The sequence below is a fragment of the Faecalibacterium sp. I3-3-89 genome (assembly GCF_023347275.1).
Lineage (GTDB): Bacteria > Bacillota > Clostridia > Oscillospirales > Ruminococcaceae > Faecalibacterium > Faecalibacterium butyricigenerans.
Genome location: NZ_CP094468.1, coordinates 2,673,641 through 2,730,384, shown reverse-complemented (window position 1 = coordinate 2,730,384; position 56,744 = coordinate 2,673,641). Strand labels below are relative to the sequence as shown.

Annotated in this window: 52 protein-coding genes, 2 tRNA genes and 2 pseudogenes (2 of these 56 running past the window's edge); 31 read left to right on the top strand and 25 right to left on the bottom strand. The window is 57.0% G+C overall.

Annotation, left to right across the window (positions count from 1 at the left end):
• Window positions 1–453 carry the beginning of an ABC transporter ATP-binding protein gene (locus MTP38_RS13255; RefSeq protein ID WP_249233816.1) on the bottom strand. The gene continues 1,173 nt to the left of window position 1, outside the view, so only the first 453 of its 1,626 coding nucleotides appear in the window; the start codon lies at window positions 451–453; its stop codon lies beyond the left edge, outside the window.
• Window positions 454–876: 423 nt separating this feature from the next.
• The gene (pckA, locus tag MTP38_RS13250; protein ID WP_227621054.1) at window positions 877–2,481 is read right to left on the bottom strand and encodes a phosphoenolpyruvate carboxykinase (ATP); all 1,605 of its coding nucleotides are present in this window, start codon (window positions 2,479–2,481) and stop codon (window positions 877–879) included.
• A gap of 490 nt (window positions 2,482–2,971) precedes the next feature.
• On the opposite strand from pckA, the gene MTP38_RS13245 reads away from it, so the two are divergent.
• The 4 genes from MTP38_RS13245 (at window position 2,972) to trpS (ending at window position 5,146) form a co-directional block, all read left to right on the top strand.
• Window positions 2,972–3,595, top strand: a complete 624-nt coding sequence (locus MTP38_RS13245) for a hypothetical protein (protein ID WP_249233815.1) — start codon at window positions 2,972–2,974, stop codon at window positions 3,593–3,595.
• Between the two features lie 105 nt (window positions 3,596–3,700).
• Window positions 3,701–3,775 (top strand) — tRNA-Glu (locus MTP38_RS13240).
• 40 nt (window positions 3,776–3,815) lie between these two features.
• Window positions 3,816–3,892 (top strand) — tRNA-Asn (locus MTP38_RS13235).
• Between the two features lie 192 nt (window positions 3,893–4,084).
• Window positions 4,085–5,146 (top strand): tryptophan--tRNA ligase, encoded by a 1,062-nt coding sequence (gene trpS / locus MTP38_RS13230; RefSeq protein ID WP_227621052.1) that lies wholly within the window; start codon window positions 4,085–4,087, stop codon window positions 5,144–5,146.
• An 85-nt stretch (window positions 5,147–5,231) separates the two neighbouring features.
• Here the strand turns inward: trpS and MTP38_RS13225 are convergent, their stop codons facing one another.
• The 6 genes from MTP38_RS13225 to MTP38_RS13200 form a co-directional block, all read right to left on the bottom strand.
• Window positions 5,232–6,959, bottom strand: a complete 1,728-nt coding sequence (locus MTP38_RS13225) for a recombinase family protein (protein WP_117760467.1) — start codon at window positions 6,957–6,959, stop codon at window positions 5,232–5,234.
• Window positions 6,959–7,261 (bottom strand): hypothetical protein, encoded by a 303-nt coding sequence (locus tag MTP38_RS13220; RefSeq protein ID WP_117504225.1) that lies wholly within the window; start codon window positions 7,259–7,261, stop codon window positions 6,959–6,961. Before MTP38_RS13220 ends, MTP38_RS13225 begins: the two co-directional genes overlap by 1 nt.
• Window positions 7,262–7,279: 18 nt before the next feature.
• Complete coding sequence (locus MTP38_RS13215; RefSeq protein ID WP_118285023.1) at window positions 7,280–8,569, bottom strand: plasmid recombination protein; 1,290 nt, start codon at window positions 8,567–8,569, stop codon at window positions 7,280–7,282.
• A 326-nt stretch (window positions 8,570–8,895) separates the two neighbouring features.
• A complete protein-coding gene (locus MTP38_RS13210; protein ID WP_109258817.1) occupies window positions 8,896–9,111 on the bottom strand; it encodes a phosphoribosylglycinamide formyltransferase in 216 nt (71 codons plus the stop codon).
• Between the two features lie 399 nt (window positions 9,112–9,510).
• The gene (locus tag MTP38_RS13205) at window positions 9,511–10,884 is read right to left on the bottom strand and encodes a DNA primase family protein (protein WP_117804184.1); all 1,374 of its coding nucleotides are present in this window, start codon (window positions 10,882–10,884) and stop codon (window positions 9,511–9,513) included.
• The gene (locus MTP38_RS13200) at window positions 10,859–11,479 is read right to left on the bottom strand and encodes a CHC2 zinc finger domain-containing protein (RefSeq protein WP_118697185.1); all 621 of its coding nucleotides are present in this window, start codon (window positions 11,477–11,479) and stop codon (window positions 10,859–10,861) included. Before MTP38_RS13200 ends, MTP38_RS13205 begins: the two co-directional genes overlap by 26 nt.
• A 221-nt stretch (window positions 11,480–11,700) precedes the next feature.
• On the opposite strand from MTP38_RS13200, the gene MTP38_RS13195 reads away from it, so the two are divergent.
• The 11 genes from MTP38_RS13195 (at window position 11,701) to MTP38_RS13145 (ending at window position 23,238) form a co-directional block, all read left to right on the top strand.
• The gene (locus MTP38_RS13195) at window positions 11,701–12,804 is read left to right on the top strand and encodes a DUF6076 domain-containing protein (RefSeq protein WP_117760464.1); all 1,104 of its coding nucleotides are present in this window, start codon (window positions 11,701–11,703) and stop codon (window positions 12,802–12,804) included.
• Window positions 12,805–12,829: 25 nt separating this feature from the next.
• Complete coding sequence (locus MTP38_RS13190) at window positions 12,830–13,774, top strand: DUF3658 domain-containing protein (RefSeq protein ID WP_249233814.1); 945 nt, start codon at window positions 12,830–12,832, stop codon at window positions 13,772–13,774.
• Window positions 13,775–13,838: 64 nt separating this feature from the next.
• Window positions 13,839–15,026: a hypothetical protein gene (locus MTP38_RS13185; protein ID WP_117760462.1), complete on the top strand. Its 1,188-nt coding sequence runs from the start codon at window positions 13,839–13,841 to the stop codon at window positions 15,024–15,026.
• A 77-nt stretch (window positions 15,027–15,103) separates the two neighbouring features.
• Window positions 15,104–15,871 carry an ABC transporter ATP-binding protein gene (locus MTP38_RS13180; protein ID WP_110442442.1) on the top strand — a complete coding sequence of 256 codons (768 nt, stop codon included), beginning with the start codon at window positions 15,104–15,106 and terminating at the stop codon, window positions 15,869–15,871.
• Entirely contained in the window at window positions 15,861–16,055 is a 195-nt protein-coding gene (locus MTP38_RS13175; protein ID WP_249233813.1) for a hypothetical protein, read from the top strand. The genes MTP38_RS13180 and MTP38_RS13175 overlap by 11 nt, the downstream gene beginning before the upstream one ends.
• Before the next feature lie 702 nt (window positions 16,056–16,757).
• Entirely contained in the window at window positions 16,758–17,174 is a 417-nt protein-coding gene (locus MTP38_RS13170; protein WP_215666215.1) for a YjdF family protein, read from the top strand.
• 176 nt (window positions 17,175–17,350) lie between these two features.
• Entirely contained in the window at window positions 17,351–17,815 is a 465-nt protein-coding gene (locus MTP38_RS13165; protein WP_215698199.1) for a hypothetical protein, read from the top strand.
• A complete protein-coding gene (locus MTP38_RS13160; RefSeq protein ID WP_442900532.1) occupies window positions 17,812–19,536 on the top strand; it encodes a recombinase family protein in 1,725 nt (574 codons plus the stop codon). The genes MTP38_RS13165 and MTP38_RS13160 overlap by 4 nt, the downstream gene beginning before the upstream one ends.
• Window positions 19,537–19,590: 54 nt before the next feature.
• Window positions 19,591–21,519 carry an ABC transporter permease gene (locus MTP38_RS13155; protein ID WP_249233811.1) on the top strand — a complete coding sequence of 643 codons (1,929 nt, stop codon included), beginning with the start codon at window positions 19,591–19,593 and terminating at the stop codon, window positions 21,517–21,519.
• Window positions 21,520–21,538: 19 nt separating this feature from the next.
• Window positions 21,539–22,216 (top strand): response regulator transcription factor, encoded by a 678-nt coding sequence (locus MTP38_RS13150; protein ID WP_033121503.1) that lies wholly within the window; start codon window positions 21,539–21,541, stop codon window positions 22,214–22,216.
• Window positions 22,213–23,238, top strand: coding sequence for a sensor histidine kinase (locus MTP38_RS13145; protein ID WP_033121502.1), 1,026 nt, complete (start codon window positions 22,213–22,215; stop codon window positions 23,236–23,238). The genes MTP38_RS13150 and MTP38_RS13145 overlap by 4 nt, the downstream gene beginning before the upstream one ends.
• A 119-nt stretch (window positions 23,239–23,357) precedes the next feature.
• Here the strand turns inward: MTP38_RS13145 and tnpA are convergent.
• The 10 genes and pseudogenes from tnpA to MTP38_RS13655 all read right to left on the bottom strand — a co-directional run bounded on the left by tnpA (window position 23,358) and on the right by MTP38_RS13655 (window position 33,007).
• Window positions 23,358–23,815, bottom strand: a pseudogene (gene tnpA, locus MTP38_RS13140) (IS200/IS605 family transposase).
• 176 nt (window positions 23,816–23,991) lie between these two features.
• On the bottom strand, window positions 23,992–24,240 hold the full coding sequence (locus MTP38_RS13135) for a DUF6061 family protein (protein ID WP_110442440.1): 249 nt from the start codon (window positions 24,238–24,240) through the stop codon (window positions 23,992–23,994).
• Window positions 24,241–24,420: 180 nt separating this feature from the next.
• Window positions 24,421–26,205, bottom strand: coding sequence for a threonine--tRNA ligase (gene thrS / locus MTP38_RS13130; RefSeq protein ID WP_227621051.1), 1,785 nt, complete (start codon window positions 26,203–26,205; stop codon window positions 24,421–24,423).
• A gap of 438 nt (window positions 26,206–26,643) precedes the next feature.
• A complete protein-coding gene (locus MTP38_RS13125; RefSeq protein WP_249233809.1) occupies window positions 26,644–27,915 on the bottom strand; it encodes a chloride channel protein in 1,272 nt (423 codons plus the stop codon).
• Between the two features lie 200 nt (window positions 27,916–28,115).
• Window positions 28,116–29,526, bottom strand: a pseudogene (locus MTP38_RS13120) (ammonium transporter).
• A gap of 315 nt (window positions 29,527–29,841) precedes the next feature.
• Entirely contained in the window at window positions 29,842–30,210 is a 369-nt protein-coding gene (locus tag MTP38_RS13115) for a DUF1622 domain-containing protein (protein ID WP_227621048.1), read from the bottom strand.
• Between the two features lie 14 nt (window positions 30,211–30,224).
• Window positions 30,225–30,863 carry an RpiB/LacA/LacB family sugar-phosphate isomerase gene (locus MTP38_RS13110; protein ID WP_227621047.1) on the bottom strand — a complete coding sequence of 213 codons (639 nt, stop codon included), beginning with the start codon at window positions 30,861–30,863 and terminating at the stop codon, window positions 30,225–30,227.
• Window positions 30,864–31,009: 146 nt separating this feature from the next.
• Window positions 31,010–31,819, bottom strand: coding sequence for a gluconate 5-dehydrogenase (locus MTP38_RS13105; RefSeq protein WP_227621044.1), 810 nt, complete (start codon window positions 31,817–31,819; stop codon window positions 31,010–31,012).
• Between the two features lie 273 nt (window positions 31,820–32,092).
• Window positions 32,093–32,866, bottom strand: coding sequence for an SDR family NAD(P)-dependent oxidoreductase (locus MTP38_RS13100; protein WP_249233808.1), 774 nt, complete (start codon window positions 32,864–32,866; stop codon window positions 32,093–32,095).
• Window positions 32,867–32,875: 9 nt separating this feature from the next.
• Window positions 32,876–33,007 (bottom strand): hypothetical protein, encoded by a 132-nt coding sequence (locus tag MTP38_RS13655; protein ID WP_256466381.1) that lies wholly within the window; start codon window positions 33,005–33,007, stop codon window positions 32,876–32,878.
• Between the two features lie 153 nt (window positions 33,008–33,160).
• Here MTP38_RS13655 and MTP38_RS13095 point away from each other — a divergent pair, with 153 nt between their 5' ends.
• Complete coding sequence (locus MTP38_RS13095; protein WP_249233807.1) at window positions 33,161–34,081, top strand: nucleotidyltransferase; 921 nt, start codon at window positions 33,161–33,163, stop codon at window positions 34,079–34,081.
• A gap of 48 nt (window positions 34,082–34,129) precedes the next feature.
• On the opposite strand, the gene MTP38_RS13665 is transcribed toward MTP38_RS13095, so the two are convergent.
• The 4 genes from MTP38_RS13665 to MTP38_RS13075 are packed head-to-tail and all read right to left on the bottom strand — an operon-like array spanning window position 34,130 to window position 37,388.
• Window positions 34,130–35,215, bottom strand: coding sequence for a putative ABC transporter permease (locus MTP38_RS13665; protein WP_269076668.1), 1,086 nt, complete (start codon window positions 35,213–35,215; stop codon window positions 34,130–34,132).
• 14 nt (window positions 35,216–35,229) lie between these two features.
• Window positions 35,230–35,409 (bottom strand): DUF6472 family protein, encoded by a 180-nt coding sequence (locus MTP38_RS13085; protein ID WP_227621040.1) that lies wholly within the window; start codon window positions 35,407–35,409, stop codon window positions 35,230–35,232.
• Window positions 35,402–36,166: a tRNA (guanosine(46)-N7)-methyltransferase TrmB gene (gene trmB / locus MTP38_RS13080; protein ID WP_249233806.1), complete on the bottom strand. Its 765-nt coding sequence runs from the start codon at window positions 36,164–36,166 to the stop codon at window positions 35,402–35,404. Before trmB ends, MTP38_RS13085 begins: the two co-directional genes overlap by 8 nt.
• Window positions 36,167–36,203: 37 nt before the next feature.
• On the bottom strand, window positions 36,204–37,388 hold the full coding sequence (locus MTP38_RS13075; protein ID WP_249233805.1) for an alanyl-tRNA editing protein: 1,185 nt from the start codon (window positions 37,386–37,388) through the stop codon (window positions 36,204–36,206).
• 157 nt (window positions 37,389–37,545) lie between these two features.
• Between MTP38_RS13075 and malQ the strand changes: the two genes are divergently transcribed.
• The 3 genes from malQ to MTP38_RS13060 all read left to right on the top strand — a co-directional run bounded on the left by malQ (window position 37,546) and on the right by MTP38_RS13060 (window position 40,570).
• Window positions 37,546–39,123, top strand: a complete 1,578-nt coding sequence (malQ, locus tag MTP38_RS13070; protein WP_249233804.1) for a 4-alpha-glucanotransferase — start codon at window positions 37,546–37,548, stop codon at window positions 39,121–39,123.
• A gap of 154 nt (window positions 39,124–39,277) precedes the next feature.
• Window positions 39,278–40,075 carry a GGDEF domain-containing protein gene (locus MTP38_RS13065; RefSeq protein ID WP_249233803.1) on the top strand — a complete coding sequence of 266 codons (798 nt, stop codon included), beginning with the start codon at window positions 39,278–39,280 and terminating at the stop codon, window positions 40,073–40,075.
• Window positions 40,076–40,129: 54 nt separating this feature from the next.
• Window positions 40,130–40,570, top strand: a complete 441-nt coding sequence (locus tag MTP38_RS13060; RefSeq protein WP_227621035.1) for a hypothetical protein — start codon at window positions 40,130–40,132, stop codon at window positions 40,568–40,570.
• A 79-nt stretch (window positions 40,571–40,649) separates the two neighbouring features.
• On the opposite strand, the gene MTP38_RS13055 is transcribed toward MTP38_RS13060, so the two are convergent.
• The 3 genes from MTP38_RS13055 to MTP38_RS13045 form a co-directional block, all read right to left on the bottom strand.
• Entirely contained in the window at window positions 40,650–41,333 is a 684-nt protein-coding gene (locus MTP38_RS13055) for a 5'-methylthioadenosine/adenosylhomocysteine nucleosidase (protein ID WP_249233802.1), read from the bottom strand.
• Window positions 41,334–42,130: 797 nt separating this feature from the next.
• Window positions 42,131–43,264, bottom strand: a complete 1,134-nt coding sequence (ychF, locus tag MTP38_RS13050) for a redox-regulated ATPase YchF (RefSeq protein WP_227621366.1) — start codon at window positions 43,262–43,264, stop codon at window positions 42,131–42,133.
• Between the two features lie 79 nt (window positions 43,265–43,343).
• Window positions 43,344–43,976, bottom strand: a complete 633-nt coding sequence (locus tag MTP38_RS13045; protein WP_249233801.1) for a helix-turn-helix transcriptional regulator — start codon at window positions 43,974–43,976, stop codon at window positions 43,344–43,346.
• 289 nt (window positions 43,977–44,265) lie between these two features.
• On the opposite strand from MTP38_RS13045, the gene MTP38_RS13040 reads away from it, so the two are divergent.
• From MTP38_RS13040 to MTP38_RS12985, 12 genes are all read left to right on the top strand, one after another.
• Window positions 44,266–44,640 (top strand): RidA family protein, encoded by a 375-nt coding sequence (locus tag MTP38_RS13040; RefSeq protein WP_227621368.1) that lies wholly within the window; start codon window positions 44,266–44,268, stop codon window positions 44,638–44,640.
• 37 nt (window positions 44,641–44,677) lie between these two features.
• A complete protein-coding gene (locus MTP38_RS13035; protein WP_249233800.1) occupies window positions 44,678–46,006 on the top strand; it encodes an L-cysteine desulfidase family protein in 1,329 nt (442 codons plus the stop codon).
• Window positions 46,007–46,095: 89 nt separating this feature from the next.
• Entirely contained in the window at window positions 46,096–47,292 is a 1,197-nt protein-coding gene (locus tag MTP38_RS13030) for a dicarboxylate/amino acid:cation symporter (protein ID WP_249233799.1), read from the top strand.
• 276 nt (window positions 47,293–47,568) lie between these two features.
• Window positions 47,569–48,267: a response regulator transcription factor gene (locus tag MTP38_RS13025; RefSeq protein WP_227621371.1), complete on the top strand. Its 699-nt coding sequence runs from the start codon at window positions 47,569–47,571 to the stop codon at window positions 48,265–48,267.
• Entirely contained in the window at window positions 48,267–49,784 is a 1,518-nt protein-coding gene (locus MTP38_RS13020) for a HAMP domain-containing sensor histidine kinase (protein WP_249233798.1), read from the top strand. Before MTP38_RS13025 ends, MTP38_RS13020 begins: the two co-directional genes overlap by 1 nt.
• Window positions 49,785–50,015: 231 nt before the next feature.
• A complete protein-coding gene (gene rpe / locus MTP38_RS13015; protein WP_227621373.1) occupies window positions 50,016–50,666 on the top strand; it encodes a ribulose-phosphate 3-epimerase in 651 nt (216 codons plus the stop codon).
• Between the two features lie 13 nt (window positions 50,667–50,679).
• Window positions 50,680–51,708: an RnfABCDGE type electron transport complex subunit D gene (locus MTP38_RS13010; protein WP_249233797.1), complete on the top strand. Its 1,029-nt coding sequence runs from the start codon at window positions 50,680–50,682 to the stop codon at window positions 51,706–51,708.
• Window positions 51,705–52,433 carry an Rnf-Nqr domain containing protein gene (locus tag MTP38_RS13005; RefSeq protein ID WP_249233796.1) on the top strand — a complete coding sequence of 243 codons (729 nt, stop codon included), beginning with the start codon at window positions 51,705–51,707 and terminating at the stop codon, window positions 52,431–52,433. The genes MTP38_RS13010 and MTP38_RS13005 overlap by 4 nt, the downstream gene beginning before the upstream one ends.
• The gene (locus tag MTP38_RS13000) at window positions 52,423–53,037 is read left to right on the top strand and encodes an Rnf-Nqr domain containing protein (protein WP_249233795.1); all 615 of its coding nucleotides are present in this window, start codon (window positions 52,423–52,425) and stop codon (window positions 53,035–53,037) included. Before MTP38_RS13005 ends, MTP38_RS13000 begins: the two co-directional genes overlap by 11 nt.
• A gap of 24 nt (window positions 53,038–53,061) precedes the next feature.
• Window positions 53,062–54,165, top strand: coding sequence for a putative glycoside hydrolase (locus MTP38_RS12995; protein ID WP_249233794.1), 1,104 nt, complete (start codon window positions 53,062–53,064; stop codon window positions 54,163–54,165).
• 58 nt (window positions 54,166–54,223) lie between these two features.
• Complete coding sequence (locus MTP38_RS12990; protein WP_249233793.1) at window positions 54,224–55,516, top strand: DUF1015 domain-containing protein; 1,293 nt, start codon at window positions 54,224–54,226, stop codon at window positions 55,514–55,516.
• Between the two features lie 12 nt (window positions 55,517–55,528).
• On the top strand, window positions 55,529–56,744 hold the 5' portion of the coding sequence (locus tag MTP38_RS12985) for a DEAD/DEAH box helicase (RefSeq protein WP_249233792.1). 725 nt of this gene lie beyond the right edge of the window; the window shows 1,216 of its 1,941 coding nt (coding positions 1–1,216); the start codon lies at window positions 55,529–55,531; the stop codon falls past the right edge of the window.

Here is a 56,744-nt window from a genome sequence, read left to right as displayed (position 1 = left end):
CGGGCTGATGTAAAGATACATCCCCAGCGCACAGAGCATGATGCCGCCCCAGAACGCGATGTTGAAGAGGGACATATAATAGTCGTCGTAGAGAGTGCGCAGGTCGGTGGTCAGCAGGGAGAGATAGGCTGCATCGCCCTCCCGCTGATATTGGGACACCGGGCGGCGCAGCACCCGCTCCATGACCTGCCCCCGTACCTGCTCCACTGCGCCGCAGGCGAGTTTTGTAAAGGAGCGGCGGCTCAGCCGTTCGAAAAACCAGCTGGTGAAGGTGATGAGGAACACCAGCCCCATATAGCCCAGCGCCTCCTGCTTGCTTCTAGAATCGATGAGCCACTTGAGCTGGAAGTTTTTCAGCGGCGCGAAAAAGGATACCGCCGCCGTAAAGAGCGCGAAGAGCATGAGCTTCATCCAGTGATGTCGGAAGTAGTCGTTGACCGTTGCTTTTTTCATATGCAATATCCCCCTCTATGCTTCCTGCCGCAGGGCAGAAGCTGGGTTCAGTATAACAGATTTTTGCAAAAAAAAAATAGGATCGGTCATTTTTTGGAGAAGAGAGATGCTTGACAAAAAGGGGAGATGCCACTATACTAAAAATAAGGAAAAGGCACTGCCTGCAAAATGGTCAGCTCCTTACCGGCATCTAGTTAAAAAAGATTGACCGATCCGTTGGGGAACAGAGGCGGTCAATCTTTTTTGCTTTTGGAATAATGTTTCGCTCGAGGTCTGTCCCGAAAGACATCCCGTGAGATCATTCACATCGCATTAGAGTACCATAAAACGAGATGAATTACAAGAAAAACCCATCCGACTTCCTTTTTGCGGGAAACCGGATGGGTTTTGATTTTATGGCCTTATGTAAGAGGCGCTGTCAGCTTACAGCTGGGGGCCGGCAGAGACCAGAGCCTTGCCGTGCTCGTTGCCCTCGTACTTTGCGAAGTTCTTGATGAAGCGGCCAGCCAGATCCTTGGCCTTCTCTTCCCACTGAGCGGCATCTGCATAGGTGTCGCGGGGGTCGAGGATGGCGGGGTCAACACCGGGCAGAGCGGTGGGGACCTCAAAGTCGAAGTAGGGGATCTTCTTGGTGGGAGCCTCGTTGATGGCACCGCTCAGGATGGCGTCGATGATGCCGCGGGTATCCTTGATGGAGATGCGCTTGCCGGTGCCGTTCCAGCCGGTGTTGACCAGATAAGCCTTGGCGCCGCTCTTCTGCATCTTCTTGACCAGCTCCTCAGCGTACTTGGTGGGGTGCAGCTCGAGGAAGGCCTGACCGAAGCAGGCAGAGAAGGTGGGGGTAGGCTCGGTGATGCCGCGCTCGGTGCCGGCCAGCTTTGCGGTAAAGCCGGACAGGAAGTAGTACTGGGTCTGCTCCGGGGTCAGGATGGAGACCGGGGGCAGGACGCCGAATGCATCCGCAGACAGGAAGATGACGTTCTTGGCAGCGGGAGCAGAAGAGATGGGGCGCACGATGTTCTGGATATGGTCGATGGGGTAGGAGACGCGGGTGTTCTCGGTCACGCTCTTATCGGCGAAATCGATGTGGCCCTCGGCGTCCAGAGTGACGTTCTCCAGCAGAGCGTTGCGCTTGATGGCGTTGTAGATGTCAGGCTCGGAGTCCTTGTCCAGATTGATGACCTTTGCGTAGCAGCCGCCCTCGAAGTTGAAGACGCCGTTGTCGTCCCAGCCGTGCTCGTCATCACCGATGAGCAGGCGCTTGGGGTCGGTGGACAGGGTGGTCTTGCCGGTGCCGGACAGACCGAAGAAGATGGCAGTGTTCTTGCCCTCCATATCGGTGTTGGCAGAGCAGTGCATGGAAGCGATGCCCTTCAGCGGCAGGAAGTAGTTCATCATGGAGAACATACCCTTCTTCATCTCGCCGCCGTACCAGGTGTTGACGATGACCTGCTCCTTGCTGGTGATGTTGAACAGGACAGCAGTCTCAGAGTTCAGGCCCAGCTCCTTGTAGTTCTCGACCTTGGCCTTGGAAGCGTTGTAGACCACGAAATCAGGCTCGAAGTTTGCCAGCTCCTCAGCGGTGGGCTTGATGAACATATTGGTGACGAAATGTGCCTGCCAGGCCACTTCCATGATGAAGCGGACGGCCATGCGGGTGTCCTTGTTGGCACCGCAGAAAGCATCGACGACGTACAGGCGCTTGTTGGAAAGCTCCTTCTTGGCGATCTCCTTCACGGCCTCCCATGCTTCCTGAGAAGCGGGGTGGTTGTCGTTCTTGTACTCGTCGGAAGTCCACCACACGGTGTCCTTGGAGTTCTCGTCCATGACGATGAACTTATCCTTGGGGGAGCGGCCGGTGTAGATGCCGGTCATGACGTTGACAGCGCCCAGCTCGCTGACCTGACCCTTCTCGTAGCCTTCCAGCTCGGGCTTGGTCTCCTCGTTGAACAGCTGCTCATAAGAGGGGTTGTACACGATCTCGGTCGTGCCGGTGATACCATACTTGCTCAGATCTAACTTTGCCATGATACTTATACCTCTTCTTTCGTTCAGGTCATTGCCCCGCGCGCCTGCGGCAAGCCGCCCTCAGCCAAAAGAGCACCGCAGCGGGACGATGAAAGAAATACAGATGCGTATTCTCCTGTATACCATTATACATAAATTAGGTCTGAAATCAACCGGCAGAGTGATTTTCTTCGGGTAAAAGCAACAAATCTTATTAAGAATCTTTTCCATTTGAGGCGGTTTCGTAAAAAATCCGGCCCCGTTTGGCCGCACAAATTAAAGAAAACCGGCCCAAAACAAATCTTTGATAAAATTTTGTCGATTTGGGATACAAGGGCGGGAAACGAGAGGGCAGTGCGGTGCAATTTTTGGCGGCGGAAGGCCGTATTATAAATAGAGACACAAATATTGTGTATATTCTGCGATGCATCTGGAAAAAAGACGCAGCCTATGGTATACTGAACAGACTTGACTCACGGCCATGAGCCGCCAGCATGGAGAAACAACAACGATGAAGACGCTTTACATATTTCTCACCCGCTCCGGGACCCTGCTCTCGAACCTCGTGTACCGCCTTACCGGGGCGCAGTACACCCACATCTCTCTCGCCTTCGACGAGGATCTGAGCACCCTCTACAGCTCTACCCGGAAGAACGGCTACACCATGTTCCCCGCAGGCCCCAGCCGGGAGTACCTGAACCGGGGCGTGTTCCTCATGCGGGAGAACATCCCCTGCGCCCTCTATGCGCTGGAAGTGACCGACGAGGCCTACATCCGGGCCAAGCGCCGCACCCAGCACATGATGCACCACGGCGAGCTGTACCGCTTTAATTCGCTGGGCCTGCTGCTCTGCTGGATGCATATCCGCTGGCAGCGCCGCCGGCATTATTTCTGCTCCCAGTTCGTCAGCGAGGTGCTCCAGAAGAGCGGCGCGCTGGACCTGCCCAAGCCCAGCACCCTTATGCACCCCAGCGATTACGCCGAGCTGCCTCAGCTGCGCTGCCTCTACCGGGGCGCGCTGGCCGACCTGCCCCAGCGCCAGAGCATGGAGATGGGCGAGGTGGAGAGCGTCATGGGCCTCTACCTGAGCGTCCTTCTGGGAGCTGTCAGGGGCGGCGTGCGGCATCTGTTCTGATTTTTGAAGAAATTGCCGAAAAAATTGAAAATACCTGTTGACAAAGCGGGGAGACTGTGCTAAAATAATCAAGTCGGGAACAACACCCGATGCAAATGGTAGTATGGCCCGTTGGTCAAGCGGTTAAGACAGAGGCCTCTCACGCCTTTAACATCGGTTCGATTCCGGTACGGGTCACCATTTTTAGTAATAAAACGGCTGTATGCCGTTTTATATAGATGCCTCTTTAGCTCAGTCGGTTAGAGCACCTGACTGTTAATCAGGGTGTCGCCTGTTCGAGTCAGGCAAGAGGCGCCAGCAAAGCGATGGAAATTTTCCATCGCTTTTTTCTTTTTCCTGTTCCGGCGCGGCTTTTGTTGACAGAAAATGCGGCGGGGGATATACTTATAAAAAACGAACTGCTCAGGCCGCCTGCGGCGTCCAGCTCTCCGGATGGGAGAGCCTTTGGAAAACCGAGAAAAGATAAGCCTGATGAAAAAGGAGAAACGTATGAAACAGATCATTCTGACGGGCGACCGCCCAACGGGCCGTCTCCATGTCGGCCACTATGTCGGCTCTCTGAAGGAGCGTGTCCGGCTGCAGAACTCCGGTAAGTTCGACGAGATCTTTATCATGATCGCCGACGCGCAGGCTCTGACGGACAATGCCGATAACCCGGAGAAGGTGCGCCAGAACGTGCTGCAGGTGGCGCTGGACTATCTGGCTGTGGGCATCGACCCGGCCAAGGCACACATCTTCATCCAGTCGATGGTGCCCCAGCTGACCGAGCTGAGCTTCTATTATATGAACCTCGTCACCGTTTCCCGCCTGCAGCGCAACCCGACCGTCAAGGCCGAGATCCAGCAGAAGAATTTTGAGTCCAGCATCCCGGTGGGCTTCTTCACCTACCCCATCAGTCAGGCCGCCGACATCACCGCCTTCAAGGCGACCACTGTCCCCGCCGGCGAGGATCAGCGCCCCATGATCGAGCAGTGCTGCGAGATCGTCCGCAAGTTCAACTCGGTCTACGGCGAGACGCTGGTGGAGCCGGAGATCGTCCTGCCCCAGAACGCCGCCTGCCTGCGCCTGCCCGGCACCGACGGCAAGGCCAAGATGAGCAAGAGCCTCGGCAACTGCATCTACCTCTCCGATGAGCCGGAGGACATCAAGAAGAAGATCATGTCCATGTACACCGACCCGAACCACCTGCGGGTGCAGGATCCCGGCAAGGTGGAGGGCAACCCCGTCTTCATCTATCTGGACGCATTCAGCCGCCCGGAGCATTTTGCGGAGTTCCTGCCCGAGTACCAGAACCTCGACGAGCTGAAGGCACACTATCAGCGCGGCGGTCTGGGCGATGTGAAGGTGAAAAAGTTCCTGAACGCCGTCATGCAGGCCGAGCTGGAGCCGATCCGTACCCGCCGCAAAGAGTGGGAGCAGCGCCTGCCCGAGGTGGTCGAAATTCTGAAGGAGGGCAGCGCTGTGGCCGAAAAGACCGCCGCCGCCACCCTCGCTGAGGTGCGCAAGTCCATGAAGATCGATTACTTTACGGACGGCAATCTCCTGAAATAACGATTGGTAAATAAAAATCCCCTCAGCCAAAGGCTTAATAGTGACAAGTAACTATTTTGTCGCAGAGAACGGTGTGACCCGAAGGTCACGCCGTTTTTCTGTGTTCATAGGTTGTTTGCGTGATGATAGGCTCGGAAATAACGGGAATATCTACATCGTCCACGAAGTTGAAGAAAATCTTCACTTTCTGCTTGCGCTTGCCGCTGGATTTGTCCGGGGCATAGACGATGATTTTCTTGATATACTCGTTCACGATGGTCTGTGTCAGCTCCTCCACATCCACATATTTCTGTGTCAGGGCGATAAAGGCATCCAGACCGTCGTTCATTTCTTCCCGCTGTTCCACCCATTCTTCGATAACTTCAATTTCGAGCTTTAACCGTTCCTGCTCCGCTTCATAGTCCGCAGACATCTTTCTGTATCTGTCCTGATTGAGATTTCCAAGAACATAGTCCTCGTACAGCCGGGCGATGATGACATCCAGATCGGCAAGGCGTTTCTTTGCCTGTTCCAGCTTCTTTTTGTCATCCCGGATGCTGCGCTCCTGGTCAGTCCTGCGGCATTGCAGCCATTCCTCCTGAAAACCGTCCACATCGCTTCGGATATACTCATTGACTGCCCGGATGCGTTCCAGAACGATTTCACGAAGCACATCTTCCCGGATATAGTGGGCAGTACAAGTACCACGGTTGCTCTTGTAGTTGTTGCAGACGTAGTGATCCTGCTTGCCCTCAAAGTTTTTGCTTGTGGCAAAGTGGAGCTTGCCGCCGCAATCGGCACAAAACAGAAGCCCGGAGAACAATCCCTGCCGTTCCGCTTTTGCAGGGCGGCGTTTGTTTTTCCTCAGTTCCTGCACCCTGTCAAACTGTGCCTGAGATACAATCGCTTCCTGTGTGTCCGGCAGATAAAACATATTCTCCGGCTCATTGGGAATCCGCTTTTTCAGCTTGTAGGACTTGGAATAAGTCTTGAAGTTGCAGGTACAGCCTGTGTACTCCTGCCGTTCCAAAATCCCTACAATGGACTGGTTGCCCCAGTGGTACGGTCTTTCCGGCATCGGCTTTTTCTTTCGCTTGGCATAGAGTGCCTTTGCAGTCAGAATCTGCTTTTCTTCCAGAATCCTTGCAATCTGCTCCGGGCCTTTGCCGTCAATGCAAAGGTCGAAGATGAGCTTGACTACCGGAGCCGCTTCTTCATCCAGAATCCAGTGATCCTTGTCCTCCGGGTCACAGCGGTATCCGTAGGGCGGTTTGCCCATGTGCTTCCCACTGGTTCCTCTCTGCCGCAAACTGACACGGACTTTCTTGCTGGTATCACGGGGATACCACTCGTTGAACAGATTACGGATTGCGGCGAAGCCCTCGCTGTCTCCCCGGTTGCTGTCTACGCCATCATTTATAGCGATAAAGCGGACATCATAACTCGGAAAGATAATATCCGTATATTGTCCAACAGTCAGATAGTCACGACCAAAGCGGCTGAGGTCTTTGACCAGCCAGCAGCCCACAAGCCCCTGCTTGACAAGCTCAAAGCCTTCCTGCACACCGGGACGATTGAAGTTCGTCCCCGTATAACCGTCATCCACCAGAATTTTCAGGTTTGTATATCCGTGGTCACGGGCATATCGGGTTAAATACTCTCTCTGATTTGCGATACTGTTACTCTCGCCTTCCTGGGCATCCTCGTTGCTCAGACGGCAATAGAGAATGGTAATTTTCTGCTGATCCAACATAATATCCTCCTTCGGTGGTTGGTCAGCCGACAGTACCGTTGTGCATATTGGAATTATATCATGCTTTTGTGTCGCAGTCATTAACAAATCACCCCCTTGTCAGAAAAAATGAGCCGTTTTACCTTGTCGGTAAGTGGCTCATTTCCGTCACACTCCGTTTCAATCACATACCATGTGTTTCCGATCTTGCACTCAATGGTTTTGCAGAAAGAGGACTGTGCCGCTTCCCAACGCTTGCGGCATTCTTCCAGAAAATCAATAGGCGGCTCAAAAATCGGATCGAAGCAGGAGCAAATATCAATATAGCCGATGGCATCGTTGATTTCTTCCATCGGGGCATCTTCCATAATCATCTTGTTAATTTCCTCTACGGTTTTCTTCATAGGCAAATAGTTCCTTTCTTAAATTTCCATGTCCTGTCCACGATTGCGGGCAGGGTGTTTGTGTTCATACAGTTCCTTTCCCCTGGCGAGGATGGCATTGATAAAAGCCCAGACCTTTTCAGATGCAATCTCAATCGCATCCAGGAAAGGCTGGGCTTTCTGTTTCAGCTCCTCATAGTCTTTGTTCAGTTTTTCAAAACGGTCTTTCCATATCTTTGCGTTTTTATCTGCCTGCTCGAATTTCTGCTTGTATTTCAGCTTCTCAGACTTTTCCGCAAAGCTGCTGACCGCATAATCCTTTAGCGTGCGGCACTCATCCGCCGTCATGGTAACATTTCCCGTAATGGGATTTTTCTTGCCCATCGACTCAATCTCATGTGCAGTCATAGCAACAGACTTAGCAGCTTGAGTTTCCTTTTTCAGCGCTTCCAGTTTCTTTTTCTGCTTCTCCGTGGCAGCTTTGGCATCCGCTAAGCTCTGCTCGGCCTGTGTCACCTGTCCGGTCACAGCTTCCAAACGCTGCTGTTCGGCCTGTACCTTGAACTGTGTCACCGTCAGATGTTCCTCGGTACTGCCACGCTCTCCACGCTCCACATCGGTATATCCGGCGGCTCGCATGAAATTAAAAAAGTCATCCTGCAGCACACTGTAGGACGACTTCAAAATCTTTTTCCCTTTTGCGTTCAACATCGGATTTCCGTTTTCATCAAGAACGGGTTTGGATTCCCACTTCTTACTGCGGCTGACCTGTGTGATCGTTTCCTTTACCGTTCCCCGGAGGGATTCATCCTTGCATCGCTTCGACCACAGGATTTGTTTCTCCACCACCGGGATATAAACCACATGAAGGTGATAGTGGTACACATCCTCACCCAGAGCTTCCGACATTGCCCGGTTGCGCTCGTCGGCATGCATTACAGCGGAGAGGATATACTGCTCACCGCCCACAATCTCCACGGCGGCTTTGTAGGCATCGGCATAGAACTGTTTGGCATATTCATAGCCGCCGTGGTTGTGGAAGTAGGCAGAGTTTACATCAAACAGCAGCTCCCCATATTTCACCGCATCGGCTTTCAGACCACGGGTGGAGATAACACCATCTGCAATCATCTGATCGAACATGGCGGCATAGCTGTCGGTAGGTTTCTTGAAGTGGACATTGCGGTGGGTCTGGGTGGTATCAATATCTTGATTGGAGTAGCTGTCTTTTTCTCGCTCGTTATGCTCCTGAACTTTCGCCACATCGTCGAGGGTGGGCAAGTCCTGGTTACGGGCAAAGGTACGGTCAATTCCATCGTTTCTTGCCATAGGTTTTTTCCTTTCTTTCGAGAGTAGCAGACGGGCGGGGCTGCGGGGATGCACTTCTGCGGAAGTGTAATAACCCACTATAACACTTTCATCCATTCTGGCTGCAAAGTGCCGTGGGCTCTCCCGAGGGGGTGTGCGGTCACTGCGGTGACCTCTGCTGACCAAGGCAAAATGTCTGCAACTTTTCCCATGGTCAGCCCGTCTGCATGAAGCTGTTCTGCGGAACGTTTCTTGCAGACGTTGGCAGCGTCTTTCACTGCCATCCATAGGCAGCACTGCGGTGTGCCTATGGGGACGGGAGATGCGAGGGGCTGTTGCCGGGGGCATCACTTCTCCCGTCTTTGCTGCCATACAATGTCGCATCCCAGCACATCGGCAAGCTCCAATACTTCCTTGTATCGGATGCTTTCCCGCTGTAATTTTGCGGACAGGTTGGAAACGCTGTCGCTCCATCCGTACTCGTCCGAGAGCAGGTCAACAACTTCCTGCATGGTCATCCCAGCACGGATGATCTGTGCCTTGATTTCATTGCGTACATTCATATTGAAAAATCCTCCATAATTCTGTTTGTGGTTCGGTACAATCTCTGCACCCCAAAACGGAGCAGATACACCGAACAGTGAAAAATCTGCAATCTCTGAAATCCGTTCAGAATTTTGCTTGTGATGTCCTGTCCATATATGACCATATCCCGCTTTACTGTTTCGTGTGATTTGGTCTGGAAAAATGAAAACATCTATTGTTCCGTGAACAGGGTACACGGTTCAGAGAAGCACGATTTCGTGAAATAGCTTCGTCCTGCGGTCAAAAACTTTGCTGTTTCCATTGCCATTGATTTTCAATACCCGAAAACAGGTTGTCTCTGAAAGCCGTTGTTTCCTATAATGGGAGAAAACAGGGGTAAATGCTGCGTACATACGTACAGAGCATGACTGGCAAAATCAATCCCGCCATTCCTCCGGTACGTACGTACATGACGAAACATCGTAAAACCCATTTATATGAGGCCTTGCCACAGCTTCCACACCCATAAATCCCCACACCCGCCGTCCGGCAGAGTTGGTGATGTTGTTGCAATGTTCCAGATTGAATTTCTTGGCATTGGCAATCATGGCGTCGCTGAAGCTGCGGGCTTTCAGCGGTGCAAGGGAATTTTCTTCGCACCACATCCGATAGATTTCATAGAAATCCTTGGAGCTGATGGACGCATCCGCTTTACGCCGGATATATCCCTCGGAATCCATGAAATCAAAGATATTGTTGTTGTCACGCTTGACCGCTTCCCGGTTTTCCCGGATACGGTCACTCTCCGTAAACTTAAAGTTGTTGGCAACGAGCCGCTGCAATCCTTCGAACACCCACAGGAAGATGCCCTCAGCTTCGGCTTTCATCTTCTCAGCAAGGTCGGGATCGTCGGCTCTGCCCACGGGCTTTTCCTTGGTAGTCAGTACAAGCTGTCTGCGGTAAAAGCCGTCGCTGCGGTCATACAGGGCTTGCAGATCACCATTGCTGAATGCCAGCAACCGGGCAAACATCCAGCCCTGATAACTCTGCTTGCCCTTGCGTTCCAAGTCCATTTTGCCCTGTGCAGTCACGATGGATTTTACATAGTTGGTCTGACGCAGAGCTTCCATCCGCATATCATCATCCACGCACAGCAGGATGTGTTCCAGATCGGCACGGGCAAAACGGTTTTCAGAAATCTTCCCGATGCTGCCGTCTTTCATATTCGTGCCGAAGATGGTGGACAGCACCGCACCGATTTGGGATTTGCCCTCACCGCCGTTGCCCTTAATCACCATCATGCGCTGACCTTTGTTGGAGGGAATCAGACAGTAGCCAATGAACTCCTGCAAAGTGGGGATGTCCTCCGCATGGAGCAGCCCATCCAGAAAGTTCAGCCAGATCACCGGCGCAGTAGCATCGAGATTGTAAGCAACAGGCAGACGACTTCGCACGATAGCCGGTCTGCCCTCGGTAAATGTTCCGTTCAGCAGCAGCGTACCGTTGGACACATGAATGCGATCCTGCTCCGGCGGAAAGTCCGGCACTTGTGCTTCCAGTTTCAGCACTTCCAGAATGTTGGTGATCTTCCGTGGGATATTGTTCGCAGCACAGAATTTCAGCTTGTCGTAAATCTCCCCACGCAATGGGAGATCGTCCGTCACTCTACCATCGGGCGTGAAAAAAGCTCCGTTTGCAAAGATGATTCTGCGCTCATGCAGAAATTCTTCACAAAACAGAGCTTCGTTGATGTTCTGCCCATCAAACCACATGGGCAAGTTCATATCAGGCGTTTTTCGGTTCTTCGCCATGGTACGCCACCTCCTTCTTCTTTCGTGCGGTGTACTCTTGCAGAAAAGCAATCTTGCCCTCCTTCATCAGCTTGTCCACCAATGCCACCCGTTCTTCCAGATCGCCCACGGTCAGCACGTCTGCCATATATTCGATATGGCAGTGCATCTGGCAGGCTTCCACAAAACGATCATCCAGAGCATTTTCCGGTGTCTTGGGTGCGTATCGTACTTTCCAATCTTCCAGCAGATGCAGATAATCCGTCAGCACCCGGAAGCACAGCATTTCATCCTCCCGGAACTGACGGATATAGGGACGTTTGAGCTTGGCCATAGCTGCGGCAGTGGGCGGTTTCGGGTCAAGTCCGAAGTCCGAAGCCAGCTTTTGCGCTGCTTCATAGCTGCTCAGATCGAACGACCTTGCCACGAAGTCGATCACATCCCCCTTGACTCCGCAGCCAAAGCAGAAGAAATAATCCTCATTCAGCTTCATGCTCGGATGCCTGTCATTGTGGAACGGGCAGCAAGCCATGCCGTTTCGGTTGACTTTCAGCCCGTAGTGTTCGGCGGCTTGCTTTACGCTGATTGCCACCTTGATGGTTTCATAGATTGTCATAGAAAACCTCCGTTCATAGTATTCAGAAAGCACGAAACACCCGCCGTGATTGGCAGGTGCTTCGCTCCGTCTACTATTGTTATGCCGGATTTTTCAAAAAACAGGCTAATCGGAGGACAACCCCGTTTCAAAAAACAGGACAACTTATGGATAGATGTAGATTTCTTTACATTAGCATGATAGAATTAAGAAAATGAAAAAACAGGACAGGAGGGGCAAGCATGAACCAAGAACTGATGACATTGGATTTTTGGCAGGATACGGTCATATATGAGGGAAAAACACTTCCTGTCGGCGCTCTTGCCTGTGATGCGCTGAATGTCCCTGCGGATACCATCGCAAAGATGAACGAGCAATGCGAGAAAATCAATCTGCTGCTTGGAATATTAAACGCCGGACAGGATGCTTCTGCACTCTGTCCTATTGCAACGGAAGCTGCTCTGACGATGCTTGATATTCTCAGTCAAACACCGCCGTTCTCCTATATGAATATCTCAAAGCACAGAGAACGGATTGAAAAAGTCTTTACTGTGGACAATGCGCTGAAATATGTGGAGTTTGCCATAAAAGCCGCAACCAATTCTTTGCAATTTGAAGAAATCCAGAACTTTGCCGATGCGATGATGCTCCAACGCTATACCGCAGTTTTCGGGCATCTGGCATACTCCCTTGGGGAATACCAAACGACCATGCTTGATTTTGCAGAAAAATCAGACGGCAACGAAGCTGACCGTACCGCAGAGGGCTTTGCCAGAATGTTCGGCAATTATTTCCCGCCGGAGTTTTCCATCACGGAGGGCAATGCCTGGATGTCTACCCTGAACAATTCCGTTCAGTATGTATCCGTCATCCGTCCCGGCGAAAAAGTTGCGAAGCTGGTCAAGCGGATGCACTATGTATCCTTTGTGGGGATGTTCCGGTCTGATCTCTTTGAGGGCCTGTGTGTTGGCCATGCACCGAAAAAATGCAAAATCTGCGGCAAATGGTTTCTGACCACCAATGCAAGGCACACCAAATACTGCGGCGGCTACGCTCCGGGGGACAAGCTGCACCGCACCTGCCGGCAGATCGGTAACCTGAAAGGCAGAGAACAGCGGGAACTTGCGGACGATCATCCGCTGAAACAGATTTATGAGAAGCGACTGAATACCATAAACCGCTATGTGAAGCGTGGCGCTCTGGACGCTGATCTTGCAGAGGTTATGAAAAAACTGGCGAAAGATAAGATGCTTCGGGCGCTGAGCAATGTCGCTTACGCCAAGGGTGATTATGAAAAAGAAATGGGACAGGCTGCGTTGAAGAAAGAAGCAATAAAAAGAATTTGAATTTAGCTAAGAGGTGAGCAACGTTATGTTAGAAGTAGTATTTAGCGACAGTGCCGCAGGGACTATGGCGGTTGCGATTGGACATAAGGGTTTTTTAGGCGGAGCAACCAGTGTAATTATCTCTGATGGGACAGTTTCAAAAGAAGAAATAGAAAAGTTCCAGCATCAAGCAGAAGAACGGGAGCGTTCTGGTTGGGAGAATGCTATACCGTTGGAAGGAAATCGTAAGGACATAGTTAATCTTCCGCTGGCATTGTCTGTGGGCAACATCTCCGAAGCAGGAATTTGTTTGGAGCGTGAGTCGGCATTATCTTTGCTACTAAGCATACTGCCCGATATGGCATCTGAAATCGTAACTAAACTTCTCAATACATCCCGAAAGAACTATGCTACACTACTGGAAAAAGCACAAAACGGAGAGCCGATTCGTGTTTGGGTCGGACGAGACCCAGATGATGTGTGCGGATTGTATTGGCTTCTGGAACAACTACGACCAATCGGCTTTGAAAAATTGGATATTACCATTGTGGAGCTTCCAATGTGGGAAACAAGACCAGATGGATGCATTGTCCAGTATAACGGTTGGGGAGAAGTTGAACCTTATCACTTGGGACGGATGGCATCTCTTGGGAAGAAGTTGCCAACAAATTACCTTCGTAGTTTGGCTAACCGCTGGAGAGAACTCCAACAGGAAAATTCTCCTCTTCGTGCTGTTATAAACGGCAAACTGGTCAGCGTATCAGAAACTCTGTATGATACATTTATTCTTCGAGAATTGGATACACTGGACGACGAGTTTAGGGAAAGCGTGCTTGTTGGACAGGTTCTTGGAAAGAATCAATTAGGGATCGGTGATGGGTGGATTGCTTTGCGTGTGGAACAATTTATCAAAGAGGGACTTCTGCTCCCAATCACAACTCCTGCACCAAATGCACCTATTTATCACCGTATGTTAAAGAAAATAAAGTAATAAATAACCCATTAGTTGATCACGGGATATTTATGAGTATTACTAAACTGGAAGGAGGTGCGCTATGCTGAATGATTTTTCATGGAATATGACCGGATACATACCGAAACACGCTGTCAATCCATCCGATGATGGCATCCCACCCTATGTTGCAGAGCGCATCTTCCAGCTGGAACCGGAACCGCCTACAGTAGACAATCCGAACGAATATATCCTGTCTGCCCTACGGGAAAAAGACTTGAAATATTTCTCATTCTTTCTCCACCACTACGAGCTGCAACTTAACAAGCGCATCAAAACCTTTCTCGGTGTGGATGGCGGCAATCGATACGACACAGACCGTTTTCTGGATATAAAACTGTCCTGCCGGGAGCAAATGCTCCAAAAGCTGATGGACTATGCTCCTGCCAAAGGTGCGGAGTATGCAACATACATTTTTCCGTTCATTCGGGATGCTATGCTCCGTTTCCGCATGGGCGAAGAAAAATGGTCGGTATCCTCTCTGACCAATTACAAAATGGTGCGGTCAATGGCGTGGCTGTACCATAACACCAAGGATGCGGTCAGTGAATTTGCAAAGAAATACAACTGCGACCTTGCCCTTGCGGAAGGATACCTGAAAGTAGTCCGTGGCATCCGCAATCAGCAGCCATTCTATGTAACGGACGAGGATGGCGAGGAAACAGGTGAAGATGTTGCCCTTGATGATACATGGAACTATACCGACATCCTCTGGAACGGCATACAGGCTGAAAAGGTGCAGCGGGCATTTGAGAAACTGAATTACCGGGAGCAAACCTTGCTTGAAAAGCGGCTGGCGATTTGTATGACCTGTGGGCGTGTCGGCTCATGGAAGAACCGCCCCACCTTTGAAGAACTGGCGGTTATGTTTGAGGGCAGCACAGCCAGCGGTGCAGAGCGAGCCTACCGGAAAGCAGTGGACAAGCTGACGGAGTTTTTGGTTGCCGAGGGTGCTATCCATGCAGTCCGGCTGAAACAGAAATCCAAAACCAAGCGCAAAAAGAAAATCACCGCCGCAATCTACGAATACCAGGCAGACTGCGACGGCGAATGGGGCGAAATATCAGTTGATTTTGAGAACGGCACAGCAGAAATCATTCGGCTTGCTGATTGGGATACAATTAAAACGAACTGGTTTGCCAATGAGGCGATCCGGTATATTTTATCATTGTCGCCTGATGCTCTTAAAAAATATATGCTCGTCCCCCTTGAGCCGCCACTTATATCCTGAATCCTTACAACAACTGTAAGTGGTATTTGCTGTGTTCCCATGCTATCATTTTATTACAAATGATAGGAGGTATTCACATGAAACCCATTTTGAATATTGAAAATTTAACAAAAATCTATGGCAATGTGCCAAGTCAAACAAATGCACTGAATGGGATCACCCTCCAGGTGATGCCGGGAGAGTTTCTCGGCATTATGGGAAGCAGTGGTTCCGGTAAATCCACGCTTCTCAACTGTATTGCAACTGTGATTCAGCCCACCGGTGGAAGCATTCAGGTGGAGGGCGATACTCTGCAATCCCTCAGGGGAAAGGCTCTTGCAGAGTACCGTGGCAAAAAAGTTGGTTATCTATTCCAGAACTTTGAATTGCTGGACAACCTGACTGGCAGGGAAAACATCCTGCTCCCGACTTCCTTGCATGGGGTATCCGAAGCAGAAAGCAGCCAGCGGCTGAAGCAGTTGGCTGACTATCTGGAAATCACTGATGTTCTGGATAAGTTTCCGTCCAAGATGTCCGGCGGCCAGCGTCAGCGTGTTGCGGCAGCAAGGGCTCTGATCTTACATCCCCAAATGATCCTTGCCGATGAACCGACGGGTGCGCTGGATTCTAAGAACGCAAGAAGTCTTATGGAGAAGCTGTCCGGCCTGAATCGTGACGAACAAGCTACGATCCTGATGGTAACCCATGATTCCAATGCCGCCAGCTTCTGTAAGCGCATCCTGTTCATCCAGGATGGCGTGATCTTTCATGAGCTTCGGCGTGGAGACGAAAGCCAGCAGGAGTTCTACGGGCGCATCCTGAAGGTGATGGCGCAACTGGGAGGGGGCAGCGCAAATGTTCTCTAATCTCATTCTTCGGAACAGCCGCCGCAGCCGAAAGGAAAACGGTCTGTTTTTCAGCTCCCTGGTGATTTCTATTGTTGCCTTTTACATGATTCTTTCCATCTCCACTCAAGATGTGATGCTCTTTTTGCAGAAAATGGAGAGTGACGCAGTGCGGGGTATCCGTAAAACAGTTTTCGAGAAATGACACGGCAACTGCCAGTCAGGATTGGTTACGAGTATCCGGCTAGGCCGAGGAAGCATCAAGTCCCATGTCCGCACCATCAAGGTGTTGGCATGGGGCTTTTTGCATATCAGGATTCTGTACACCTCTATCAAGGTGTAACACACTAGACTTTGTACCAAAGTCCGTGTGCCAAGGGGTGCTGCGCCCCCTTGGAATCCCTGCTCACATCGCCTGTGGGCGATGTGGATTCGCCACACAAAAGGCTCTCACAAAGGCGCACCCCGGCTGTTTGCGGCGAGGAAAAGGCACTTCTGCGGAAGTGTAATAACCCACTATGACACTTTCAGCCCTGCTGTCTGCAAAGTGTAGTGGGCTCTCCGAGGGGGAACGGTGGTATGGGGTTCGTTTCGGGCGAATCGCTGCGTACATGCGTACGGAAGGTTGGTACGCACGTACGCAGTAAAACGGTCAAATTCTCGTATATATGGGTGGTCATTTGACCACGAGTGTGGTATACTTCACTTGGAAAACCAATTAAGGTAGATATAATGCACAGGGATGTGCTTTATATAATAAAAGCAGGATAAAAACGCAACGCATTTCTTCCTGAGAGATGCTAGAGCTGGTAGGTAGCCCAGCCGTCTGCACCGCACGGTGTAGGTAAGTAACCTTCCCCTCCGGGTTGTCCATTCCTGTAAGGATTTATTTCAGGAGGGTTTCGTTATGGACATTGATTCTACAAAGCTGACTGTGTTTTTTGAGGCTCCATTCTGGATTGGAGTGTTTGAGCGTATTGAGAGAAGAAAGCTTTCAGTGTGTAAAGTCGTGTTTGGCGCAGAACCAAAGGACTATGAAGTCTTGGAGTATCTGCTCAAGAATTACAGTCGGCTGCGCTTCAGTCCATCTGTTGAGACAGTTGTAAAGAAAGAGTCTGTGAATCCAAAGCGATTGCAACGGCAAATCCGAAAGGAAACAGCTGCCACAGGAATCGGCACAAAATCACAGCAGGCGTTGCAAATGCAGCGAGAAGAAAACAAGCTGGTGCGAAAAGCACTTAGCCGTAAACAACGCGAAGCAGAAAAGCAGCGTCAATTTGAACTGAAACAGCAGAAGCGAAAGGAAAAGCATCGGGGCAGATAATGCCCCTTTGCTTTTATCTGGCAGGGTTTGGGGCAGGCACGCCCCAACAAGAAGCTGTCCCAAAGGGGCAGGAAATTTTCAAGAATTGAAAATTTGTGGCCACGGGACGATTCTTGCTCTCACGAAAACCCATACTTTTTGAAAAAACGCTTTTCGCAGCCAAAGGAGGATGCACCATGAAAAAAGAGATCGAAGCCTTTGTCAACGCAGCCAACGAGCAGGAGTTGGAAGCCGCATGGAATAACCTCTCGGCAGAGGAACAGCAGATTTTCGAGCAGCTCATGGAGGAAGACTCACCCGAAGATGCACTGGCATTTTTCGCCCAGCTGTATGACGATACCCCGAAGGAGCAGGCCAGCGAAACCGTGAGCATCTCCGAAAATGAAATCTATTTCAAGCGGCAGCCCTTGACCGAAGAGCAGAAGAAGCACGGCTCCTATGTAGATGAGAACGGCAACCTCCATGTCAAGAATCTGTCCGCTTTCTGGATTCCAGAACTGACCACCACGGAGAAAGTCGGTCACACCACCTACACCGTGACCGGCAGCTATGAGGGCAAGGAATCCTTTTTGAAGAAGCTGGAGCGCATTGTTGCCAAGAACGCCCAGCAAAAATTTGAAGATGAGGGTGCAGACGAATGACAACTGCGCCTAATTCTGCTATACTTGACCCGTTAACCAATCCTGTACTGACAGTTGCTCCACAGAGTAAGGAGGACACAACAATGTCTGGAGCAACGAATAAGATCACCGCACTTTACTGCCGACTGTCGCAAGAGGACGCACGGCTCGGCGAAAGCCTGTCCATTGAGAACCAGAAGGCTATCCTTCTGGAATACGCCAAAAAGAACCACTTCCCGAACCCAGTGTTCTTTGTGGATGATGGCTACTCCGGCACGAACTATGACCGCCCCGGCTTTCAGAGTATGCTGGTCGAGATCGAAGCAGGGCGTGTAGGAATCGTTATCACGAAAGACCTGTCCCGACTGGGGCGCAACTCTGCCTTGACGGGTCTGTACACAAACTTTACCTTTCCCCAGTATAGCGTTCGCTACATTGCCATTAACGACAATTACGACACCATTGACCCGAACAGCGTAAACAACGATTTTGCGGGTATTAAGAACTGGTTCAACGAGTTTTACGCCCGCGATACCAGCCGCAAGATTCGGGCTGTCCAGAAGGCCAAGGGAGAGCGTGGAGTGCCGCTGACGGTCAATGTTCCGTACGGCTATGTAAAAGACCCGGAGAACCCGAAGCATTGGCTTGTTGACCCGGAAGCGGCTGCGATTGTGAAGCGCATCTTCTCCATGTGCATGGAGGGACGTGGCCCGACCCAAATTGCAAACCAACTGTGGGTGGACAATGTTCTGACTCCCACCGCCTACAAGCTGAGCCATGGCCGGAGTACAAACGCACCTGCCCCGGAAGACCCTTACCGCTGGGATAAAAGAGCAGTAAGTTTGATTCTGGAACGCCGGGAGTACACTGGCTGCACAGTCAACTTCAAGACCTATACTAACTCTATCTGGGATAAAAAGAGACATTTGAATCCTGTGGAAAATCAGGCTATCTTCCCGGATACACATGAGCGCATTATTGACGATGATGTGTTTGAAAAGGTTCAGGAGATTCGTAACCAGCGTCACCGCATGACCCGGACAGGCAAGAGCAGCATTTTCTCCGGTATGGTCTACTGCGCTGACTGCGGTTCCAAGATGCAATATGGTTCGTCCAACAACAGGGACTTCAGTCAAGACTTCTTTGATTGCTCTCTGCACAAGAAGAACGGGAGCAAGTGCAAGGGACACTTCATCCGAGTAAAGGTTCTGGAAGGACGTGTACTGAGTCATGTTCAGCGGGTGACGGACTACATTCTCCGTCATGAAGACTACTTCCGCAAGGTCATGGAGGAGCAGCTTCGGGTGGAAAGCACCGAAAAGCTGACCGTCCTGAAGAAGCAGCTTGCCCGGAATGAGAAGCGGATTGCAGACCTCAAACGGCTGTTCATGAAAATCTACGAGGATAACGCCAGCGGAAAGCTGAGCGATGAACGCTTTGACATGATGAGCCAGAGCTACGATGCCGAACAGAAGCATCTGGAAGAGGAAGCCCTTTCTATCCAGCAGGAAATCGAAGTACAGGAACAGCAGATCGAGAATATTGAGAAGTTCGTCCAGAAAGCGCACAAATACGTTCATATTGAAGAACTCACCCCTTATGCTCTCCGTGAACTGGTGTCGGCCATCTATGTAGATGCCCCGGATAAGTCCAGCGGAAAGCGGGTGCAGCACATCCATATCAAGTACGATGGGCTGGGGTATATCCCTCTGGATGAACTGGAAGCAAAAGAAAAGGCGTGACCGAAGTCACGCCAAATCTTCCCCCATTGTGGGAATTTTTGCAAATACTGTTTTATGGGAACTCTGCTAGTTGACAAACTCCTGCTTCTGATTCCTGCGTTTTATGGAATGACCCTCGGTATTCTGTTCTTTTTGATCTATTTTGCCTGCAAGTATCAGTTCGAGCGCAGACGGCATGAGCTTGGTGTTTATCTAATGTTGGGGATGCGTAGAAGTAAACTGTTTGGTATGCTTCTGGCGGAAGATTGCCTGACCAGTATTCTTGCCATGCTCATAGGCTTACCTGTGGCTGTGGTGCTTTCAGAAATTGTCAGTCTTGTCACCGCCAAGCTGGTAGGCATGGGGATCATCGGTCATCAGTTTTCTTTATCCTGGTCTGCGATTGAATGGACGCTGGCAGGATTTCTGGCAATTAAGCTGACGGCACTTCTGATTTTGAGTGGACGAATCAGCCGCCAGGAGATCGGTACTTTGCTATCCCAGCCAACGAACCGCCCCAAAAAGCAAATGCCATCTGTTATCTATGGACTGGCTGCTATATGCGGAAGTGTGATGTTGGCAGTGGCTTACTACATGGCGATTCAGGGAATTGCATGGACAAAGGTAAGTATGATGGGACTGACTTTGCTGTTGGGCATAGTTGGTACGATGCTGCTTTTCTATGGGATGCGTGCGCTGATTGCTTTGATTGTTAAGAAAGGAAAAGGAAATAAGCAGCTTCATGTATTTACCTTCCGGCAGATTCAGGAGAATGTCATTCATCAGTCAAACTCCATGGCCATCAGCTCCCTGCTGATTCTGGCGGCGCTGTGTTGTTTTGGTGCGGGCGTAGGAATTGCAGGAACGAATAGCCTGTCTTCTGGCCATGTAATCGACTATACTTTTGAAGATCATACTGCAGAAGATTCATCGCAGGTTCTTCCGAATATAAAGGCAGTCCTGAAAGAAAACAGTTTGGAAAATCAATTTTCAGAGCTTTTTGAAATGAGGGTTGGGCGTATTCGCACCACAGAAGATTATGATAATGCCTACAGCATGGACGCTGTTATGGACTCTCTTCGGAGCCTGCCCCAGTCGGAAGACCGGGATGTCCTTCTGAACAATCTTGGTTATGCCACATACCCATATTTGATTTGTTTATCGGACTATAATCGTTTGTTGGAATTGTCCGGCAATCCGGCTCTCCAATTAGGCGAAAAGGAGGCCACTGTCTATATTGATACAGAGTTTACTACGGCAAGCCGTACCGCAATGCTGAACCAAGTATTGGCCGGGCAGCCCAAGGTGGAACTGGATGGTAGTCCGATTCATCTTACAGGAGAGGTTCAGTCTGTGAATTTGGTCACGGACCGTTCTATAACCTTGTCCTTTGCATTGATTCTTCCGGATGAAGCATTCCTATATTATAGTCAGGGAATGTATGATACCTATGTCAATGCGGTGCTCAGTGAGCAAGCTCTGAATGGAAATAGCCTTATGACTGCCTATTCCGATCTGAACGAGAAGCTGGACAAAATAGGTATCGAATATGAAAGCTATCTTCAGAATATGGGCCGCCAGCTTTTCTACACCGTAGCATCCATCTATATTACCCTCTATCTGGCGATTGTGTTCTTGGTGGTTGCCAACACCATTGTGGGTGTTCAGTTCCTGATGAGCCAGCAGAAAACCGGGCGTAGATACCAGACCCTGATCCGCCTGGGAGCCACTTACGAAAGCCTTTGCCAGTCTGCCGGAAAGCAGATTGCGTGGTTTATGGGACTTCCTGTATTGGTTGCAGCTGTCAGCAGTCTGTTTGGAGTCAGAGCGTTGTTTACAGGGATACTCTCGTCCCGAACCCGTGGGACAGTGCCTGAAATGCTGCTTGTATCTGCTACTATGATTTTGCTGCTTTGCGTGATAGAATATATTTATATGAGAGTGGTCAAGCACTCCAGTGATCGGTATTTGCTGACACTGATGCAGCCGCAGAGAGAAGAATAATTTGGAAGGAGGTGCTGTCGTGAAAAGAATTGCTGTTGTGGAAGATGAAGTCTATATGCGGGAAGAACTCTGCAATATGCTCCAAAAGGACGGGTATCTTGCGGAGGCAATCACCGAGTTTGAAGATGCCGCTCGGCTCCTGGCAGCCCTCCGTCCTGACCTTGTGATCTTAGACCTGAATTTGCCGGAGATCAGTGGCTTTCAAATCTGCCAGGAACTAAAGAATAAAACCGCTATCCCCGTCCTGGTACTAACTTCCAGAGATCAGGTAAAGGATGAACTGCAAGCGTTCCACTTGGGTGCCGATGAATATTTGACGAAGCCGTGCAGAAAAGACCGGCTTCTTGCCAGGGTATCCAATATTCTCAAAAGGTATGAAGGCCGTACCAATCTCATAGAGGGACCAGATTTCCTGTTAGACCAGCAGACCTACACGCTTTATATTCATAATACCTCTGTCGTGCTTCCAAAAAATCAGGGAAAACTGTTGGTTGCTCTTTTGTCCGGCGGCGATGCTCTGGTCACGACGGAGCAACTTTGCATAGCACTATGGGGAACCACGGAATACATAGACGAAAATGCCTTGCAGGTTAATCTGACCAGGCTGAAAAAGACGATGTCCGGTCTTGAGATGAAGCAGCGAATCGTTGCGGTTCGTGGGATGGGCTATCGTCTGGAAACGGGGGTGGCTCCATGAAGCAGCTTTGGCGCATAACAGAGCGATACTACCCCTGGCTATTGTTGCTGTTGGGCGTGGATTGCTTTTGTGCTATCATTCTTTGGATTTCTGACATTCAGGCATTTCAACCCTTGATTGGGTTAGTAGTTCTGACAAGCCTCCTTTTGTTTTCAGCGATTCTGTTTGTACTAAACAAGCGGGAGACTACCCGCCGAGAACTGTTCCGGGATTTCCTCAGTGATCCTACCATCTGCAACGAGGAACGGCTGCTCAGTGCCATCAGCCGGGAAGAAGGAGAATCTATCCGGCTTCTGGCATCAGTTTTACAGGAACACAAAACTGAGAGTAACAGTATGGCAGATGCCCTACAGGACTATGAAGAATATGTGGAGGGCTGGGCACATGAAGCGAAAACGCCCCTATCGTTGCTGACCATGCTCTTGGATAACCGGAACGATGAAATCTCTCCTTCCCTGCAAGCAAAGCTGGATTATGTCCGCAGTCAGCTTCAGGAGGATGTCACGCAGATGCTGTACTATGCCCGGTTGAAGAGCAGTACAAAGGATTACCGATTTGAGGATGTCAATTTGAATGACTGCTTGGGTGAAGTTCTGGAGGACTATGCCCCACTTCTTGAAGAGAAGCAGTTTGTCATTCTCAACAAACTGCAATCTGAAACAGTCTATACAGACCGTAGAGGACTTCAGTTTATGTTGGGACAAATCGTTAGCAATGCCATCAAATATAGCAGCGATAGTCCCATGCTTACAATTTCCGTGATACATTCGGAGACCGCAGATATCCTTTCTGTTGAAGATAACGGCATTGGCGTAAAAAAATATAATCTGCCGTACATTTTTCAAAAGGGCTTTACCGGGGATTCTACTGACAGCAGAAAGAAGGCTACCGGTATGGGACTTTACCTGGTTAAGAAGATGGCCGACGATCTAAATCTTCATCTGGAAGCAGCTTCCCAGTGGGGAAAGGGCTTCAAGATTGTCATCTTCTTTCCTAAATTGAGATCCAACGGAGGGAAATAATATAAACAGAAAAAATATCCCCCGGCTTAGCCGGGGGTATTTCTTATGCGGGCGAAGCCCTATGTTACCAGCCACGCCTCATGCGGCGTTGGTACGGTCTGACATCTGCATGGGGCTTGTTACCAGCTGCCCGTAAACGGGCTTAGAAGTTTCCCATCGTCAGCTGTTCGCCCATCCTATCTTCCTCTAACTGATTTCGGATGTACTCCTCTATTTTCTTTGCATTCTTTCCTACGGTGTCTACATAGTATCCCCGACACCAAAATTCGCGGTTTCTATACTTGTACTTCAGATTTGGGAATTGCTCGTAAATCATCAGTGAGCTTTTGCCTTTTAGGTATCCCACAAAGCTCGAAACCGCGATTTTGGGTGGGATCTCAAGAAGCATATGTATGTGATCTGGACACACCTCCGCTTCTACAATCGCCACCTTTTTCCATTCGCACAACTGCCGCAGGATTTTTCCTATCTCTCTGCGTTTTTCGCCGAAGAATACTTTGCGCCGATATTTCGGCGCAAATACGATGTGGTATTTGCAATTCCACTTCGTATGCGCTAAACTGTTTGTGTCATTCATTCTTGAGTGACCTCCCTTTGTTTTGTAGTTTGCAGTTGCCAGACCGCATCTCTACTATAACAGAGGGAGTTTTATTTTTCCTCATCGGCAGCAGCCTCTTTTGAACCACTCGCCCAGCGAGTGGTTTTCAGGATACAAAAACGCCCGCAGGATTTTCTCCTGCGGGCAGCGTGTTGTCAGCTATCCCAAGGCTTGTATTCTGTTACAGTTTTCAAATAGGTTTCGGGATCGCCGTTCAAGATAAGGTCTGCATACTCCAAAGGAGCGTTGTAGATCAAATAATCCAGCTCTGACCGCTGATACATATTGTCAGCAATCTCGTTCTCAACGGCGATAGTGTCAATCGCAATCATACTGCCGTCGCTGAATTTCACTTCCACACAGCAATTATCCATATTGTAGGCACAAGATATTAAGGTTTTCATGGTATGTCCTCCATAATTCGTAATATAAAGCGAAAATCCCGTCTGACATCCTGTTAGAAATCAGACGGGATTTGTCCGTATGCACCCCGGAAACCGTCAGCTAACAGTTGATAAGTAAATTAGTTCCTTATCACTGTTAAGCCAACGGCTGAGGGGATTTTTTGCAGTTCGTATTACAGCTTACAGGCTGCGGTTCTTGATCTCGGCAGTGACCTTTGCGATGAACTCATCCACTTCCATCGTGGTGGTCTCGCCCTTGCGGTCACGGACGGAGACGTTGCCGGCCTCGGCTTCCTTGGCGCCCAGCACCAGCATATAAGGCACGCGATCCACCTGCTGTGCGGCGCGGATCTTGTAGCCGATCTTCTGGTTGTCGTCGTCCAGAGCCACGCGGACACCGGCTTCCACCAGCTTCTCGGTGATGGCCTCGGCGTACTCGAGGGTCTTCTCGGAGACGGGCAGGACCTTGACCTGCACGGGAGCCAGCCAGGTGGGGAACTTGCCTTTGGTCTCCTCGATGAGGTAGGCCATGAAACGGTCGAGAGAACCCAGAATTGCGCGGTGCAGGACCACGGGGGTCTTCTCGGTGCCGTCCTTGTCCACATAGGTCAGGTGGAACTTGGCGGGCAGGCAGAAGTCCAGCTGGCAGGTGGACAGGGTGTACTCTGCGCCGACGGCGGGCTTGACGTTGACGTCCAGCTTCGGGCCGTAGAAGGCGGCCTCGCCGATCTCCTCGGTGAAGTGGATGCCCAGCTCGGTCAGAACCTCGCGCAGAGCGTTCTCGGCGTGGTTCCACATGGCGTCGTCGTCATGGTACTTCTTCTTGTCGGCGGGGTCGCGCAGGCTCAGCACGCAGCGGTAGTCGGTGATGTTGAAGTCCTTGTAGGTCTCAAAGATGAGGTTGCAGACGTCGGCGACCTCGCTCTTGATCTGCTCGGGGGTGCAGAACAGGTGGGCGTCGTTCTGGCAGAAGTGACGGCCGCGCTCGATGCCCTTCAGGGTGCCGGAGGACTCATAGCGGAAGTCGTGTGCGATCTCGCCGATGCGCATGGGCAGGTCGCGGTAGGAGTGGGGACGGTTGGCGTAGATCATCATGTGGTGGGGGCAGTTCATCGGGCGCAGGACATAGCTCTCACCCTCCATCTCCATGGCGGGGAACATATTCTCGCGGTAGTGATCCCAGTGGCCGGAGGTCTTGTAGAGGTTCACGGTGCCGATGCAGGGGGTCATGACGTGCAGGTAGCCGCGGGCACGCTCCTTCTCCTTGATATAGTTCTCCAGCTCCTGCCAGACGGTGTAGCCTGCGGGCAGGAACATGGGCAGGCCGCGGCCCACGAGGTCGTCGGTCATGAACAGGCCCATCTCCTTGCCGATCTTGCGGTGGTCGCGCTCACGGGCCTCCTGCTGCTCCTTCTCCCAAGCGTCCAGCTCTTCCTGATTACGGAAAGCCACGCCGTTGATGCGGGTCAGCATCTTGTTTTCCTTGTCGTTCTTCCAGTATGCACCGGACTGCTGGGTGATCTTGAAGGCCTTCAGAGCCTTGGTGTAGGTCAGGTGGGGTCCGATGCACATATCGACATATTCGCCCTGCTGGAAGAAGCTGAACTCGGTCTCGTCAGCCAGATCGGCCATATGCTCGATCTTGTAGTTCTCGTGGCGCTCCTCCATCAGCTTGACGGCCTCGGCGCGGGGCAGGATGAAGGGCTTGATGGCCAGATTCTCCTTGGTGATCTTGCGCATCTCCTTCTCGATGCTGGCGAGGTCTTCGTCGGTCAGCTTGGTGTCGCCGAGGTCAACGTCGTAGTAAAAGCCGTTCTCGGTGGCGGGGCCGAAGGCAAAGTCAGCCTCGGGGTAGAGGCGCTTGATGGCCTGTGCCATGACATGGGCTGCGGTGTGACGGATAACGTGCAGTTCCTGATCCTGCGGGCACTCGTCCACATGACCGTCCTTATAGATGATCTTCATGATATTGCTCCTTTTTGAGATGAAAAATGCGTTTGGGCACGACAAAAAAGACGCTTCACCCCGTATATGCTCTACGGGATGAAGCGCCTTTGAAAGACTCAACTGCGTTCCACGGTTCCACCCGAATTGCGTGCTGCTGCACGCCACTCGCTGTGCTGTAACGGGCGCACCCGGCAGAGGTTCACCTCTGCACTCTGCGGTGGTAGAAGTCCGGCACATGGCAGGCTGCTTGCAGCGCGTCCGTCGGAACGGCAGCCCTCTCTGCGGCATGAAGAAACGGGACCTCGGTTTGTCCGCATCATCGTTTTAGGACATTTGATTTTGACGCACCGGCGGCAGAAACGCCGCACGCTGTGTGCATCACAGGATGAAACTACGAGTAATTGTAGCACGGAGCGCAGAAAAAATCAAGGCCTCATCGCTGGAAAATGAAAGAGGTCAATGATGGCGAAGCCGCTCTCCCCAGTTGGCGGTATACTCCGACAGCAGCTTCTCAGTGACGAAGAGCTGGCTGCTGTAGAGCCCGTGGGTGCCCGAGAGCATATAGCAGACGCCGCAGCCCAGCGCGATCAGCTCGAGGCCTGCCCCGCCGAACAGCTCATAGGCCAGCAGGATGGAGGGGATGAGGGTGTTGGTCGCGCCGCAGAAGACCGAGATGAGGCCGACCGCCGCCGCAAACCCGGCGGGCAGGCCCAGCAGCGGGCCGAACACGCAGCCGAAGGTCGCGCCGATGTAGAAGCTGGGCACGACCTCACCGCCCTTGAAGCCTGCCGAGAGGGTCAGGGCCGTCAGCAGTATCTTGCAGAGAAAGTCCCACGGCAGGGCCTGCCCCTGCTCGATGGCGGCGGTGATGACGCCCATGCCCGCGCCGTTGTACCGCCCCACCCCCATCAGGTAGGACAGGGCCACCACTGCTACGCCGCCCACGACGGCCCGCACCCACGGGTTGGGCAGACGGCGGGGCATTTCGTGCTCCATCGTGTGGAGGAGCCAGCAGAACCCCCGGGATACCAGCGCACAGGCTGCGCCCAGCACCGCCGCCAGAAGGGCCGTGTCGATGGAGAGGGCCGGTGCGGTCAGCCCGAAGTGGGTGGGGGCGATGCCGCAGGCCAGCGAGACGCCGTAGGCGATGAGGGCAGCGGCGAAGCCGGGCACAAAGGCCACCGAGAACGCAAGGCCCACGTCCTCCACCATGATGCCGAAGAGGGTCGCCGCCAGCGGCGTGCCGAACAGTGCCGAGAAGAACGCCGCCATGCCGCAGGCCGTGGCCGTGCGGCGGTCATGGTCGGAGAAGCGGAAGAGCTTGGCGATGTTGTAGCCGATGCTGCCGCCCATCTGGAGCGCCGCGCCCTCACGGCCGGCCGAGCCGCCGCAGAGGTGGGTGAGCACGGTGCCCAGAAAGATGGCCGGCACCAGCAGCGGGCTGACGCTCTCACCACTGTGGACGGCCCGGATGACATTGTTGGTGCCCATCCCCTCACAGCCGGTCAGCTTATAAAGGGCCACGATGGCGAGGCCGGCCAGCGGCAGCAGCCAGAGCAGCCAGACGTGTTCGCCCCGCCACTCGGTGACGTGTTCGACCGCAAGATGGAACGCCGTGCCCACTGCGCCGCAGACGAGGCCGGTGGGGATGGCCAGCAGCAGCCAGCGGGCCAGAATGGCCGTCACGGCCCGAAGGGAATAAAGCTCCTTTTTCAGAAATTCTTTCATATTGACACTCCTGTATTTTGTTCCTACCCTCCAAAGATAGCACGGAGACCGGACGCTGTCAAGAAACGCCAAAGCCCCGCTCCCTTGTGCGAAGGAGCGGGGCTTTGAGCTGTGTTTGGAATTATCAGAAAAAAGGAAAAAGGAGAACAATATCGTCATGCCTCACGGCGGGACAGCGTATGAAGTTTGGGGCAGAACGCTTACTCCACGTCCTGCAGGGCGGCGAAGTCTTCCTCGCCGGTGCGGATCTTGACCACGCGGGTCACATTGTAGACGAAGATCTTGCCGTCGCCGATGTGGCCGGTGTAAAGAGCCTTCTTTGCGGCCTCCACCACGGAGTCCACAGAGATCTTGGAGACGATGACCTCCACCTTGATCTTGGGCAGCAGGGTGCTGTCCACCGGCACGCCGCGGTATTTCTCGGGGGTGCCCTTCTGGATGCCGCAGCCCATGACCTGCGTGACCGTCATGCCGGTGACGCCCAGATCGTTCAGGGCGCTCTTGAGCTGGTCGAACTTGGAGAGCTTGGCGATGATGGACACCTTGTGCATACCGGTGTCGTAGATGCCGTCGTGGATGACCGCAGCCTCACGCACCACCGGCACGGCGGCGTCGATCTGCTTGGCAGAAGCCTTGGAGGCAGCGTCCTCGCCGAGGTCGGTGTTCTCGTTGGGGACCATGGCGGCGGAGTTTGCATCGGAGATAGCGAAGCCTGCGTAGGCGGAAGCCAGACCGTGCTCATGGATGTCCAGACCGTCGATCTCCACCTCAGCGGGGACGCGGAGGCCGATGGTCTTGTCGATGATCTTGAAGATGAGGAACATGACGACGAGGACATAGGCATCCACCACGACGAGGCCCAGCAACTGGATACCCAGCTGGCTCAGACCGCCGCCGTAGAACAGGCCCTTGCCGACGCCGTTGCCGCCGTCAGAGAAGAGGCCGACGGCGATGGTGCCCCAGACGCCGTTTGCAAAGTGGACGGAGACAGCGCCCACGGGGTCGTCGATCTTTGCGACCTTATCGAAGAACTCGACGCTCAGCACCACGAGGATGCCGGCCACAAAGCCGATGAAGAAAGCGCCAAAGGGAGAAACGGTGTCGCAGCCTGCGGTGATGGCGACCAGACCGGCCAGAGAGCCGTTCAGGGTCATGGAAACCTATGCTCTGCAGCCAGCCGCCGCCCCACATCCAGTGGCCGCAGATGGGGTAGACCACCAGCGAGATGGCTGCGGAGTAGACGCAGTAGGCTTTGAAGTTGGTGCGCTCAGCCATCGAACCGGAAACGATGGTGGCGGCCGTTGCGCAGAAGACGGTCTGGAACACGATGTACACCCACAGCGGGATGTCGAGGCCCAGATGGGAATAATCGCCCTGAATGAAGGGGTCGAACCCGCCGATGAGAGCGCCGGTGCCGCCGAACATCAGGCCGAAGCCGATGAGCCAGTAGCAGGGCGTGCCGATGCAAAAATCCATCATATTTTTCATGAGGATATTGCCGGTGTTCTTGGCGCGGGTGAAGCCTGCCTCGCAGAGCGCGAAGCCGGCCTGCATGAAGTAGACGAGGAACGCTCCCACGAGCGTCCAACAGGTGTTGATGGAGCTGAACATAACGCAGATACCTCCCCACATATTTTGCCGCCGGGTGCCAGCCCGGCAGCGCGTGCACACCCGGCTGCTGCGTCCCTCTATCTGCGCAGCAGCGCGGAAAATCCGGAAAAGGAAGCCCTCTATCTCTTCCTTGGTCGCAGGGGACAAGCCTCCCCCGGAAATACAAAAGGCGCTGACCGGATCTTCATCCGTCAGCGCCTTTGCTTTCGATGGCAAAAGTATAGAGCGGTTTGGTCAAAGTGTCAAGAGCAGAACGCTATTTTTGACATTTTACACAAACCGAAAAAGAAGGGGCAAAGAAAACTTTGGCAGACATCATTTTTCCTCGGTGTGGCCCGCCCGCATCTCGACATGGAGCAGCAGGCTCATCAGCGCCCGCAGCGCGAAGGTCGCGGCCAGCGGCACGACCGACTCGAGGTTCTGCAAAAGAAAGGTCTTGGCGATCTCTGCCGACATGAGGAATTCCAGCGCCGTCGTCAGGCCGGTGCTCATCTCGTGGTGGAAGTCGTACCGGTCGTGGAAGAAGGTCGTCCGCACATAGTGATAGGTGGCCCGGGCCAGACTCGTCACGATGATGAACAGGCCGATGGCCTCCGCCAGTCCTGCAATGAGGGGGACGGCGGATTCCAGAAAGCCCTCCAGCAGATGGGCGATGTTCTCGTTCAGGTGATACAGGGCAGTCATCTTCACGTCACCGCTCAGACCAGCAGGCTCTTGACATAGGCGGCCAGCTCCTCGTCCTTGCAGGAGGCAAAGAACAGCTCGCGGAACTTCTCACCGGCGATGGCACCCTTCAGCAGATCCTGATCGATGCTCTTGAGGCATTCGATGAGGGGCTTGAAGGTGGCGGCGCGGACGCCGTCGAGGATCTTCTTGTTCCGCTGCTCCGGCTCGACCCGCTCCTTGGGGTAGCCCTGACCGTGGCCGAAGCCGAACAGCTTCTCAAAGCAGTACTCAAGGTTCAGCTCGCCGCCCCAGCCGAAGCCCTTGGCAAAGGGCATGGCGACCGCGTTGCCGTCGTTGACGTGGGCGAAGGTGTAAGCATCCACAGGGTCCTCCACATGGCCGCAGATGACGCCGGGGAAGCTGTTCAGGGCCAGCATGGCGCCCTCGCCGGTGCCGCAGCCGGTGATGACGTAGTCGGCAGCGCCGCTGTTCAGCAGGATGGCGGCGAGGATGCCGCACTGCACATAGGTCAGCTGGGCGGCGTCATCGGCGGCATACATACCGTAGTTGACCACCTCGTGGCCCATCGGCTCCACGACCTTCTTCAGAGCGGCCTCGATGATGCCGTTCTTTGCGGCCTGACTGTTCTCGTTGATGAGTGCGATCTTCATGGGGAAAATCCTCCTGTTTTTGTAGTATTTCAACTGTCCTCAGTGTAACAGATTTAGGTTGAAAAGTCGATATGGAAAATAAAAGCGCCGTGCCCGGCGCCCGGAAGGCAGAGGACACGGCGCGGAATATGCCGGAAGGGGAAAGCTTACTGCGGCTGCTTGCCGATGTAAGCCAGAATGCCGCCGTCAACGTACAGGATGAGGCCGTTGACGAAGTCGGAAGCGGCAGAGGCGAGGAAGACGGCGGGGCCGCCCAGATCCTCCGCTTCGCCCCAGCGGCCTGCGGGGGTCTTGGCGACGATAAAGCTGTCGAAGGGGTGACGGCTGCCGTCGGGCTGACGCTCGCGCAGAGGTGCGGTCTGCGGGGTGGCGATGTAGCCGGGTCCGATGCCGTTGCACTGGATGTTGTACTCGCCGTACTCGGAGGCGATGTTCTTGGTCAGCATCTTCAGGCCGCCCTTGGCAGCAGCGTAGGCGGAGACGGTCTCACGGCCCAGCTCGCTCATCATGGAGCAGATGTTGATGATCTTGCCGCCGCCCTGAGCGATCATGTCGGGGATGACAGCCTTGGAGACGATGAAGGGGGCGTTCAGGTCAACGTCCACCACCTGACGGAACTCGGCAGCGGTCATCTCGGTCATGGGGATGCGCTTGATGATGCCGGCATTGTTGACCAGAATGTTGATGTGGCCGACTTCCTCGGTGATCTTTGCGACCATTGCGTTGACGGCGTCCTCGTCGCAGACGTTGCAGACGTAGCCGTGGGCCTTGATGCCAGCCTCGGCGTAGGCGGCCAGACCCTTATCGACCAGCTCCTGCTTGAGGTCGTTGAAGACGATGGTAGCGCCGTTTGCGGCCATTGCCTTGGCGATGGCCATGCCGATGCCGTAGGATGCGCCGGTGATGAGCGCGACCTTGCCGGTCAGGTCAAAGGATTTGGGAGTACACTGTGCCATGATAAAGTCCTCCAATCAAAATTTTGCTTTGCAGGGCGCTGCGCTGCCGGGCTATGCCAATGGCCCATACCTGCCGTCATGGGAAGCGGCGGCGGGCCGTCCGGCCATGCGCCCTCTTGTATACTAGAGTAGCATTCTTTATTCCGACTGTCAAGGCATTTTCTTAGTACAATTACTGCAAATTTTTACGCATTTTGCTGCGTTTTCGTGAAATCGTCATAAAAAGGCGGGCTGCAAAGGCTGAGATTGCTGCTTGTTGCACACAATGGTCCCTCAGCCCAGTTTTTTCTTCTGCTGGCGGGCGACGATGGGCATGAGAAGGGGCATCGGCACGAGCCGCTGGGCCGCTGTCGCGGCCTGCATGAGGGCCGAGGGCACGATGATGGTCTTGCGGCGGAGCATCCCCCGCATGGCCTCCTCGACGCAGAACTCCGGACGGATGCCCCGCAGCGCAAAGACCACGTCGGCCCGGTCGTTGAACTCCGTGTCCACCGGGCCGGGGCAGAGAGCGCAGACGTAGACGGGGCTGTGCTGCTCCCGCAGCTCTTCCGCCACGCCCCGGGTCAGGCTGACGACGTAGGCCTTGGTGGCATAGTAGCCCGCCATATACGGCCCGCCCGGCAGCAGCCCGGCGGAGGATGCCACGTTCAGCACGGTGCCGAAGCCCTGCGCCTCCATCTTCTTCACGGCGAACTTGAAGAGCTGGTGCATGGCCAGCACGTTGACCTTCGCCATGGAAAGCTCTTTTTCGCCGCTGGTCTCAAGAAAGCTGCCGCAGACGCCGAAGCCTGCGTTGTTGATGAAAATATCCAGCCGCTCGTCGGCCAGCGCCTCACAGAGGCGGGCGCACTCGCTCTCCTGCTCGAGGTCGGCGGGCAGGATGCGGCAGAAGGTGTTGTATTTGACGGTCAGCTCTGCGGCCAGCGCCTCGAGCCGGTCGGTGCGGCGGGCGGTGAGGATGAGCCGGAAGCCGAGGCGCGCATACCGGCGGGCGAACTCCCGGCCGATGCCGGAGGATGCGCCGGTGATCCATACAGTCTTAGACATGGCTCCTCCTTATTCTGCAAGGCCGGAGGCCCGGTCGATGGCGTTCAGGTCTTCGTCGGTGAAGCGGGTGTTGTTGAGGGCGGCGGTGTCGCCGAAGTGGTAGGGCAGGGTGGAACAGCGTGCAGAGGATGCAGTGTACATGGCGGGGACTTCCTTTCTTTTATTTTACCCCATTGTAGCACGGAGGCGCACCGGAATCCATAGAAAAGCGCAGCTCTGTCTTGTTGCCCGGCGGGATTTGGAGTATAATAGGGCTGTATTTTGCAAGACACCCTTCGGAGGAGGAGAGAACATATGAACAAACCGGTTCTGGTGGTCATGGCGGCCGGCATGGGCAGCCGCTACGGCGGGATGAAGCAGATCGACCCGGTGGGGCCCTGCGGTCAGGTCATCGTGGACTATTCCCTGTACGACGCCCGCCGCGCAGGCTTTGAGACGGTCATCTTCGTCATCAAGCACGAGATCGAGGACGCCTTCAAGGCCGCCATCGGCGAGCGGGTCTCCAAGGCGATGGACGTGAAGTATGCGTTCCAGCAGCTGGACGAGCTGCCCGAGGGCTACACCATCCCCGAGGGCCGCGTCAAGCCATGGGGCACCTGCCACGCCGTGCTGGCGGCAAAGCCCTATCTCCACGGCCCCTTCGCCGTCATCAATGCGGACGATTACTACGGCCCTGAGGCCTTCAAGGTCATCTACGACTATCTTTCCACCCACACCGACGGTGAGGTCTACGACTACTGCATGGTGAGCTACCTGCTCCGGAACACCGTCTCGGAGAACGGCAGCGTGGCCCGGGGCATCTGCGCCCTCAACGAGGACAGCACCCTCCGCAGCGTCACCGAGCACACCCGCATCGAGACTTACGCCGACGGCATCCACTACACCGAGGACGGCGGCGAGAGCTGGACCGACCTGCCCGGCGACACCCCCGTGAGCATGAATCTCTGGGGCTTCGGCGAGAGCTTCGTGCAGGAGGCTGATCGGCGCTTCGCCCGCTGGCTGGATGAGAATCTGGAAAAGAACCCGCTCAAGTGCGAGTATTTCCTGCCGCTGGTGGTCAGCGAGCTTATCGGCGAAAAGAAAGCCGCCGTCAAGGTGCTGCGCAGCACCGACCAGTGGTACGGTGTCACCTACCGCGAGGATAAGCCTGTAGTGGTAGAGGCCATCGCCCGAAAGACAGCGGACGGGCTCTACCCGGAAAACCTCTGGGCCTGAGAATAGAAAAACGGCTGGGACAGCGTGCTTCCCAGCCGTTTTTGTTGTTTATTGGATGCCGAAGGTGTTGTTATGGTCGAAATAATCCGGGTATTCCTTCTCGAGCTGCTCGAGGAGGCTGTTGAGGGAGCGGTTGTTCTGGCCATGCTTCAGCTTGGGGTAGGCGCGGAGCATACGGCCCTTGCCCAGCAGATGGGTGCTGCGGCGGGTGCGGGCCTGCATGACCTGCGCCCGTGCGGCCAGCTCGTCCTTGAGCTGCTCCAGCTGCAGCAGCGAGGTGGTCTGCTCGGCTTTGCCCTGTGCGGCCAGTTTGACGGCCTTGGCGGCCTCGGCAGCGTTGAGGCGGGCGGTCTGGGAGGCGCGGCGGGCGGCCTCCATCGCCTCGTCGGCGCGGGCACGCATGGTGGAAGCGGCCTCACGGGGCGACAGCTTGTTGTAGTTGTCCCGGGCCTCGGCGGCGGCCAGCTTGAGCTGCAGCCGGCTCTCGTCCATCTTCTGGTCCATGTCCATCGCGGTGGTGCCGAGGATCTCGGTCATGGCGTCGCTGACAGCGTGCATACTGTCGGCCACCTTTTCGAGGGCGTCCAGCTCCCGGGCCAGATCGGAGGCAGAAATGCCGGTGGCGACCACGTCGGCGGCATACACGGCGTAGAGCAGGCACATGAGGATGAAGCCCACCAGCGGCGGCACGATGTCCACCAGCGCGGCGATGGCGGGGTGGACGGCCTTGACCATCAGGAGGGCACCTACGCCCCACAGCAGCGAAAACTCGAGGCAGATATAGCCCCCGATGTTGAAGGGCCTGTCGCTGTAATCCCACCACCGGGTGCGGTAGAGCTTATACAGCACCCAGCCGCCCACCAGCTCCAGCACGCTGGGCAGGAGGACGCCGCCGAGATACAGCAAGAGCAGGCTGTCCTCCAGCGGCGTGAGGAAGAAGAGTACTAAAATCATGCCGAAGCCGTAGATGGGGCAGACCGGGCCGTTGAGAAAGCCGCGGTTGACCAGCTGGCCGGTGGTGGCGGCGGCATACACCACCTCGAGGCACCAGCCCAGACAGGAGTAGATGAGAAAAAATGCGAGGATGTGGTAGAGCGAAAAGCCACAGATGGCCGTGTTGAGGAAAAACGACAAGGGAACACCTCCATTCAATTCTGCCTGCGGACGATCTTGTACTCGTCGCCCGGCTCGAAATAAGGACAGGCCGACGTGGTGCGGGAGAGATAGCGGGCCATCTCATCCTCGTCCAGTGCGCCGCCCACGGCGCAGTAATAGCTGCCGTACTCGTCCTGCTGGTTGTTCAGGCAGGCTTCACAGGGGTCAGACATTGGCGTCTCCCTCGGCGGCCTTGGCTTCGGCCTCTGCCTGTGCGGCCAGCTTCTTGAGCACCTTCGGCTCGACCCACGTCACAGAGTCGTCGCCTGCCTTCTTGCGGGCGATGAGGGCCTTTATTTTAATGCCCATCTCGGTGAACATTCCCTCGTGCTCGGTGCGGATGTTCCACTCCGGCTCATTCTCGTGGAGGTCGTAGGTCTGCCAGATGATGTCGTAGCCGGAGGCGGGGAAATAGCTCAGGCTGTCCCGGAACAGGTCGTCGTCGTCGGTCTTGAAGTAGATGTCGCCGCCGTCCTTGAGGAAATCGCGGTACTGGATGAGCTGGCGGGGGTAGGTGAGGCGGTGCTTGTTGGAGGAGGCGTTCTTGCTCCATGGGTTGCAGAAGTTGATGTAGATGCGGCTGACGGTGTCCTCCGAGGTGATGACGCCCTTGATGCGTTCGATATCGGTGCTCATGATCTTCACGTTGTCGATGGGGCGGCCTGCGGCGGCGTAGGCCGCTTCGATCTTCCGCTTGGCGAGGATGAGCACCTTGTCGGTGATGTCGATGCCCAGATAGTTGTTCTCCGGGTGGGCGGAGGCCAGCTGGGAGAGGAAGCCGCCCTTGCCGCAGCCCAGCTCCAGCACGAAGGGCTGCTCCGGGCGGGCATACTGGCTGTGCCATTTGCCGCCCCAGACAAAGGGGTCGTGGACGTGAAAATCGGCGGCCATCAGTTCGTCGTGGGCATAGGGCTTGAAACGCATTCTCATAAGATCGTATTCTCCTTGTGACGTAAAAAGTTTGTGCTTACAGAGCTTTCCTCAAAAATTCCTCCACCTGTTCGGGTGTGGCGGTGCAGCTGCCCTGACAGATGCCGGGCTTGCCGCCGCCGCGGCCATTGAGGGCGGCGTTGAGGGCTTTGGTGAGGGGGCGGACATCGCCGCCGGAGCGTGCGATGCAGTAGCCGGTGCCCTTCTCGTTGGGGGTCAGGGCGGCGCACAGGCCGGTGGTGGCCTCGCTCAGCCGCGCAGCCAGACGGTGCAGGCCGTCCGGGTCGAGGCCGGGAACGATCCGGATGGCGGTCTCGTCGGGGCCGAGCTGTGCGGCCATGGCGTCGAACAGCTGCTGACAGAGGCCAAAATGGGCAAATTTCAGGGCCGTGTACTCGTCGTACACCCGGTGGACGGCCACGGCGGTCTGGTCGGCCTTGGCCGAGAGGAGGGCGCCGATGTCGGCCTGACGGTTCCGCATGGCCTGCGCCTCCCGCAAGGCCCGCCCGCCGCAGACCACGCTGAGCCGGACGCCGCCCTTGTAGTTCTCGGAGGCCAGGATCTTGATCTGGCCCACCTGACCGGTGGTGGCGGTGTGGGTGCCGCAGCAGGCGCAGACATCCGCGCCCGGGATGGTCACGATGCGCACCTGCCCGGCGATCTCCTTCTTGCTGCGGTAGGTCAGAGCCGCCAGCTCTTCGGGGGTGGGGTAGGTGATGACCACCGGTACATCCTCCCAGATGACCCGGTTGGCGGCAGTCTCGGCCTCCCGCAGGCCCTCGGCAGAGATGGGCACGCTGGTGTCCATCCGCACGGCGTCAGAGCCGATGTGGAAGCCGACGTTTTCGGCCCCGAACATCTGGTGCAGGATGCCGGAGAGGATGTGCTCGCCGGTGTGCTGCTGCATCTTGTCGAAGCGCCACGCCCAGTCGATGGCTCCGGTGACGGCGGTGCCGGGCTGTGCCGCCTCGGGCAGGGCATCCACTGTGTGCCAGATGACGCCGCCCGTCTCGTGGACATCGGTGACGTGCAGCACCGTGCCGTCGGCGAGGGTCAGAGTGCCCCGGTCGGCAGGCTGTCCGCCGCCCTCGGGGTAGAACACCATGCCGTCCAGAGCGATGCGCCCGCCGCCGGTCTTTGCGTCCGCCTCTGCCGCAAGGATGACCCCGGCGGCGCTTTTGCGGAATGCGTCTTTCTCGAAATATTTTTCCGTGCGCTGCATGGCACGATACCTCCTGAATCTAAGAACTACTAAGGGCAAGGATGTTTCCCGATAAAATCAAGTATACCACGTTTTTTGCCTGTGGAAAATAGTCTTGGCTTATGTTATGATAGAAAACAGCGAAACCGGAAATTTGAAAAACGAGGAAGGTATCATCATGCGTGAAAGTGGAATCCTGATGCCGGTGTCCAGCCTGCCCGGCCCTTATGGTATTGGCTGCTTTGGCGCCGAGGCGCTCAAGTTCGTGGACTTTCTGGCTGCTGCGGGCCAGCACATCTGGCAGCTGCTGCCCCTCAGCCCTACCGGCTACGGCGACAGCCCCTACCAGAGCTGCTCTGCCTTTGCGGGCAACCCCTATTTTATCGACCTCGACGCGCTCAAGGCCGACGGCCTGCTGACCGCTGCCCAGCTCAAGGCAGAGCCGTGGGGCACCGACCCGCTCTCGGTGGATTACGGCACCCTCTACACCAGCCGCTACAAGGTCCTGCGGGCGGCCTATGCCGCATGGCGGGAGAAGTACGCCGGACGCTTCGGCTGTGCCCACTATTACCCCGACGACTACTATGCGTTCACCCTCACGAATGAGAGCTGGCTGAACGATTACGCGCTGTACATGGCCCTCAAGACCGCCAACGGGATGAAGAGCTGGGCCGAGTGGCCCCGGGAGTACCGTCTGCGGGACGCCGGAGCGCTGGCAGAGTTTGCCGCCGGGCAGGAAGAGGAGATCGGTTTCTGGAAATTCTTGCAGTATGAGTTTGCAGTCCAGTGGAAGAAGGTCAAGGACTACGCGAACGAAAAGGGCATAAAGATCCTCGGCGACATCCCCATCTATGTCTCCGCCGACTCGGTGGACGCATGGGTGGGCGGCGAGCTGTTCGAGCTGGACGCGCAGGGTGGCTTTGCCCGCGTGGCCGGGTGCCCGCCGGATTACTTCTCCGCCGACGGCCAGCTCTGGGGCAACCCGCTGTATAACTGGCCATATCATAAACAGACCGGATATGCATGGTGGGTGCGCCGCGTCCGCCATGCCCTCGGGATCTACGACCTGCTCCGCATCGACCACTTCCGAGGCTTTGACACCTACTGGGCCATCCCGGCAGGCAGCACCACCGCCCGCACCGGCAAGTGGGAGAACGGCCCCGGCATGGACCTGTTCCGTGCGCTGGAAGCGGCCCTCGGCAAGCTGCCCATCATCGCCGAAGATCTGGGCGACCTCGTGCCCAGTGTCCGCAAGCTGCTGGCCGACAGCACTTTCCCGGGCATGAAGGTCCTTCAGTTCGCCTTCGGCGGCGGCGACAACGAGTATCTGCCCCACAACCACGTCAAGAACAGCGTGGTCTACCCGGGTACTCACGACAACACCACCCTCACCGACTGGTGGGTGAACGCCGCCCCCGCCAAGGAGAAAGCCAACGCTGCCGCCTACCTCCACCTGACCCCCTGCAAGCCCACCGCCAAGGAAGTGGCAGCCGTCAGGACGGATGCCGCCCGTATCGCCCTTCTCCGCGCCGCCCTCGGCTCGGTGGCCGACCGGGCCATCATCCCCATGGCAGATTGGCTGGGGCTGGGCGCGGAGGCCCATTTGAACACCCCCGGCAAGCTGGGCGGCAACTGGGCATGGCGTGCCGCAGAGGGCTTCGATACGGCCCTGCTGGCCGGCCGCATTGAGGCCGAGTGTGCGGTCTACTGCCGCGCCAAGGAGCCGGTCGAAAAAGAAGAGAAGACCTCAAATTGACGGAATTGTAAAAAATCTTTTTGAAAATTGTGCGTTTTGCTGGCAAGCGCCCCGCCATCGTGCTATAATCGAAAGAGACACAGTCGGGTATAAGAACTGTGCAAAGGCAGAGCGCCGGGAAGGAGAACCCGGCACGGAAGATGGGGAGAAACGCATGAAAAAGGAATGGACGGAACAGGACCTGCGGCAATTCGTCGAAAGTTCGCAGCCTGTGTTTCAGGATGTGAGCCTGACGCAGGTGGACGAGGACGCCGCACGCTGCTGGCAGGACGATGGTCTGATGGTGGACTACGAGCTGCGCGGCGGTCAGGTGGACTGTGTGCTGCGCCGCTGCGTTGTGGCAGACGGCAAGGTATGGCAGCTGCAGATGACTGCGCCGCTGGCAGGCAGCGACCTGCCCGAAGACCGGATGACCCCGCGGGAGCGGGAACTGTGCCGCGACGATATGAACCACGATTTCTTGTCGGGGGTGTTCAACCGCCGCTACTATGAGACGGAGTTCTGCACCAAGCTCGACGAATGGACCGACCGCCACCGCTGCGCTGCGCTGGCGCTGGTGTCCATCGACGACGCAGCAGCGCTTTCCGCCCGGGAAAACGAGGCGGTCATGGGCCAGCTGGTCTGCTTCGTGGCGAACCAGTGGAAAAAGCACTTCGACCAGCCTGCCGAGCGGGTGGTCTGCCGCCTGAGCGACACCCTGTTTGCCATCGGCTGCGCCGACCGCACCCGCCGCGAGCTGGAAGAGGAGCTGAAAGCCATCTACGCCGGGATGCCTAAGGAGTGTGTGGCCTCGGTGGGACTGATGCGCCGGGTGCCCTTCACCCAGTCCATTGGCGTGGCCGGTACCCGCGAGGTGCGCTGCAAGAACTGGGACGCCCTCTATGACCTGTGCCAAAAGCGGCTGGCCGCTGCGCAGGCCGCAGGCGGCGACCGGGTCTACGACGGCGAATAAGATGCATAAGATCCCCCTTTTGAGAGAGAATAGACTCAAAAGGGGGATTTTTGTATGGAAAACCAGAAAAACGACAACCTCAATATGCTGGAAGCCATCGTGCAGAACACCGAGATGGGAAAGAACACGCTCGACCAGCTGGTGCCGATGGCAGACAACGAGCAGTTCAAGGCGGAGCTTCTGCGCCAACGCAACATCTACCGCCAGCTCAATCAGGAGGCCCACGCGGCCATCGACGCCTGCGGCGGCTCGGCACAGGGCCAGAGCGCCATGGCGAAGCTCAACACCAAGGTGAGCATCGGCATGAAGACCATCACCGACAAATCCACCCGCAACCTCGCCGAGATGCTCACGCAGGGCAGCAGCATGGGGGTCATGGACTGCATCAAATCCCAGAAGGACTATCCCGACGCCGCGCCCGGGTCGAAGCGGCTGATGCAGAAGCTGCAGGATTTTGAGGAGGACAACCGGCTGAAGCTGGAACAGTATCTTTGAGGTTTTGCTGAAACTTCTGATGCAGCGATAGAAAAAGCTCCTGCCGGACAATGCGGCAGGAGCTTTTTTGCAGGTGCAGTTAGAGGGACTCGACCATTGCGGCGACGATTTTGGTCGCGGTAGCGACATACTCGCCGATGCTGAATTTCTTGACGACCAGCACTTCATGGCCGTTCTCGTCAGCGTTGTCGCTCATGGCGCGGAGGATGACGCAGGGAACGCCGTTCTTGGCGGCGATCTGACTCACGGCTGCGCCCTCCATCTCCACGCAGTCGGGGGCGCATTTGGCCTCAATGGCGGCCTTGGTGGCGCTGTCGCCCACGAACAGGTCGCCGGTGGCGATCTTGCCCACCAGAGCCTTGACGCCTGCATCGGCGCAGGCTTTCTCGGCGGCAGCGATGAGAATGGCGTCACCGGTGTACTCCTTCAGGAAGGGCGGGTTCTGGCAGATCATATCCAGCTGGGCGTCGTGATAGAGCACCGTCTTGCCGATGACCACATCGCCGATGCCGATCTTGCTGGTCATGTTGCCTGCAATGCCGGAGAAGATGATCTTCTCGGCCCCGAACTTGGTGATGAGCACCTGCGTGGTGGCAGCGGCGTTGGCCTTGCCCATGCCTGCGCAGCAGACCACCACCTGCTTACCGGCCAGCGTGCCCTTATGATATTCCACGCCGCCGTAGGGCTCTACAGTGACGTTTTCCAGCTTGGCACAGAGCTGGTCTACTTCGTCGGGCATGGCACCCATAATACCTAAAATCATATCAGACCTCATTGTTTTGAATCGTGGTTGACGATCGAAGAAATAAGAAAAAGAGGGGACGGTGTGGTGCGCTTGTGGCGCGGGTATAGAGCGCTCTTTCGGTAAGGCTAAGTTCTCTTTTGCGTGCCAAAAGAGAACCAGAAAAGCACCCGCTACTTTCGAGGCGCGGGAGGCACGAGAAAGGGGCTGCTCGCCCCTTTCAGACCCCGAAGGAGAGGTCGAAACGGAAAAAAGCTAGCCGCTGCGCTAAACGCTTTTTTCTCGTTTCTCCGACTTGCTGCTTCGCAGCTGGTGTTACGCCCTTGCAGGACGTGAAGTTCAGTAGAAAGGTGAAATCTTCGGCGGAGCCGTAAATGGGAGAAGCACAAAAAATGCGCAACAGCGACGACCGCCGCCTGCGGCGGATACAGGGAGGAGCTGTTGGGGCCGCGGTCAGCAGGACACGAGTGCCGCTCAAGGCACGAAGTGGACGCTGGGCACCGCAACCCGTCTTAGCGCAGCGGCTAGCATTTTTGGGCTTCGACTTCCTCTTTGGAATTGTTAAGGGCGAGCAGCCCTTAACTCGTTGCGGGGAGAGTGGAGTCCAGAGGTAGGGAGGGGGGAGTCGAAACACCCCTCCCTGCCTCTGGCCCGCGCGGAGCGCAAGCCATTTGACCGAAAGAAAAACATCCCCCGCGCCACCAGCGCGCGAACCTGCTTAAAGAAAATCCGGCCCTACTGCAACAGCGCTCTGACCCCCGCACCACCAGCGCGCACTCTCACTTAAAGGAAACTCAGCCCTGCTGCAACAGCAAAAATCAGACGTTGAACAGGAACTCGATGACATCGCCGTCCTTGACGACATATTCCTTGCCCTCGGTGCGCTGCAGGCCCTTGGCCTTGACGGCAGCATAGTCAAAGTTGTTGGCCTCGAGGTCGCTGTAGCCGATGACGCTGGCACGGATGAAACCGCGCTCGAAATCGCTGTGGATCTTACCGGCAGCCTGCGGGGCCTTGGTGCCCTTGCGGATGGTCCATGCGCGGCACTCCTTCTTGCCGTCGGTCAGGAAGGAGATGAGGCCCAGCAGGTCGTAGCTGGCGGTGATGAGGTTGTCGAGGCCGCTGGCCTCGATGCCCATCTCGGCGAGGAAGGCTTTCTTCTCCTCGGGGGTGTAGTCGGCGATGTCCTCCTCGGTCTTGGCGCAGATGGGGATGTAACGTGCACCCTCTTCCTTGGCGCGTGCAGCCACCAGCGGGACGTACTTGTTGTTCTCGATGCCCTCCATCAGGTCGTCCTCGCCCACGTTGCAGGCGTAGAGGACGGGCTTGCTGCTCAGCAGGCCCATCTCGTGGAGCACGGCCTGCTGCTCGGCGTCGCTCTCGTCGAAGTCGAAGCTGCGGGCGGGCTTGCCGCTTTCCAGATGAGCAGCAAGCTGCTGCAGCCATGCAGCCTCGGCGGCGGCCCCCTTGTTGTTGCCGCTCTTTGCAGCCTTGGCCATCCGGCCTGCGCGGTTCTGGACGACCTCGAGGTCGGAGAGGATCAGCTCATAGTCGATGGCGTCGATGTCAGAGATGGGGTCCACGGCCTCGGCCTTGGTCACATCCTCCACGACATGGATGATGTTGTCGTCGTCAAAGCAACGCACCACATGGACGATGGCGTCGCACTCGCGGATGTGGCCGAGGAATTTGTTGCCGAGGCCTGCGCCCTGACTTGCGCCCTTCACGAGGCCCGCGATGTCCACGAACTCCACGATGGCGGGGGTCTTCTTGTTGGTCTGCCAGATCTCAGCCAGCTTGTCCAGCCGCTTGTCGGGCACGGCCACGATGCCGCTGTTCGGCTCGATGGTGCAGAAGGGATAGTTTGCGGCCTCCGCGTTCTTGGTGGAGGTGATGGCATTGAACAGAGTGGACTTGCCGACGTTGGGCAGGCCGACGATACCAAGTTTCATATAAAATACGCTCCTTCACGTCTGATAGACATATTGATACATCTATCATTATACGCGAAGGAGCGTAGGAGTGCAAGGGTCAATCCTTCAGTTTGCTCAGATAACGGTAGATCGTCGCCTCCGAGGAGCCGAGCTGCGCGGCCACCTCGCTGACAGCGCCCTTCATATAGAAGATACCTGCCTGCTGCAGGTCTTCCACGATGCGTATTTTTTCGTCCATCGTCAGGCGGTCGGGAGGCAGGACACTGCCGGTCACATCGGCGATGGCAGCCTGCACCGCGTCGGGGAGGCTGCTGACGAAATTTTCGACGCCCAGCGTGGGGCTTGGCTCCTGATGCGCCCCACAGAGGGCCAGAAGCTCCTGCGCCATCCGGCTGTATTTGGCGGCGTCAAAGTTGACGCAGAGCATCCCGATAAGCTCACTGCCGTCTTTGATGAACATGGTGGAGGAGCGCAGCCGCCCCTTGGCCTGTGATGCACCTTGATAGCCCGCAACATAGGGCTGCTTCTCGTACACCCTGCCGTGGATGAACCGCAGCGCCATGTTGGACAGCGGCGCACCCTCGGTGCGGCCGCTGATATTGTTGTTCACGATGGCTGCGATGGTGCCCTCCTCACTGGTCAGATCATGCAGCACCACTTCATAGTCCGGCCCCAACGCCTCACCCAGAAACGAAACCAGCGTCCGATACGGCTCCAGCCTTGCGTCCATGTATGTCACCACTTTCCATTGCTTCATAAGAAAAATAATGAGAATTTATTCTCATCTCTCTGCCTGTATCATATCACGTTCGTCGGCTGTTGACAATGATGATTCGAAAACTCGCTGAAAATTCGTGAAACTGCTTCAAAAAATCCCGCGGATTTGTCACAAGTGATAATAATTTATCATCAAGAGAAAAAATTGTTGACTTTTGCCGCACGCCGCGTTAGGATAGGGGCAGGACAAGGGGCACGAGGGCAAGCCGTGCCCCTGCAATTCGGAAAAAGGAGAGAGAATTATGAAACAGGCAATCGCCACTGCGCAGGCACCCGCAGCCATTGGGCCATATTCGCAGGGCATCGCAGCAGGCCAGACGGTCTACGTCTCCGGCCAGCTCCCCATCGACCCCGCTACCGGGGCCATCCCCGAGGGCATCGCGGCCCAGACCGCGCAGTCCCTCAAGAACATTCAGGCCATCCTTGCCCAGCAGGGCATGACACTGGCAGATGTAGTGAAGACCACGGTCTTCCTTGCAGACATGAATGATTTTGCCGAGATGAATCAGGTCTACGGCGAGTACTTCGCACAGCCCTTCCCCGCACGGAGCGCCGTGCAGGTGGGCCGTCTGCCCAAGGACGCACCGCTGGAGATCGAATGCATCGCCGTGAAATAACAGAGCATCCTAAAAGAGAAAGAGACGGTGCAATACTATGGAACAAAATATGTTCATCCGCATCCTGAACAGTGAGATGGAGCTGGCTACCGGCTGCACCGAGCCGGGCGCTGTGGCCCTGACTGCCGCCGAGGCAGGTCAGGCCCTGCGGAAGGCCGGTGTGGACAAGGCCGAGGAGATCACGGTCAACGCCAGCATCAACATCATCAAGAACGCCATGTCGGCGGGCATCCCCGGCACCGATTACGAGGGCATGGACTATGCCGCCGCCATCGGTGCGCTGGGCGGCGACCCGGTCTACCTTCTGGAGGTCATGAACCATGTCCCCCGTGAGACGGTGGAGGCGGCCGCCGCGCTGGTCAAGGCCGGCAAGGTCAAGGTGAATGTGGCGCAGGTGCCCCAGAAGCTCTACATTGAGGTGATCGCCAAGGGCGGCGGCCACACCGGCCGCGCCATCGTCCGCGACCTGCACACCAACGTCGTGCTGGTGGAGCAGGACGGCACGGCGACCCTCGACAAGCAGGACGCGGATACCGCCGCATCCGGCGACAGCGATGTCGTCACCCCGGAGCAGATCGCGTCCTTCCTGACCGTCCGCTCCATCTGGGACTACTGCACCAAGGAGCTTGACCCCATGCACGACCCCATCGACATCATCCGCAGCGCCGTGCAGGTCAACTCCGTCATCAGCGATGAGGGCCTTTCCAAGGAATACGGCCTTGCCATCGGACGCAATCTCGACCTCAACTGCCGCAAGGGCCTCATGACCCGCGACCTGACCACCAACTCCATGATCGCTGCCGCCGCCGGTGCAGACGCCCGCATGGCAGGCGCGCCGGTGTCGGTGGTGGCCAACTCCGGCAGCGGCAATCAGGGCATCACCGCAACGATGCCCGTCGTGGCAGCCGCCCGCTGGCTGGGCATCGATGAGCCGACTATGCTGCGTGCCGTCACCCTGTCCAACCTCATCGCCATCCGCATCAAGTCGAAGTTCGGACGCCTGAGCAACCTCTGCGGCGCGACCGTCGCCGGGACCGGCGCGGCCTGCGGCATTACATACCTGCTGGGCGGCGGCTATCACGAGATCTGCTGCGCCATCCAGAACATGGTGGGCAATGTCACTGGCATGGTGTGTGACGGCGCAAAGGCAGACTGCGCGCTGAAGATCTCCACCTGCGTCAATGCCGCCTGTCAGGCAGCGGCCATGGGCACCCGCGGCGTCCGTGTCCAGAGCACGGACGGCATCGTGGAGGAGAACGTGGAGCGCACGCTGGACAACTTCGCCATCCTGAGCACCCACGGCACCAGCGACAGCGTCATCCTCGACCTGATGCTCAACAAAGACCACACTCCGGACGCCCAATAAGCGTCCTCACCCTCTAGCAAGCCTGCATCCGCATCCTGCAAAAAACACCCTGCGCCCACAGCGCAGGAGAAGATTAGGGGTAAAATGTTATGAAAAAGCTATTCAATAATCTGCCGTTCCGGCTGCTTCTCGGCATCATCATCGGCGTTATTCTGGGCCAGATCTTCCCCGAGAGCGTCATGAAGGTCGTCGTTACCTTACAGTATATCATGGGCCAGCTCATCACCTTCTGTGTGCCGCTCATCATCATCGGCTTCATCGCCCCGTCCATCACCAAGCTGGGCAAGAACGCCTCCCGTCTGCTGGGCGTGGCGATCGTCATCGCCTACGTTTCCTCCGTCTGCGCAGCCCTCATGAGCACCACCGCAGGCTACGCCCTCATCCCGCACCTGTCCATCGACACCGAGGTGGCTGGTCTGAAGACCCTGCCCGGCGTCGTCTTTGAGCTGAACATCCCCCAGATCATGAGCGTCATGAGCGCCCTCGTGCTCAGCGTTCTGGTGGGTCTGGCTGCTACCTGGACCAACAGCAAGCTGACCTGCGACATCCTCGGCGAGTTCCAGAACATCGTGCTGGACATCGTCGGCAAGATCATCATCCCCATGCTGCCCTTCTATATCGCTGCTACCTTCTGCAACCTGAGCTATGAGGGCATGATCACCCACCAGCTGCCCGCCTTCCTCCAGATCATCATCATCGTTATGGCTGGCCACTATATCTGGCTGGCTGTCCTGTACCTGCTGGCCGGCGCATATTCCGGCAAGAACCCGTGGGAGGTCCTGCGCCACTACGGCCCCGCTTACCTGACCGCTGTCGGCACCATGTCCAGCGCCGCCACTCTGGCTGTCGCTCTGGACTGCGCCCGCAAGAGCAAGGTCCTGCGCAAGGACATGGTCAGCTTCGGCATCCCCCTGTTTGCCAACATCCACCTCTGCGGCTCTGTCCTGACTGAGGTCTTCTTCTGCATGACCATCTCCAAGATCCTCTACGGCCACCTGCCCAGCATCGGCACCATGATCCTCTTCTGCGCCCTGCTCGGCATCTTCGCCATCGGTGCTCCCGGCGTCCCCGGCGGCACGGTCATGGCTTCTCTGGGCCTCATCACTGGCGTCCTGATGTTCGACGATGCCGGCACCGCTCTGATGCTCGCCATCTTCGCCCTGCAGGATAGCTTCGGTACCGCCTGCAACGTCACCGGCGACGGCGCTCTGACCCTGATGCTGACCGGCTACGCCGAGAAGCACGGCATCCAGAACAACGACAACCTCCAGACCCCGATCCTGTAAGGACCATCAAAAGATTTGAGCGCATTTCCCTGAAAATACCGGAAACCGGACTGCGTCCCCCATTCTGACCGGCCCGTGTGATGCAAAAGGGGCTTCCTGCAAAGGAGGCCCCTTTTGTGTTCTCCGGCCCTTGGCCGCCAAAGATTCAAAAAATCATACAAAACCTTCTTTATTTTGTCATAACTGTCCCGTATAATAGAATATGAGTTAAACTCGGGATCGCAGCCGGTGCCCGTGCGGGGCTGGCTTTTGACTGGATAGAGGAGGAACACTCACATGGCAAACGAAAAGATCCTCGTCGTGGACGACGATACCAACATCTGCGAGCTGCTGCGGCTCTACCTGACCAAGGAGGGCTATCAGGTCACGACCGCCAACGACGGCGAAGAGGGCCTTGAGAAATTCAACCAGCTCAAGCCTGATATGGTGCTGCTGGATGTGATGATGCCCAAGATGGACGGCCTCGAGGTCTGCCGCCGCATCCGCAAGCTGGGCAATACCCCGGTCATGATGCTGACGGCCAAGGGCGAGACCTTCGACAAGGTGCTGGGCCTTGAGCTGGGCGCAGATGATTACATGGTCAAGCCCTTCGACACCAAGGAAGTGGTGGCCCGCATCAAGGCGGTGCTCCGCCGCTGCACCGCCGCCACCACCCAGACCGAGAGCACCGAAGGCGTCATCGAATTCGACAACCTCCGCCTCGACATGAACAGCTACGAGCTGCGGGTCAAGGGCAAGGTGGTGGAGGCTCCCCCGAAGGAGCTGGAGCTGCTGAACTGCCTCGCCTCCCACCCCAACCGGGTCTACACCCGCGACCAGCTGCTGGACGAGGTGTGGGGCTTCGAGTACTACGGCGACAGCCGCACCATCGACGTCCATGTCAAGCGCCTGCGCGAGAAGCTGGCCGGGGCCTCCGACAAGTGGGAGCTGAAGACCGTCTGGGGCGTGGGCTATAAGTTCGAGGTGCGTCAGTAATGCGCAAAAGTATCCCAGTTGCGTTCTTTTCGCTCATGAGCACTCTGCTCATCTTCGGCACGGTGGTCATGGGCGGCTCTGAGCTGGTGCTCTTCAGCCGGTATTTTGCGCAGGAGCGGTACGATACGCTGGATGAGGTGGTCAACGTCGCCCAGCGGACGGCGTCCTACCTTGTGCAGGAGGCCTCTCTGCCCGAGGGCGAAGAGCTGGAAGCCCTGAGCACCAAGCTCGAGATCATCGGCGAGAGCGCGGAGGCCTATCTGTTCTTCACCGATTGCGACGGCAATGTGATGCTGGCGTCCGTGCCGGAAAAGCTGACCGGCGATACGGTGGAGGCTGAGGTGCTGGAAAAGGCGGGCAAGGCCAAGGAGAACTACCATCTCTTCGACACACTGGGCGGTGTGCTGGCGGAGAAAAGCTACATCTCGGTGCGTGAGATGCGCAGCGAGGACGGCGCGTGCACCGGTTACCTCTTTCTCTGCTCGTCCGGCGAGCGGCTGGCGGAGTTCCGCAGAGAGTTCTTCTCGAACTTTTTCCTCTCGGCCTGCCTGATGCTGCTTCTGGCCAGCGTGCTCACGAAGGTGATGATGCACAAGCTCACCGACCCGCTCCAGAAGGTGACGGATGCGGCCCAGCGCTTCGGCGGCGGCGACCTGTCCGTCCGGGTCGAGGGCGTGGACGGCGAGGGCGAGGTGGCCGACCTTGCCCGCACCTTCAACAAGATGGCAGACAACATCCAGTCCAACGACAATTCCCGGGGCCAGTTCATGGGCAACATCGCCCATGAGCTGCGCACCCCTATGACGACCATCAAGGGCTTCATCGACGGCATTCTGGACGGCACCATCCCGCCCGAGATGCAGAACCACTACTTGCAGCTGGTCAGCGAGGAAACGGGCCGTCTGGCCCGCCTCATCCAGAATATGCTGGACCTGTCCAAGCTGGAGAGCGGCGAATATCAGGTGAATGCCCGGATGTTCAACATCTGGGAGACCCTCACCGGCGTGGCCCTCTCGGCCGAACAGCGCATCAACGACGGGATGATCGACATCGACGGCCTGACGATGGACGAGAAGGTACTGGTCTACGCCGACCCCGACCTCATCCATCAGGTGGCCTATAACCTGCTGGACAACGCCATCAAGTTCACCCCCGCCGGCGGCACCATCCGCTTCGGGGTGGAAAAGCTCGGCCCGGAGGTGGAGGTCTCCATCTGGAACTCCGGTCAGGGTATCAGCCCCGAGGCGCTGCCCTACGTTTTCCAGCGCTTTTATAAGGAAGACCAGTCCCGGGGCCTCCATGCCCGGGGCGCAGGCCTCGGCCTGAACATCTGCAAGGTGCTGGTCAACCTCTCCGGCGGTCAGATCCGCGTCGAGAGCCAGCAGGGCGAGTGGTGCAGATTCGTGTTCACCCTGCCTGTCCAGCCCCCGAACCCCGGCGGCATGAAGCGTCTGCCCGACGAGAGCGGCCTTCCCGGCGCAGTGGAAGACCCGGCCAGCATGAAGCCGGTAGACTGAAGCACAGCGGTCAGACTGCTCCCCAGAGGAGCGGTCTGGCTGCTTTTTGCATTGCAGAAGAAGGGGTGCAGGCGGAGTTTACGTCTTTTCCGTGAAAAACACGGCGGCGGGTTTGATTTTTTCGCCGTTTTCATGTAAACTATAAACAACTATGCCGACTGTCCCCCACAGGGGGCGGCGGCAGGGCGAAAACACAAAAAATCTCTTGGAAACAACAGGGAGTAAAATAAAATGACAACGATCAGTCCTTCGATCCTTTCGGCTGACTTCAGCAAGCTCGGCGCAGACTGCCGCATGGTGCTGGATGCCGGCGCAAAAATGCTGCATTATGATGTGATGGACGGCCACTTCGTGCCGAACATCAGCTTCGGCGTCCCGGTGCTCAAGAGCCTGCACAAGGCCATGCCGGATGCGTTCTACGACGTCCATCTGATGATCACCCACCCGCAGCAGTACGCCGAGGCCTTTGCCAAGGCCGGTGCCAGTCTGCTGAACTTCCACCTCGAGTGCGATGACGACATTCAGGAGACCATCGACGCCATCAAGGCGCAGGGCTGCAAGGTGGGCATGACCATCAAGCCCGGCACCCCGGTGGAGGAGCTGGGCTATTATCTCGACCAGCTGGACCTCGTGCTGGTCATGAGCGTGGAGCCGGGCTTCGGCGGGCAGAAGTTCATGCCCTCGGCCCTCGACAAGCTCCGCTGGCTCAAGACAGAGAAGGAGCGCCGGGGCCTGCGCTTCCTGCTGGAAGTGGACGGCGGCGTGGACGCTGCCACCGCTCCGCAGTGCGTCGCCGCCGGTGCAGACGTGCTGGTGGCAGGCAGTGCCATCTATGGTGCGGCCGACCCCGCTGCCGCCGTCCGCGCGCTGGCCGCGCTCTGAGAGGGAACGGCCCATGGATGAAGCATTGATCCGGAAGCAGGAAGAAGAGCTGCAGCACACCGGCAGATACTACAAGCACATCTGCTTTCTCTGCGTGCCGCTGCTCTGCGTCTCCTGCTACCTTTACGGCCTGCGCCCGCTGCTGCTCTGCGGCTTTGCGCTGCTGATGGGCAACCTGTGCGACCGGCTCATCTCGCTGCTGCGCCGCCGCGTCTACCAGCCCGGGGACTATTCCAACGAGAGCTTTGCCCTCGTCATCGCCCTGCTGATGCCCGCGACGGTGGACTGGTATGTCCTCGCCGCTGCCATCGTGGCCGGTGTCCTCATCGGCAAAGAGGTCTTCGGCGGCTATGGCAGCTACCCCTTTAACCCGGCTGCCGTGGGCTATGCGGTGGCGGCGGTGTCGTGGCCGGAGCAGGTGTTCCGCTATCCGACCCCTTACACCAGCATCCCCCTGTGGGACGCCTCCGGCGTGGCTACGGCCAGCACCATCTCGGATACCCTGCGCAGCGGCGGCCTCATCAACCTGAGCGGTCTGTCGCTGGCGCTGGGCGAGTATGCCGCCCCGATGGGCGCAGGCTCGGCCCTCGTGCTGGCGGCCTGCGGGCTTTTCCTCTGGGTGCAGAAGGACATCAAGCTGAGCGCTGCCCTGAGCTTTCTCGTCACGGCGGGCGTCATCGTCTTCCTCTTCCCGCGTCAGCTGGGCCTGACCGAGGATGCGTCCTTTGCCGTCAGCGCCATGTTCCGTCTGCGCTGCGTGCGCGACGAACTGCTGACGGGCGCGATGATCTTCAGCGCCGTCTTCCTGCTCAACGAGCCGTATACCTGCGCCCACCACCGGCTGGGCCGCATCCTCTACGGCATCATGGTGGGTGCCTTCACGATGGGCTTCCGCTACTTCGGCGTCTATGAGACGGGCGTCTGCTTCGCGCTGCTGGCGGTCAACAGCATCTCCGGCTGGCTCGACCGCACCGAAGTCCATCTCTACGAGCTGCTCCACAGCAGCTGGAAAAAGCAGACCGGAAAGGGGGATGCCGTATGAAGCGGAGAAGTGCAGAACTCATCGCCCGCGACCCGGAGCGATTCTTCCACCATGACCGCGTCTTCCTGAACAATCCCGTGGTCATGCAGGGTATGGGCCTTGCGCCGCTGGTGGTCCTTGCCACCAACGGCCAGAACGCTCTGATGCTGGCGGCGGCGGTGGCGCTGCTGCTGACGCCCTCCCGTCTGCTGGCCTGTCTGCTGAGCCGCCTGTTCCCCCTGCGGGAGGAGCATCCGTCCAAAGCAGAACTGGAAAAGAAGCTGCTGCCCCGCAGCATCCTCTATTCGGGCAGCGCGGCGGTGGTCTATCTGGCAGCCTACCCCATCCTGAACCGCCTGTTCGGGGTGAGCCTGCTGGTGCTGGGCATCTACCTGCCCATGCTGGTGGTGGAGCCGCTGCTGACCTACCGCTTTGGCCGGGTGCAGGAGTCGCCCCGCAAGGCCCTCTCCAAGGGCGTGCGCATCACGGTGGGCTACAGCCTGCTGCTCCTGCTGCTGGGCTGCGTGCGGGAGTGGCTGAGCGCCGGTACGGTGTTCGGCCATCTGCTCAGCCGCCCCATCCTGCCGATGGCGGGGATGCCGGCAGGCGGCTTCATCGTGCTGGGCGTGCTGTGCGCTGTTTGGCGCACGCTGGCCAAGAAGCAGAAAGATTATCTGACATCGGAGGCCCGGGGCCTCATGGCAGTCTACCGCCAGAGAGAGGGGGAGCCTCAGGATGAGCAATGATGTGATGCAGGCCGTCGGCGTCTTTTTCAGCTACGCCGTGCTGGCCATCTTTGCGCAGAATGCGGTGTTCACCCGCGGTCTGGGCGTCTCCCGGCTGGTCCAGCTGGTGGGCGACGAGCGCACCAGCAGCGGGTGGTTCGCCCTGCTGCTCTGCGTGACGCAGGTGCTGGTGGCTCCGCTGGCTTTCTATGCAGGCGGTTTCGCGGCCGCCCAGCCCAACTTCGCCCAGCTCCGCCCGCTGGTCTATCTGGCCTGCGTGGCGGTGGTGAGCCTGTTTGAATTCCTTGTGCTCTGGGCAGCGCGGGGCAGACACCACGGCGGCCAGCTGCTCCGCATCCTGCCTGCTGCCGCAGTCAACAGCGGTGTGCTGGGCACGGTGCTGGTGGAGCGTACCCAGAGCTTTACGCTGGAGCAGAGCATGGGCTTCGGCCTTGGCAGCGGCCTCGGCTATCTGCTGGCCGTCATGCTGGTGACGGAGGCCGACCACCGTCTGCGCAGCGAGGCCATCCCGGAGGCGTTCCGGGGCCTGCCCATCACGCTGGTCTATGTCGGCGTGCTGGCGCTGGCTATCTATGGTTTTACGGGCCACTCGGTGATCCTGTAAGGAGTGCAGGAGAAAGGGACGAACATGGCAAAGTATAAAAAGGTCAAGCGGTATCACCGCAGTTTTTACAGCCCCGGTATGTGGGTCAAGAAGGTCGTCGGCATCGTGGTGCTGGTGGCCGTGGTGCTGGTGGTGGGCTGGCTGGCTGCGCCCCATGTGCTGGACTGGGCCACCCACACCTGGTATACCGTGGTGCGCAACCGCGACCTCTCGGCCTCGTCCGGGCCGGCAGCGTCCAGCGTGGCCGCTTCGTCCGAGGCGGCGGCAGAGCCTGCGGCCTCCTCGGAGGTGCAGCCTGCTTCGTCGGAACCCGCCGCCGCGCCCGCCAATGCCATCATTGAGGGCAGCTGGGGCGTTCTGGACACCGCTGCGGCCCGGGATGAAGCTTCGCTGCGGGCTGCGGCGCAGGAGCTGGCCCGGCAGGGTGCGGCGTATGCCGTCGTGACCCTGAAGGACAGCAGCGGGCAGATCCTGTACCCCTCCGCCCTCCCCGCTGCGGCGGGCAGCATCGAGGGCGCATCCCTCGACCCGTCCCTCATCGCCTCGGTGCTGAAGGAGAACGGCCTTGTGCCGGTGGCCAAGCTGGCTGCCTTCCGCGACCCCGCCGCCGCCCGCGCCAACCGCGGCATGGCCATCGGCTACACCGGGCAGGAATACCTCTGGCTGGACAATAAGGCCTCGGCCGGCGGCAACCCATGGCTGAACCCCTATTCCGACGAGGCTGTGCAGTTCATCGGCGACCTCATCGGCGAGGTGCAGAGCATGGGCTTCGACCATGTCCTGCTGGAAAATGTCCAGTTCCCGCTGGCCCAGAACGGCAAGCAGGACTTCGGCTCCACCGACGGACGCGACCGCAGCGCCCAGTTGGCGGCGGACATCGCCCTGTGGGACGCCCGCTTCAGCGGCAGCGTTACCCTGTGGTACGGCTACTCGCTGGCGCAGGTGACGGACGGTGCTGCCACCGTGGGCGGCAAGGCCGATGCACTGGGCGTTAAGAATCTCGTCGTCGAGGTGCCCGCCAAGCAGACGATGGACGAAGCCGCCCGCAATGCGCTGAGCGACGCTCTGGCAGCCTCCGGCGTGGAGCACACCGTGTTCTGGGACGACGCTGCGGGGCTGTTCCGGTAAGAAGATCACGCGGCCTGTTTCGCTGCCGGTGATCGTATAGAGAGTGAGGAATGTAACCATGAAACCTGCATCCTGCTTTGGCCCGGCCCACATCCTTCTGCCCAGAGAGGACATCCCTCTGGAAAAGTGGGGCTGTGTGGCCTGTGACCAGTTTACCAGCGACCGTGCCTACTGGGAGCGGGCAGACGCTGCTGTGGGCAGCTGCCCCAGCACCCTGCGCCTCATCCTGCCGGAGGTCTACCTCGGGGACAAGGACGCGGCCCAGCGGGTGGAGCGCATCCACGCCGCGATGGACGCCTACAGCCGGGATGTGCTGACCCGCGCCGTGGACGGCTTCGTCTACGTCGAACGCACCGAGCAGAGCGGACGGGTGCGGCAGGGCCTTGTGGGTAAGATCGACCTTGAGGCCTACAGCTACGAGAAGGGCAGCCGCCCGGCCATCCGGCCCAGCGAGCGCACCGTCACCGAGCGCATCCCGCCTCGTATGACCGTGCGCCGGGGGGCGGCGCTGGAGACGCCCCATGTCATGATGCTGGCCGACGACCCCGGCTGCACCCTCATCGAGCCGATCGGCGCGCACAAGAGCGGGCTGAAAAAGCTGTATGAGGGTGAGCTGATGCAGGGCGGCGGCCACATCGCCGGATGGGCCGTGGAAGACCCCGCCCTGCTGGCCCAGATCGAGGCCGCACTGGCCGGACTGGGCAGTCAGGAAGCCTTCGACGCCAAGTATCCGCAGGCCAAGGGCGCAGCGCCCCTGACACTGGCCGTGGGCGACGGCAACCATTCGCTGGCTGCGGCCAAGGCCTGCTGGGAGGAACTGAAGCCCACCCTGACGCCGGAAGAGCGGGAGAACCACCCCGCCCGCTGGTGTCTGGCCGAGGTGTGCAACGTCCATTCGCCCGCCATCGAGATCGAACCCATCCACCGCGTCCTCTTCAACGTGGACTGCGGCGCGGTGCTGCTGGCCCTCATCGCGTGGAGCGACGCCAACATGGCTGGGATCTGCTTCGGCGACTCGAAGCAGCAGGCGTTCACGCTGGCAGGCCCCCATGTGTCCAATGTCCTCAGCTTTGAGGACCCCGTCGCCCCGCTGACCGTGGGCACGGTGGATGAATTTATCGAATATTTTATGGCCCGCCACAGCGAGGCCCGGGTGGACTATGTCCACGACGAGCCGGCTGTCCGCGCCCTGACCAAGCAGGGCGGCGTGGCTTTCCTGCTGCCGCCCTTCGAGAAGAGCGACCTGTTCAAGGGCATCGTGATGGGCGGCGTGCTGCCCCGCAAGACCTTCAGCATGGGCCATGCGGAGGAGAAGCGGTATTACATCGAGTGCCGCAGGATCAAAGAATGACCAAGGAGTACCATGACTTTTAATGAACTGAATCTGTCCGCCCCCCTGCTCAAAGCTGTAAGCGAGGCGGGCTATGAGACCCCCTCGCCCATTCAGGCCTCGGCCATCCCGCCGGTGCTGGAAGGGCGGGACCTGATGGGCTGCGCCCAGACCGGCACTGGCAAGACCGCTGCCTTTGCGCTGCCCATGCTCGACCGCCTGAGCGGGGCAGCTCCCCGCAAAAAGGGCGCGATCCGCGCCCTCATCCTCACCCCGACCCGGGAGCTTGCGCTTCAGATCGGCGAGAGCTTCGCCGCCTATGGAAAGTATCTCAAGCTGCGCAGCACCGTCATTTTCGGCGGCGTGGGCCAGACCCCGCAGGTGGAAGCCATCAAGAAGGGCGTAGACATCCTCATCGCCTGCCCGGGTCGGCTGAACGACCTCATCGGGCAGGGCTATATCGACCTTGCCGACATCGAGATCTTCGTGCTGGATGAGGCCGACCGGATGCTGGACATGGGCTTTGTGCACGACGTGAAGAAGGTCATCGCAAAGCTGCCCGCAAAGCGCCAGAACCTGATGTTCAGCGCCACGATGCCCAAAGAGATCGAGCAGCTGGCCGCAGGCATCCTCCACGACCCCGCCTTCGTCAAGGTGGATCCCGTGTCCAGCACAGTGGAGCGGATCGACCAGAGCCTGTATTTCGTCGAGAAGGGCAACAAGAAGCTCCTGCTCCCTTGGCTCATCAAGAATCTGGAGCCGCCGGTGCAGAACGCGCTGGTGTTCAGCCGCACCAAGCACGGCGCAGATAAGATCGCCCGCGACCTCACCAAGCAGGGCATCACCGCCGCCGCCATCCACGGCAACAAGAGCCAGAGCGCCCGTGTGGCCGCGCTGGAGGGCTTCAAGGAGGGCAAGACCAAGGTGCTGGTGGCCACGGACATTGCCGCCCGGGGCATCGACATCAGCGAGCTTTCTCATGTGTTCAACTACGACCTGCCCGAGGTGCCGGAGACCTACGTCCACCGCATCGGCCGCACCGCCCGCGCAGGCGCAGACGGCACGGCTGTGAGCTTCTGTGCCCCCGAGGAGATGGAGTATCTGGCCGGGATCGAGAAGCTCAACCGCCGGAAGATCCCGGTGGTGTCCGGCCATCCGTGGGACGGCGTGCCCGCCCCCGTAAAAGCCGCCCCGCCGGTGCGGGGCCGCAAGCCCAAGGCCGACCAGCCTGCCCCGGAGCAGGCCGAGG

Excerpts from the sequence above, each read along its gene's own strand:
- pckA (WP_227621054.1), bottom strand. The coding sequence starts at position 2,481 with ATGGCAAAGTTAGATCTGAGCAAGTATGGTATCACCGGCACGACCGAG.
- MTP38_RS13245 (WP_249233815.1), top strand. The coding sequence starts at position 2,972 with ATGAAGACGCTTTACATATTTCTCACCCGCTCCGGGACCCTGCTCTCG.
- trpS (WP_227621052.1), top strand. The coding sequence starts at position 4,085 with ATGAAACAGATCATTCTGACGGGCGACCGCCCAACGGGCCGTCTCCAT.
- MTP38_RS13225 (WP_117760467.1), bottom strand. The coding sequence starts at position 6,959 with ATGACTGCGACACAAAAGCATGATATAATTCCAATATGCACAACGGTA.
- MTP38_RS13220 (WP_117504225.1), bottom strand. The coding sequence starts at position 7,261 with ATGAAGAAAACCGTAGAGGAAATTAACAAGATGATTATGGAAGATGCC.
- MTP38_RS13215 (WP_118285023.1), bottom strand. The coding sequence starts at position 8,569 with ATGGCAAGAAACGATGGAATTGACCGTACCTTTGCCCGTAACCAGGAC.
- MTP38_RS13210 (WP_109258817.1), bottom strand. The coding sequence starts at position 9,111 with ATGAATGTACGCAATGAAATCAAGGCACAGATCATCCGTGCTGGGATG.
- MTP38_RS13205 (WP_117804184.1), bottom strand. The coding sequence starts at position 10,884 with ATGGCGAAGAACCGAAAAACGCCTGATATGAACTTGCCCATGTGGTTT.
- MTP38_RS13200 (WP_118697185.1), bottom strand. The coding sequence starts at position 11,479 with ATGACAATCTATGAAACCATCAAGGTGGCAATCAGCGTAAAGCAAGCC.
- MTP38_RS13195 (WP_117760464.1), top strand. The coding sequence starts at position 11,701 with ATGAACCAAGAACTGATGACATTGGATTTTTGGCAGGATACGGTCATA.
- MTP38_RS13190 (WP_249233814.1), top strand. The coding sequence starts at position 12,830 with ATGTTAGAAGTAGTATTTAGCGACAGTGCCGCAGGGACTATGGCGGTT.
- MTP38_RS13185 (WP_117760462.1), top strand. The coding sequence starts at position 13,839 with ATGCTGAATGATTTTTCATGGAATATGACCGGATACATACCGAAACAC.
- MTP38_RS13180 (WP_110442442.1), top strand. The coding sequence starts at position 15,104 with ATGAAACCCATTTTGAATATTGAAAATTTAACAAAAATCTATGGCAAT.
- MTP38_RS13175 (WP_249233813.1), top strand. The coding sequence starts at position 15,861 with ATGTTCTCTAATCTCATTCTTCGGAACAGCCGCCGCAGCCGAAAGGAA.
- MTP38_RS13170 (WP_215666215.1), top strand. The coding sequence starts at position 16,758 with ATGGACATTGATTCTACAAAGCTGACTGTGTTTTTTGAGGCTCCATTC.
- MTP38_RS13165 (WP_215698199.1), top strand. The coding sequence starts at position 17,351 with ATGAAAAAAGAGATCGAAGCCTTTGTCAACGCAGCCAACGAGCAGGAG.
- MTP38_RS13160 (WP_442900532.1), top strand. The coding sequence starts at position 17,812 with ATGACAACTGCGCCTAATTCTGCTATACTTGACCCGTTAACCAATCCT.
- MTP38_RS13155 (WP_249233811.1), top strand. The coding sequence starts at position 19,591 with ATGGGAACTCTGCTAGTTGACAAACTCCTGCTTCTGATTCCTGCGTTT.
- MTP38_RS13145 (WP_033121502.1), top strand. The coding sequence starts at position 22,213 with ATGAAGCAGCTTTGGCGCATAACAGAGCGATACTACCCCTGGCTATTG.
- MTP38_RS13135 (WP_110442440.1), bottom strand. The coding sequence starts at position 24,240 with ATGAAAACCTTAATATCTTGTGCCTACAATATGGATAATTGCTGTGTG.
- thrS (WP_227621051.1), bottom strand. The coding sequence starts at position 26,205 with ATGAAGATCATCTATAAGGACGGTCATGTGGACGAGTGCCCGCAGGAT.
- MTP38_RS13125 (WP_249233809.1), bottom strand. The coding sequence starts at position 27,915 with ATGAAAGAATTTCTGAAAAAGGAGCTTTATTCCCTTCGGGCCGTGACG.
- MTP38_RS13115 (WP_227621048.1), bottom strand. The coding sequence starts at position 30,210 with ATGACTGCCCTGTATCACCTGAACGAGAACATCGCCCATCTGCTGGAG.
- MTP38_RS13110 (WP_227621047.1), bottom strand. The coding sequence starts at position 30,863 with ATGAAGATCGCACTCATCAACGAGAACAGTCAGGCCGCAAAGAACGGC.
- MTP38_RS13105 (WP_227621044.1), bottom strand. The coding sequence starts at position 31,819 with ATGGCACAGTGTACTCCCAAATCCTTTGACCTGACCGGCAAGGTCGCG.
- MTP38_RS13100 (WP_249233808.1), bottom strand. The coding sequence starts at position 32,866 with ATGTCTAAGACTGTATGGATCACCGGCGCATCCTCCGGCATCGGCCGG.
- MTP38_RS13655 (WP_256466381.1), bottom strand. The coding sequence starts at position 33,007 with ATGTACACTGCATCCTCTGCACGCTGTTCCACCCTGCCCTACCACTTC.
- MTP38_RS13095 (WP_249233807.1), top strand. The coding sequence starts at position 33,161 with ATGAACAAACCGGTTCTGGTGGTCATGGCGGCCGGCATGGGCAGCCGC.
- MTP38_RS13085 (WP_227621040.1), bottom strand. The coding sequence starts at position 35,409 with ATGTCTGACCCCTGTGAAGCCTGCCTGAACAACCAGCAGGACGAGTAC.
- trmB (WP_249233806.1), bottom strand. The coding sequence starts at position 36,166 with ATGAGAATGCGTTTCAAGCCCTATGCCCACGACGAACTGATGGCCGCC.
- MTP38_RS13075 (WP_249233805.1), bottom strand. The coding sequence starts at position 37,388 with ATGCAGCGCACGGAAAAATATTTCGAGAAAGACGCATTCCGCAAAAGC.
- malQ (WP_249233804.1), top strand. The coding sequence starts at position 37,546 with ATGCGTGAAAGTGGAATCCTGATGCCGGTGTCCAGCCTGCCCGGCCCT.
- MTP38_RS13065 (WP_249233803.1), top strand. The coding sequence starts at position 39,278 with ATGAAAAAGGAATGGACGGAACAGGACCTGCGGCAATTCGTCGAAAGT.
- MTP38_RS13060 (WP_227621035.1), top strand. The coding sequence starts at position 40,130 with ATGGAAAACCAGAAAAACGACAACCTCAATATGCTGGAAGCCATCGTG.
- MTP38_RS13055 (WP_249233802.1), bottom strand. The coding sequence starts at position 41,333 with ATGATTTTAGGTATTATGGGTGCCATGCCCGACGAAGTAGACCAGCTC.
- ychF (WP_227621366.1), bottom strand. The coding sequence starts at position 43,264 with ATGAAACTTGGTATCGTCGGCCTGCCCAACGTCGGCAAGTCCACTCTG.
- MTP38_RS13045 (WP_249233801.1), bottom strand. The coding sequence starts at position 43,976 with ATGGACGCAAGGCTGGAGCCGTATCGGACGCTGGTTTCGTTTCTGGGT.
- MTP38_RS13040 (WP_227621368.1), top strand. The coding sequence starts at position 44,266 with ATGAAACAGGCAATCGCCACTGCGCAGGCACCCGCAGCCATTGGGCCA.
- MTP38_RS13035 (WP_249233800.1), top strand. The coding sequence starts at position 44,678 with ATGGAACAAAATATGTTCATCCGCATCCTGAACAGTGAGATGGAGCTG.
- MTP38_RS13030 (WP_249233799.1), top strand. The coding sequence starts at position 46,096 with ATGAAAAAGCTATTCAATAATCTGCCGTTCCGGCTGCTTCTCGGCATC.
- MTP38_RS13025 (WP_227621371.1), top strand. The coding sequence starts at position 47,569 with ATGGCAAACGAAAAGATCCTCGTCGTGGACGACGATACCAACATCTGC.
- MTP38_RS13020 (WP_249233798.1), top strand. The coding sequence starts at position 48,267 with ATGCGCAAAAGTATCCCAGTTGCGTTCTTTTCGCTCATGAGCACTCTG.
- rpe (WP_227621373.1), top strand. The coding sequence starts at position 50,016 with ATGACAACGATCAGTCCTTCGATCCTTTCGGCTGACTTCAGCAAGCTC.
- MTP38_RS13010 (WP_249233797.1), top strand. The coding sequence starts at position 50,680 with ATGGATGAAGCATTGATCCGGAAGCAGGAAGAAGAGCTGCAGCACACC.
- MTP38_RS13005 (WP_249233796.1), top strand. The coding sequence starts at position 51,705 with ATGAAGCGGAGAAGTGCAGAACTCATCGCCCGCGACCCGGAGCGATTC.
- MTP38_RS13000 (WP_249233795.1), top strand. The coding sequence starts at position 52,423 with ATGAGCAATGATGTGATGCAGGCCGTCGGCGTCTTTTTCAGCTACGCC.
- MTP38_RS12995 (WP_249233794.1), top strand. The coding sequence starts at position 53,062 with ATGGCAAAGTATAAAAAGGTCAAGCGGTATCACCGCAGTTTTTACAGC.
- MTP38_RS12990 (WP_249233793.1), top strand. The coding sequence starts at position 54,224 with ATGAAACCTGCATCCTGCTTTGGCCCGGCCCACATCCTTCTGCCCAGA.